General features: G+C 69.5%; 48 protein-coding genes and 3 pseudogenes (1 of these 51 only partly in view). 34 read left to right on the top strand and 17 right to left on the bottom strand.

Annotated elements, in window-relative coordinates; translation table 11 throughout:
* The first annotated feature begins 259 nt into the window (after positions 1-259).
* Together QMO56_RS11320 and QMO56_RS11325 are read left to right on the top strand one after the other, a co-directional pair.
* Positions 260-1,510 carry an IS701 family transposase gene (locus QMO56_RS11320; RefSeq protein ID WP_283525790.1) on the top strand — a complete coding sequence of 417 codons (1,251 nt, stop codon included), beginning with the start codon at positions 260-262 and terminating at the stop codon, positions 1,508-1,510.
* Between the two features lie 177 nt (positions 1,511-1,687).
* A pseudogene (locus QMO56_RS11325) lies at positions 1,688-2,786 on the top strand (IS630 family transposase).
* Here QMO56_RS11325 and QMO56_RS11330 read toward each other — a convergent pair.
* The 5 genes from QMO56_RS11330 to QMO56_RS11350 form a co-directional block, all read right to left on the bottom strand.
* On the bottom strand, positions 2,775-3,083 hold the full coding sequence (locus QMO56_RS11330; protein WP_283525792.1) for a hypothetical protein: 309 nt from the start codon (positions 3,081-3,083) through the stop codon (positions 2,775-2,777). The pseudogene QMO56_RS11325 and the gene QMO56_RS11330 overlap by 12 nt on opposite strands.
* Positions 3,084-3,407: 324 nt before the next feature.
* Positions 3,408-4,538 carry a CaiB/BaiF CoA-transferase family protein gene (locus tag QMO56_RS11335; protein WP_283525794.1) on the bottom strand — a complete coding sequence of 377 codons (1,131 nt, stop codon included), beginning with the start codon at positions 4,536-4,538 and terminating at the stop codon, positions 3,408-3,410.
* On the bottom strand, positions 4,535-5,503 hold the full coding sequence (locus tag QMO56_RS11340) for a tripartite tricarboxylate transporter substrate binding protein (RefSeq protein ID WP_283525795.1): 969 nt from the start codon (positions 5,501-5,503) through the stop codon (positions 4,535-4,537). The genes QMO56_RS11335 and QMO56_RS11340 overlap by 4 nt, the downstream gene beginning before the upstream one ends.
* A complete protein-coding gene (locus tag QMO56_RS11345) occupies positions 5,500-5,907 on the bottom strand; it encodes a cupin domain-containing protein (protein ID WP_283525796.1) in 408 nt (135 codons plus the stop codon). The genes QMO56_RS11340 and QMO56_RS11345 overlap by 4 nt, the downstream gene beginning before the upstream one ends.
* Positions 5,908-6,082: 175 nt before the next feature.
* Positions 6,083-7,033 (bottom strand): LysR family transcriptional regulator, encoded by a 951-nt coding sequence (locus QMO56_RS11350; protein WP_283525797.1) that lies wholly within the window; start codon positions 7,031-7,033, stop codon positions 6,083-6,085.
* 224 nt (positions 7,034-7,257) lie between these two features.
* On the opposite strand from QMO56_RS11350, the gene QMO56_RS11355 reads away from it, so the two are divergent.
* The 12 genes from QMO56_RS11355 (at position 7,258) to QMO56_RS11410 (ending at position 20,114) form a co-directional block, all read left to right on the top strand.
* Entirely contained in the window at positions 7,258-8,424 is a 1,167-nt protein-coding gene (locus QMO56_RS11355; protein WP_283525798.1) for an acyl-CoA dehydrogenase family protein, read from the top strand.
* A gap of 18 nt (positions 8,425-8,442) precedes the next feature.
* Positions 8,443-8,907 carry a MaoC family dehydratase gene (locus QMO56_RS11360; protein WP_283525800.1) on the top strand — a complete coding sequence of 155 codons (465 nt, stop codon included), beginning with the start codon at positions 8,443-8,445 and terminating at the stop codon, positions 8,905-8,907.
* The gene (locus QMO56_RS11365; protein WP_283525802.1) at positions 8,904-9,749 is read left to right on the top strand and encodes a CoA ester lyase; all 846 of its coding nucleotides are present in this window, start codon (positions 8,904-8,906) and stop codon (positions 9,747-9,749) included. Before QMO56_RS11360 ends, QMO56_RS11365 begins: the two co-directional genes overlap by 4 nt.
* Positions 9,750-10,846: 1,097 nt before the next feature.
* Positions 10,847-12,076, top strand: a complete 1,230-nt coding sequence (locus tag QMO56_RS11370) for an ABC transporter substrate-binding protein (protein WP_283525804.1) — start codon at positions 10,847-10,849, stop codon at positions 12,074-12,076.
* A gap of 18 nt (positions 12,077-12,094) precedes the next feature.
* The gene (locus QMO56_RS11375; RefSeq protein ID WP_283525806.1) at positions 12,095-13,048 is read left to right on the top strand and encodes a branched-chain amino acid ABC transporter permease; all 954 of its coding nucleotides are present in this window, start codon (positions 12,095-12,097) and stop codon (positions 13,046-13,048) included.
* Entirely contained in the window at positions 13,048-14,808 is a 1,761-nt protein-coding gene (locus tag QMO56_RS11380) for a branched-chain amino acid ABC transporter ATP-binding protein/permease (protein ID WP_283525807.1), read from the top strand. The genes QMO56_RS11375 and QMO56_RS11380 overlap by 1 nt, the downstream gene beginning before the upstream one ends.
* The gene (locus QMO56_RS11385) at positions 14,795-15,502 is read left to right on the top strand and encodes an ABC transporter ATP-binding protein (RefSeq protein ID WP_283525808.1); all 708 of its coding nucleotides are present in this window, start codon (positions 14,795-14,797) and stop codon (positions 15,500-15,502) included. Before QMO56_RS11380 ends, QMO56_RS11385 begins: the two co-directional genes overlap by 14 nt.
* Before the next feature lie 10 nt (positions 15,503-15,512).
* Positions 15,513-16,313, top strand: a complete 801-nt coding sequence (locus tag QMO56_RS11390) for an N-acyl homoserine lactonase family protein (RefSeq protein WP_283525810.1) — start codon at positions 15,513-15,515, stop codon at positions 16,311-16,313.
* A gap of 131 nt (positions 16,314-16,444) precedes the next feature.
* Positions 16,445-17,164, top strand: a complete 720-nt coding sequence (locus QMO56_RS11395) for an SDR family NAD(P)-dependent oxidoreductase (protein WP_283525811.1) — start codon at positions 16,445-16,447, stop codon at positions 17,162-17,164.
* On the top strand, positions 17,161-18,513 hold the full coding sequence (locus tag QMO56_RS11400) for an MmgE/PrpD family protein (protein WP_283525813.1): 1,353 nt from the start codon (positions 17,161-17,163) through the stop codon (positions 18,511-18,513). The genes QMO56_RS11395 and QMO56_RS11400 overlap by 4 nt, the downstream gene beginning before the upstream one ends.
* Before the next feature lie 154 nt (positions 18,514-18,667).
* Positions 18,668-19,669 (top strand): Ldh family oxidoreductase, encoded by a 1,002-nt coding sequence (locus QMO56_RS11405; protein ID WP_283525815.1) that lies wholly within the window; start codon positions 18,668-18,670, stop codon positions 19,667-19,669.
* Between the two features lie 118 nt (positions 19,670-19,787).
* Positions 19,788-20,114 (top strand): NIPSNAP family protein, encoded by a 327-nt coding sequence (locus tag QMO56_RS11410; RefSeq protein WP_283525816.1) that lies wholly within the window; start codon positions 19,788-19,790, stop codon positions 20,112-20,114.
* A 27-nt stretch (positions 20,115-20,141) separates the two neighbouring features.
* Here the strand turns inward: QMO56_RS11410 and QMO56_RS11415 are convergent, their stop codons facing one another.
* The gene (locus QMO56_RS11415) at positions 20,142-20,849 is read right to left on the bottom strand and encodes a GntR family transcriptional regulator (protein ID WP_283525819.1); all 708 of its coding nucleotides are present in this window, start codon (positions 20,847-20,849) and stop codon (positions 20,142-20,144) included.
* Positions 20,850-21,007: 158 nt separating this feature from the next.
* Here QMO56_RS11415 and QMO56_RS11420 point away from each other — a divergent pair, with 158 nt between their 5' ends.
* Together QMO56_RS11420 and QMO56_RS11425 are read left to right on the top strand one after the other, a co-directional pair.
* A complete protein-coding gene (locus QMO56_RS11420) occupies positions 21,008-21,412 on the top strand; it encodes a carboxymuconolactone decarboxylase family protein (RefSeq protein WP_283525820.1) in 405 nt (134 codons plus the stop codon).
* A gap of 8 nt (positions 21,413-21,420) precedes the next feature.
* Positions 21,421-22,335 (top strand): NAD(P)-dependent oxidoreductase, encoded by a 915-nt coding sequence (locus QMO56_RS11425; protein WP_283525822.1) that lies wholly within the window; start codon positions 21,421-21,423, stop codon positions 22,333-22,335.
* Positions 22,336-22,629: 294 nt separating this feature from the next.
* On the opposite strand, the gene QMO56_RS11430 is transcribed toward QMO56_RS11425, so the two are convergent.
* Together QMO56_RS11430 and QMO56_RS11435 are read right to left on the bottom strand one after the other, a co-directional pair.
* On the bottom strand, positions 22,630-23,583 hold the full coding sequence (locus tag QMO56_RS11430) for an NAD(P)-dependent oxidoreductase (RefSeq protein WP_283525824.1): 954 nt from the start codon (positions 23,581-23,583) through the stop codon (positions 22,630-22,632).
* A complete protein-coding gene (locus QMO56_RS11435; protein ID WP_283525826.1) occupies positions 23,580-23,912 on the bottom strand; it encodes a carboxymuconolactone decarboxylase family protein in 333 nt (110 codons plus the stop codon). The genes QMO56_RS11430 and QMO56_RS11435 overlap by 4 nt, the downstream gene beginning before the upstream one ends.
* A gap of 314 nt (positions 23,913-24,226) precedes the next feature.
* On the opposite strand from QMO56_RS11435, the gene QMO56_RS11440 reads away from it, so the two are divergent.
* Complete coding sequence (locus tag QMO56_RS11440) at positions 24,227-25,111, top strand: tripartite tricarboxylate transporter substrate binding protein (protein WP_283525828.1); 885 nt, start codon at positions 24,227-24,229, stop codon at positions 25,109-25,111.
* A 155-nt stretch (positions 25,112-25,266) separates the two neighbouring features.
* Here QMO56_RS11440 and QMO56_RS11445 read toward each other — a convergent pair whose 3' ends face one another.
* Together QMO56_RS11445 and QMO56_RS11450 are read right to left on the bottom strand one after the other, a co-directional pair.
* Positions 25,267-26,592, bottom strand: a complete 1,326-nt coding sequence (locus tag QMO56_RS11445) for an MmgE/PrpD family protein (protein WP_283525829.1) — start codon at positions 26,590-26,592, stop codon at positions 25,267-25,269.
* A complete protein-coding gene (locus QMO56_RS11450) occupies positions 26,589-27,578 on the bottom strand; it encodes a tripartite tricarboxylate transporter substrate-binding protein (protein ID WP_283525830.1) in 990 nt (329 codons plus the stop codon). Before QMO56_RS11450 ends, QMO56_RS11445 begins: the two co-directional genes overlap by 4 nt.
* A 164-nt stretch (positions 27,579-27,742) precedes the next feature.
* Between QMO56_RS11450 and QMO56_RS11455 the strand changes: the two genes are divergently transcribed.
* The 6 genes and pseudogenes from QMO56_RS11455 to QMO56_RS11480 all read left to right on the top strand — a co-directional run bounded on the left by QMO56_RS11455 (position 27,743) and on the right by QMO56_RS11480 (position 33,192).
* Positions 27,743-28,522 (top strand): SDR family NAD(P)-dependent oxidoreductase, encoded by a 780-nt coding sequence (locus QMO56_RS11455; RefSeq protein WP_283525831.1) that lies wholly within the window; start codon positions 27,743-27,745, stop codon positions 28,520-28,522.
* A gap of 112 nt (positions 28,523-28,634) precedes the next feature.
* Positions 28,635-29,597 (top strand): tripartite tricarboxylate transporter substrate binding protein, encoded by a 963-nt coding sequence (locus QMO56_RS11460; RefSeq protein WP_283525832.1) that lies wholly within the window; start codon positions 28,635-28,637, stop codon positions 29,595-29,597.
* A 12-nt stretch (positions 29,598-29,609) separates the two neighbouring features.
* Positions 29,610-30,380 (top strand): SDR family oxidoreductase, encoded by a 771-nt coding sequence (locus tag QMO56_RS11465; RefSeq protein WP_283525833.1) that lies wholly within the window; start codon positions 29,610-29,612, stop codon positions 30,378-30,380.
* Between the two features lie 102 nt (positions 30,381-30,482).
* Positions 30,483-31,502 carry a LacI family DNA-binding transcriptional regulator gene (locus tag QMO56_RS11470; protein ID WP_283525835.1) on the top strand — a complete coding sequence of 340 codons (1,020 nt, stop codon included), beginning with the start codon at positions 30,483-30,485 and terminating at the stop codon, positions 31,500-31,502.
* A gap of 105 nt (positions 31,503-31,607) precedes the next feature.
* A pseudogene (locus QMO56_RS11475) lies at positions 31,608-32,579 on the top strand (NAD(P)-dependent oxidoreductase); the annotation flags it as partial.
* Positions 32,580-33,051: 472 nt separating this feature from the next.
* Positions 33,052-33,192 carry a hypothetical protein gene (locus QMO56_RS11480; RefSeq protein WP_283525838.1) on the top strand — a complete coding sequence of 47 codons (141 nt, stop codon included), beginning with the start codon at positions 33,052-33,054 and terminating at the stop codon, positions 33,190-33,192.
* 159 nt (positions 33,193-33,351) lie between these two features.
* Here QMO56_RS11480 and QMO56_RS11485 read toward each other — a convergent pair whose 3' ends face one another.
* The 3 genes from QMO56_RS11485 to QMO56_RS11495 form a co-directional block, all read right to left on the bottom strand.
* On the bottom strand, positions 33,352-34,914 hold the full coding sequence (locus QMO56_RS11485; RefSeq protein ID WP_283525839.1) for an ATP-binding protein: 1,563 nt from the start codon (positions 34,912-34,914) through the stop codon (positions 33,352-33,354).
* Positions 34,911-39,986, bottom strand: a complete 5,076-nt coding sequence (locus QMO56_RS11490; protein WP_283525841.1) for an AAA family ATPase — start codon at positions 39,984-39,986, stop codon at positions 34,911-34,913. The genes QMO56_RS11485 and QMO56_RS11490 overlap by 4 nt, the downstream gene beginning before the upstream one ends.
* 195 nt (positions 39,987-40,181) lie before the next feature.
* The gene (locus QMO56_RS11495; RefSeq protein WP_283525843.1) at positions 40,182-40,733 is read right to left on the bottom strand and encodes a helix-turn-helix domain-containing protein; all 552 of its coding nucleotides are present in this window, start codon (positions 40,731-40,733) and stop codon (positions 40,182-40,184) included.
* 549 nt (positions 40,734-41,282) lie between these two features.
* On the opposite strand from QMO56_RS11495, the gene QMO56_RS11500 reads away from it, so the two are divergent.
* Positions 41,283-41,618 carry a response regulator transcription factor gene (locus tag QMO56_RS11500; protein ID WP_283525845.1) on the top strand — a complete coding sequence of 112 codons (336 nt, stop codon included), beginning with the start codon at positions 41,283-41,285 and terminating at the stop codon, positions 41,616-41,618.
* Between the two features lie 58 nt (positions 41,619-41,676).
* Here QMO56_RS11500 and QMO56_RS11505 read toward each other — a convergent pair whose 3' ends face one another.
* A complete protein-coding gene (locus QMO56_RS11505; protein WP_283525847.1) occupies positions 41,677-42,303 on the bottom strand; it encodes a response regulator transcription factor in 627 nt (208 codons plus the stop codon).
* Between the two features lie 400 nt (positions 42,304-42,703).
* On the opposite strand from QMO56_RS11505, the gene QMO56_RS11510 reads away from it, so the two are divergent.
* The 5 genes from QMO56_RS11510 to QMO56_RS11530 are packed head-to-tail and all read left to right on the top strand — an operon-like array spanning position 42,704 to position 46,428.
* The gene (locus tag QMO56_RS11510; protein WP_283525849.1) at positions 42,704-43,063 is read left to right on the top strand and encodes a hypothetical protein; all 360 of its coding nucleotides are present in this window, start codon (positions 42,704-42,706) and stop codon (positions 43,061-43,063) included.
* A 43-nt stretch (positions 43,064-43,106) separates the two neighbouring features.
* Positions 43,107-43,760 carry a hydrolase gene (locus QMO56_RS11515; RefSeq protein ID WP_283525850.1) on the top strand — a complete coding sequence of 218 codons (654 nt, stop codon included), beginning with the start codon at positions 43,107-43,109 and terminating at the stop codon, positions 43,758-43,760.
* Positions 43,761-43,813: 53 nt separating this feature from the next.
* On the top strand, positions 43,814-44,089 hold the full coding sequence (locus QMO56_RS11520) for a DUF1427 family protein (protein ID WP_283525852.1): 276 nt from the start codon (positions 43,814-43,816) through the stop codon (positions 44,087-44,089).
* Between the two features lie 21 nt (positions 44,090-44,110).
* Positions 44,111-46,000: an amidohydrolase gene (locus tag QMO56_RS11525; RefSeq protein ID WP_283525854.1), complete on the top strand. Its 1,890-nt coding sequence runs from the start codon at positions 44,111-44,113 to the stop codon at positions 45,998-46,000.
* A gap of 2 nt (positions 46,001-46,002) precedes the next feature.
* Positions 46,003-46,428, top strand: coding sequence for a DoxX family protein (locus QMO56_RS11530; RefSeq protein ID WP_283525856.1), 426 nt, complete (start codon positions 46,003-46,005; stop codon positions 46,426-46,428).
* A gap of 129 nt (positions 46,429-46,557) precedes the next feature.
* Here QMO56_RS11530 and QMO56_RS11535 read toward each other — a convergent pair whose 3' ends face one another.
* Together QMO56_RS11535 and QMO56_RS11540 are read right to left on the bottom strand one after the other, a co-directional pair.
* Positions 46,558-47,376: an alpha/beta fold hydrolase gene (locus QMO56_RS11535; RefSeq protein ID WP_283525857.1), complete on the bottom strand. Its 819-nt coding sequence runs from the start codon at positions 47,374-47,376 to the stop codon at positions 46,558-46,560.
* A gap of 131 nt (positions 47,377-47,507) precedes the next feature.
* Positions 47,508-48,398 (bottom strand): LysR family transcriptional regulator, encoded by an 891-nt coding sequence (locus QMO56_RS11540; protein ID WP_283525858.1) that lies wholly within the window; start codon positions 48,396-48,398, stop codon positions 47,508-47,510.
* Positions 48,399-48,569: 171 nt separating this feature from the next.
* Here QMO56_RS11540 and QMO56_RS11545 point away from each other — a divergent pair, with 171 nt between their 5' ends.
* Both QMO56_RS11545 and QMO56_RS11550 read left to right on the top strand, forming a co-directional pair.
* On the top strand, positions 48,570-49,493 hold the full coding sequence (locus tag QMO56_RS11545) for a ring-cleaving dioxygenase (RefSeq protein ID WP_283525859.1): 924 nt from the start codon (positions 48,570-48,572) through the stop codon (positions 49,491-49,493).
* Positions 49,494-49,508: 15 nt separating this feature from the next.
* Entirely contained in the window at positions 49,509-50,117 is a 609-nt protein-coding gene (locus tag QMO56_RS11550) for an alpha/beta hydrolase (protein WP_283525861.1), read from the top strand.
* A gap of 1 nt (position 50,118) precedes the next feature.
* Here QMO56_RS11550 and QMO56_RS26990 read toward each other — a convergent pair.
* A pseudogene (locus QMO56_RS26990) lies at positions 50,119-51,740 on the bottom strand (MFS transporter).
* 382 nt (positions 51,741-52,122) lie between these two features.
* Between QMO56_RS26990 and kdpF the strand changes: the two are divergent.
* The 3 genes in view from kdpF to kdpB are tightly spaced (at most 11 nt apart) and all read left to right on the top strand, a layout consistent with a single transcriptional unit that may run on beyond the window.
* Positions 52,123-52,209: a K(+)-transporting ATPase subunit F gene (gene kdpF / locus QMO56_RS26995; RefSeq protein WP_408906524.1), complete on the top strand. Its 87-nt coding sequence runs from the start codon at positions 52,123-52,125 to the stop codon at positions 52,207-52,209.
* A gap of 4 nt (positions 52,210-52,213) precedes the next feature.
* Positions 52,214-53,911: a potassium-transporting ATPase subunit KdpA gene (kdpA, locus tag QMO56_RS11565; RefSeq protein WP_283525865.1), complete on the top strand. Its 1,698-nt coding sequence runs from the start codon at positions 52,214-52,216 to the stop codon at positions 53,909-53,911.
* A gap of 11 nt (positions 53,912-53,922) precedes the next feature.
* Positions 53,923-55,746: the 5' portion of a potassium-transporting ATPase subunit KdpB gene (kdpB, locus tag QMO56_RS11570; protein ID WP_283525867.1), read on the top strand. Its footprint extends 258 nt past the window's final position; 1,824 of the gene's 2,082 nt are visible here — the first part of the coding sequence; the start codon lies at positions 53,923-53,925; its stop codon lies off the right edge, out of view.

A 55,746-nucleotide genomic window follows, 5' to 3' on the forward strand; every position in this document is an offset into this window, starting at 1 on the left:
TCCTCGACCAGCCGGAGCTTCTGCTCGGCACTGTAGCGCCTGCGGCGCTCACGGCCGGTGATGATTTCGACGCGCGTCGGGTCGTTCGGCATAGGCGTATGCCTAGGCGCAAGCCTAGGCCCTCGGGGCTATGCCCGGTGTCCGGTCGAAATAGGGGCCACTCCACCGGAGTGAAACTGACCCGGTCGCCGGTTGAAAGCTGACCCAGGACTAACCTTACAATTGCGTTTTCTGATGATCTCTGAGTCTATGGCGAAGCATGCTTCGGAGATCATGGATGGCGGGCGCTTCGACCGAGACGACACTGGAACTCCGGGCGTTATCGCTGCGTGAGGTCAAAGCCCGCATCCGGCCACTGTTCACTCAGGAGAGGGTAGCGGCCTCTGCCGGTCTGTTTCTGGACGGCCTGCTGGGGCCTGAGCGCCGTAAGACCGGCTGGATGCGGGCGGAAGCTGCGGGCGATCCCGGGCCATGGCGGCAGCAGGCTATTCTCGGCCGCGGCCGCTGGGAGGCCGATGCGCTGCGCGACATCGTGCGGGACTACGTGGTTGAGCATTTCGCCGTAGAGGATGCGGTGCTGGTGATCGACGAGACCGGCTTCCTCAAGCAAGGCCGCGCATCCTGTGGTGTGGGGCGGCAGTACACCGGTTCGGCAGGCAAGATCACCAACTGCCAGATCGGCGTGTTCGCGGCCTATGTATCACGACACGGCCACGCCTTCATCGATCGCGCGCTCTACCTGCCCAAGCGCTGGACAGATGATCCGGCCCGCATGGTCGCGGCCCACGTTCCTTCAGGAACTGGCTTCGCGACCAAGCCTGCCATGGCCCTCAGCATGATCGAGCGGGCCATTACCGTGGGCGTGTCCTTCGGCTGGGTCGCGGCTGACAGCGTCTATGGTGTCGGCGACATCGAGATGGCTCTGCGGCGCGCAGGCAAGGGTTACGTGCTTGGCGTCAACGCGACAGCATCCTTCAACTCCTGGATCGGCAAGCCTGAGGTCGCAGGAACGGCCGAGGCCATTGCCGAGAGTTTGGGCCCTGTTGCTTGGCGGCGCCTGTCCGCCGGTCTGGGCACGAAGGGCGAGCGCTTGCACGACTGGGCGCATCTGGAACTGGCGGACCTTGATGCTGATGAGTTCAGTCCAGGAGCAAAGGGGCTATGGACGCGCGGTCTGCTGATCCGCCGCCACATCGCCGATGGCGAAATGGCCTACTTCACCACCTGGTGCCCAGCCGGAACGCCGATCGAGACGCTTGTCGCTGTCGAGGGGCATCGCTGGGCCATCGAGGACAGCTTCGAGACCGCCAAGAACGAACTTGGCCTGACGCACAACGAAACCCGATCCTGGCACGGCTGGCACCGCCACGTTTCCCTGGTGATGCTGGCCCTCGCCATGCTGGCGGTGATCCGCCATCACGCCAATCAGCCGACATCCCAAAAAACACAGAAGCAGCCCCAGGCACCGCGGACCTCATCCGCTGGTCGATCCAGGAGATCCGCCGCATAGCCATCCGCCTGGCACAGCGGCAGATCCAGCCCGCCACCATCATCGCCTGGTCACTCTGGCGACGCGCTCATCAAGCCGCCGTGCAAGAGGCCCATGCCAGACGAAAACGCAACTATAAGGTTGGGTGTCTGATCGCGAAATTCTTATGATTATGCGGGCGTTCGTAGGGGAGCGGCGATGGGCAAGCCCGCGGTGTCGATTGCACTGAGTGTGGCCGAGCGGCAGGAGTTGGAGTCGCTGGCCCAGGCGCAAGACCGGGCAGGCCATGGCGCGGCGCGCCCGGATCGTGCTCGCCGCGGCGGCCGGGCTGGAGAACAAGGCGATCTGCGCTGAGGTCGGTGCGGATGCCAACACGGTTTCGAAGTGGCGGCGGCGCTTCGCCGCGCATCGGCTGGATGGGCTGCTGGACGAGCCGAGGTCAGGCACACCGCACCGGATCGGCGATGACGCGATCGCCGACATCATTCGCCTGACGCTGGAGGCGACCCCGCCCGGATCCACGCACTGGTCGCTGCGCTCGATGGCCAAGGCGGTCGGCTACGCGCCCTCCACCATCCACCGAATCTGGCGCGCCTTCGGCCTGCAACCGCACCGGAGCGAGACCTTCAAGCTCTCCAATGATCCGTTGTTCGTCGAGAAGGTGCGCGGCATCGTCGGGCTGTATCTCAGCCCGCCGGACCGGGCGCTGGTGCTCTGCGTGGACGAGAAATCCCAGATCCAGGCGCTGGATCGCACCCAGCCGCTGCTGCCGATGCGGCCTGGCCAGGTGGAGCGTCGCACGCACGACTACACGCGCCACGGCATCACCTCCCTGTTCGCCGCGCTCGACATTGCCACCGGCGCGGTGATCGGTCGCTGCTATCCGAAGCGCCGGTCCAGCGAGTTCCGCAAGTTCCTCGACCAGATCGAGGCCAATGTGCCCGCGGGTCTCGACGTTCACCTGGTCATGGACAACTACGCCACCCACAAGACCAAGCCGATCCGCGACTGGCTTGCCAAACGCCCGCGCTGGCACGTCCACTTCACGCCCACCGGCGCGCCCTGGATCAACCAGGCCGAGCGCTTCTTCGCACTCCTGACCGAACGCCAACTCCGGCGCGGCATCCACCACTCCACCGCCCAGCTTGAGGCCGACATCCGCGCCTTCATCGAGGCCCACAATGCCGACCCCAAACCCTTCCGTTGGACCAAGTCCGCCGACAACATTCTCGCCGCCATCCAGCGCTTCTGCCAGCGAACCCTCCAGATCGGAGGAACCATGAAATCAGACCACTAGGCGCCCATCCGAGCCCAGCCGGCACAGCAGCGCGCGGCCAATCTCGACATGCAAGGCAGTAACATGGCCTCGGCGGCCGGCCAGCTCCGGCGCGGCCAAGCTGTCGCGCCCCGCTCCTGCCTCACCGCCTGCCATCACGAAACGCACGGCATTCCGCGGCGGGATCGCATCCAGCTTGGGAATGTTGCGGGCTGACACGATGCCGAAGGCGATCGCAACGCCGCAGGCATCGCGGAACTCGGCACTCAGGTCGCTGACCGTGCAGATGCCCGATACGGGGAAGGCCTTCCGCGGCATTGTGAAGGCCAGGTGGACACGGAGCCGCGCTGTCACCGGCGCTCGATTGCCGGCTTGCCGGGTTGCCGTGACCCCTTCCACATGGCCTGCGCCGGAGCGAGCACGGCAGGCCTCGGGCGCATCGCCGATCGGCGTGGCATCCGGTCCGTCCAGCTTCCGTACCGTCGCTGACCGTGCCAGTGGCGCAAGAGGGGCCGACCCGCAGTCATGCGGTCCGCTCCCTGTCGCTTCCTTCTGGCGCAGTGCGCGCGGCCCTGTGGAGAGGGTCAGCACTTGCCTGACCCGGGCCCGTGTCTTCCGCCGCCGGCATCATGTGCGGCCGGGTCAGTTCGCCGCCTCCGGCCGCAGGGGTGGTGGCGGACGCAGCGGCGCCGCACCGCTGCCGGACCAGCGCCCCACCGGCGCAGGGCTGCGCAGCACGCCGCCTTCCGGCAGCGGGATCTCGCGCCAGTAGCCGACAGCGCGCAGATGCGGATCTTGCAGCAGCGCGGCAACATCGTTGACGGGCGCCACCGGAATATCGAGCGGTTCCAGCATCCGTAGCCAGACGGCGGTCTCGTGCTCCGCGAGCGCAGCGCCGACAAGCCCATAGGCATGGTCGATATTGGCCAGCCGCGCGGCATGGTCGCGCAGGCGTGGGTCCGTTTCCAGCTCCGCCTCCCGTCCCAGCGCATGGAAGAAGGCGCGCCAATGCGCATCGGTGTAGAGCAGCACGGCGATGTGGCCGTCCCGCGTGCGGTAGGGTCGGCGCTGCCGCGAGATCAGCCGCGCGTAGTGCGGACCGCCGCGCGGCGGATCGAAGGCGAGGCCGCCCAGATGGTCACCGAGCACCAGGTCGGCGAAGGTCTCGAACATCGGGATCTCGATCTCAGTTGCCTGCCCGGTGCGCTCGCGTTGCAGGAGCGCGGCGGTGACGGCCTGCGCCAGGTGGATGCCGACCACCCGGTCGCTCAGGGTGAGCGGCACATAGGCGGGCTCGCCCGTGCCGCTGGCTCGGCCGATGATATCCGCCAGTCCGCTGGCGGCCTGGATCAGGTCGTCATAGGCCGGGCGCCCGGCATAGGGGCCGTTCGAGCCATAGCCCACCGCCCCGGCCACGATCAGCCGCGGGTTCACCGCGGAAAGCGTGGCGCGGTTGAGGCCAAGCCTCCCGGCCGCATCGGGCCGCATGTTGTGCACCAGCACATCCGCCCCGGTGACCAGCCGGCGCAGCGCCGCCTGCCCGGCTGGGGCCTTCAGGTCCAGCACCACGCTGCGCTTGTTGCGGTTGAGCTGCGCGAACATGGCGCCGCCCTGACCGGCGCGGCGCATCACATCGCCGCCCGGGGGCTCCACCTTCAGCACCTCGGCGCCCTGGTCGGCGAGCAGGCGGGTGGCATAGGGGCCCATCACCACGGTGGTGACGTCGATGACCTTCAGCCCGTCCAGCGGCCCCATGCTCCGGTCTCCGCTCATTCCTTCGGGATGCCGGCGGCTTCCACCAGCTCGCGCCAGGTCACCAGCTGCTCGCGCACGAAGGCTCCCAGTTCCTCCGGTGTGCCGGAGAAGGCGTCGAAGCCGATCGTGGCGAAGCGGGCCTTCACCTCCGGCCGCTCGATGCTGCCGCGCAAGGCGGCATTCAGGGCGCCGATCACCTCGGGGGGCGTGCCGGCCGGCGCGAAGACGCCGTTCCAGGACGTGATGTCGAAGCCCGTCAGCCCGGCCTCGTGGAGGCTCGGCGCGTCCGGGAGAAGGGCGGAGCGCTCCCTGGTCGTCACGCCCAGCAGCCGGAGCTGGCCGTCGCGCACATGGCCGAGCCCGGCGGCGATGTCCACGAGCATGCAGTCCACCCGCCCGGCGATCACGTCGGTCATGGCGGGCGGGGTGGAGCGATAGGGCACGTGGAGCATGTCCGTTCCCGCCATCCGCGCCATGGTGGCGCCGCCGACGATGCCCGTGCTGTTGCCGCTCGCATAGCTCATCTGGCCGCGCCGCTCGCGGATCAGCCGGAAGAAGCCGGCGGCGTCCTGCGCCGGCGATTTGGCGCCGACCACCAGCATGAAGGGCAGGTTGCCCACGCGCGCGACCGGGGCGAAATCCGCCACCGGGTCGTAATCCAGGTGCTTCATCAGCGCCGGATTGGCCGAATGCGTGGTGTTGGTGGTGACGAAGAGCGTATGCCCGTCGGGCGGCGCATGCGCGGCGGCGACGGCGGCGATGACGCCGCTGCCGCCGGCACGGTTCTCCACGATGACGCTCGCGCCCTCCAGCGTCTCGCTCAGGAGCTGCGCCAGGATACGCGCCACCGCGTCGGTCCCGCTGCCGGCCGCGAAGGGCACGATCAGCGTGATCGGGCGGGAGGGCTTCCAGCCCTGCGCCAGGGCGGGGAGCGGCAGGGCGGCGGCCAGCAGGCCGGCCATCAGGTCGCGGCGGCGCATCATGTCTGGCCTCCGGCGGGGCGGATCACCTTGGCCGGGTCCTCCCCATAGGGCGGGGCATAGATGACCAGCACCTGCACCGGTTCCTCGCTGATGACGGTGAAGACATGCTGCTCGCCGGCGGGGAAGAAGCAGCAGGCGCCCGGGCCAAGCTCCCGTGACTGGCCGCCCACCTCGGCGCGGGCGCGGCCCGAGAGGATGTAGCAGGCCTGCTCCAGCCCGGGATGGGCATGCGGCAGGGCGCCGCTGCCGCGCGCGATGGTGCCGTGCAGAACCTCCATCTGCGTGGCACCGACGGTCTCGGGGCCGATCAGCCGGCGATTGACGGTGCCGGTATGGTTGGCGGGGCTATAGGCCTCCACCTCCTCGGGCAGAACGAAATACTGGCGCGCAGGCGCGGCGGACATGGTGGCTTTCCTCCCGGCATGGCCGGTTTTCCCCGGCTCGCTAGAGCAGATCCCGTTCCGATGGCATCATCGGAACGGGTGAAGATGCTCGTCAAAACAAAATGCTCTAGGCGGATTGCGAAGCAGAGCTGCCGCAAAGACAACTGAAAGTTTCTGCGCGACTGATAGCGTTTCTTTATGGATCGCCGCGGCGCGCGGGCCGGCGCGGCCTGGCGGCGGGCCGCAGGTCGCCGCGAAGGGCCAGGCATTCCCGCAACGTGGCAAGGAAGGCCTCCGCCGCCGGTGAGAGGGAGCGGCCCGCACGCCGCACCAAGGCGATCGGGCGCGTCAGGGGCGGATCGTCGATCGGCAGCGCCCGCAAGTCCGGGATCACCTGCATCTCCACCGCCGTGGAGGGCAGCACCCCCAGCCCGAGCCCGGCCCGCACCATGCCGACCAGCGTGCCGGTGCTCACCGCCTCCTGTGCCGGCTCCACCGGGAGGCCGAGAGCGGCAAAGGCCTGGTCCACCGCGTGGCGGATGCCGCTGTTCGCCTCCGGCAGCAGCAGGGGCACTTCCAGAAGCTGCCGGAGCGTGACGGATCGCCGCGCCGCGAAGGCATGGCCGCGCGGGAAGATGAGCAGCAGCGGGTCATCGAAGAGGTGCTGCACCTCCAGCTCGCCATCCTCCTCCACGCTGCCGCCGATGCCGAAATCGACCAGGCCGGCGCGCACCATCTCGCCCACCGGGCCGGTGACCGCCTCGCGCATCCGCACGCGCAGCCCCGGGCTGGAGACGCGCAGCCGCGCGATGACCGCCGGCAGCACCGTGGAGGCAAGGGAGGGCAGGGTTGCCAGATCGACCCGCCCCGTGCGCAGGGCCGCATGGTCCTGAACCCGCTCCAGCACCGTTTCCAACTCCGCCAGCAGCGGCGCCAGGGCGCGGGCGAATTCCGCGCCGATCCGGGTGGGGGTGGCGGTGCGCGTGGTCCGGTCCAGGAGCCGCACGCCGAGGGTCTGTTCCAGCTGGCGCAGCTGCACGGTGAGCGCGGGCTGGGTGAGGTGCAGTTGCCGCGCCGCACCCGTGAAGCTCCCCAGCCTGACGATGGTGAGAAAGGCGCGCATCTGCCGCAGCGTGACGGGCGTCATGAGCCTCCCAGCTTTGCCGGCGCGGGGCGGTCCGCAGTGGCTGTCTTATAAAACGGGCTTATAAATCGCGGCGGAAGAATTCAATTGTCTCATAGGCGGGGCCACGGTTCAATCGGCGTGAAGGCCTCGCCCCCGGCGGGCCGCGGGCTCAGGCCTCCGCTTGTGCGGCCTGGTGCGCGCCGCCCGGCCGGCGCGGCGCGAGCAGCCAGGGGGAAACGAAGCGAATGGACTTCCGCCAGACAGCCGAGCAGGAGGCCGTGCATGCTGCGGTCGAGCGGATCTGCGCCGGCTTCGATGATGCCTACTGGACCGAGCGCGACCGCGACGGCCGCTTTCCGGCCGAGCTGCACCAGGCGCTGGCGCGGGATGGCTGGCTCGGCATCTGCATGCCCGAGGAATATGGCGGCGCCGGGCTCGGCATCACCGAGGCGGCGATCATGATGCAGGCCATCGCGCAGTCCGGCGCCGGCATGACGGGCGCCTCGGCGGTGCACATGAACATCTTCGGCCTCAACCCGGTCGTCGTGTTCGGCACGGAGGAACAGAAGCGGCGCATGCTGCCGCCGCTGATCGCCGGACAGGAACGCGCCTGCTTCGCGGTGACGGAGCCGAACACCGGGCTCGACACCACCCAGCTCCGCACCCGCGCCGAGCGCCGCGGCGGCCGCTACGTCATCAACGGGCAGAAGGTCTGGATCTCCACCGCGCAGGTGGCTGAAAAGATCCTGATCCTGGCACGCACCACGCCGATCGAGAGCGTCAACAAGCGCACCGAGGGGCTCAGCCTGTTCTACACCACGCTCGACCGCAGCCGCATCGAGGTGCGCGAGATCGAGAAGATGGGCCGCAAGGCCGTGGATTCGAATCAGCTCTTCATCGACAACCTCGAAGTGCCGCTGGAGGACCGCATTGGCGAGGAAGGCAAGGGCTTCGACTACATCCTGCACGGGCTGAACCCGGAGCGCATCCTGATCGCCGCCGAGGCGCTCGGCCTGGGCTATGCGGCGCTGCACCGCGCCACTGCCTATGCGAAGGAGCGCGTGGTGTTCGGCCGGCCCATCGGGCAGAACCAGGCGATCCAGCATCCGCTCGCCGAGTGCTGGATGGAACTGGAGGCAGCGCAGCTCATGGTGATGAAGGCGGCCTGGAGCTACGACCAGGGCCTGCCCTGCGGCGCGGTGGCGAATGCCGCCAAGTACCTGGCGGCCGAGGCCGGCTTCAAGGCGTGCCAGCAGGCGGTGATGACGCATGGCGGCTTCGGCTATGCCCGGGAATACCAGGTCGAGCGCTACCTGCGGGAGGTGATGATCCCGCGCATCGCCCCGATCAGTCCGCAGTTGATCCTCTGCTTCATTGCCGAGAAGGTGCTCGGCCTGCCGAAATCCTACTGAGGCTGCGGGAGGGAAGGGATGCCCGGACTCTATTTCGAGGACCTGCCCGAGGGCCGCGTGATCGACGCCGAGTGGCGCCGCACGGTGACGGAAGCCGACAACGTGCTGTTCTGCGGCATGACCATGAACGTGGCGCGCCTGCATCTGGACGCCGAATACATGAAGGGTACCGAATTCGGCCGGCCGATTGTGAACTCGCTGTTCACGCTGGGGCTGATGATCGGCATGAGCGTGCACAACACGACGCAAGGCACCACCGTCGCCAATCTCGGCATGACCGACGTGACCTTCCCGGCGCCCGTCTTCGCCGGCGACACGCTGCGGGTGCTGACCACCGTGGTTGGCGCCCGCGCCAGCCGCTCCCGCCCGGAGGCCGGCATCGTCACCTTCCGCCATGAGGCCTTCAACCAGCATGACGTGTTGGTGGCACGCTGTGGCCGTGCCGCGCTGATGTTGCGCCGGCCCGAAGGGGCGCCGGCATGAGGCTGCGCAGCCTGCTCTTCGCCCCGGCGGATTCCGAGCGCAAGCTCGCCAAGGCCCTGGCCAGCGAGGCCGATGCTGTCGTGCTGGATCTGGAGGACGCTGTCGGCCCACCGGCCAAGGAAGGCGCCCGCGCCGCACTGGCGGCGGCGCTGCCGGGCATGGCACGGCCCGGCGTGGTGGTGCGGGTGAATGCCCGGGGCACAGCCTGGTACCTCGCGGACCTCGCCGCCGTCGTGCCCGGCCGTCCGGCCGCGGTGATGCTGCCGAAATGCACGGGCATCGAGGACCTGCGCGCCCTCGACCACCACCTGGAGGCGCTGGAGACGGCGCATGGCCTGCCGCTGGGCGGCATCGCGGTGCTGGCGCTTGTGACGGAGACGGCGGCCTCGCTGCACCGGCTCGACTATCGTGGCGCGCCGCGGCTGCGGGCACTGTGCTTCGGCGCGGAGGATCTCTCCTCCGACCTCGGCGTGCTGCCGCGCGACGCGGCAGGGATCTACGCCGCCCCGGTGGCGCAGGCGCGCGGCGCAATGCTGCTGGCGGCGGCGGCGGCCGGCCTGCCTGCGCTCGACACGCCCTTCCCCGATCCGCGCGACCTGCCGGGGCTGGAGCGCGAGACCCGGGCGGCGGCACGCGACGGCTTCGCCGGCAAGCTCTGCATCCACCCGGCGCAGGTGGCGCCGGTCAACGCGGCCTTCACTCCCTCTCCGGAGCGGCTGCGCTGGGCAGAGGCGGTGCATGCCGCCTTCACCGCCGATCCCGGCGCCGGCGTGCTGTCGCTGAAGGGGCAGATGATCGAACCGCTGCACTGGCGTTTGGCTCGCCGCATCCTCGGACTCTGAAGGAAGCCAGGGTCATCATGCCGGCTCTGCTTCGGCCCGCCTTGGGGTGATACGTCATGTCCGAGGCGTGCTGGAGGGCGTGACGCATACTGCTCGGTTTGGGATCGGGAGCCGCCGCCTGACCTTCCGAGGCAAAGGATCGCACCGCCACCATCTGACCTTCGCCACACCCGCCTGAGTTCTCATCTGCCTCCCTCCGATGAGGCGGCTCTACCGGGCGTTCTAAGGTGAGGGCTTTGTCCGTGCTGATCCATAGCGACGGCTCGGCGCGCTTCCCGGCATCCTCTCGGCGGGGGCGCTCCGAAAAAGGGCTTGCACGGGGCGTTTTGCCAGACACCGGTTGCTCTGACAGCCAAGGTCGCCAAGGAGATCTCACCGCCAGGCAGGTTGACGAAAGGCCCGCCTGAGTCAGGCAACACCGCTCCAGGCGCGCCTCTGGCCCAATGTGACGCCTCTGAGCTTTGTGGACACTGCACCCGAGGGCGGGAAGGGGCGGCTGCTGCAAATGCGAAGCGGGTTAAGGCGACTGCAAGGCTCGCCGATCAAGCAAGCGTCGCAATCAGGAGGGGCGCATTGATGATTGATCATCGTCATACAATCTTCCCTATGTGTGGGATTCATGCGTGGCAAAGCCAAGGGAGTTTTGAGTAAGCCTCTGAAATATAAAGAATATTTCTGTGTGACATGAAAGCGGCCATCCGACGATCTCTCAAGAATTGTCATATTGACGGTATCAAAGGGACAGGACTAGGCTTCCCTCAATCCGCTGAGGAAAACGCCATGGCTGAGGATGCAGCTTTGTTCGAGCGAGGGCCGCCAAGCTGTGGCGGAGGGCTGGGGGCGGACTAGGTCGGCAGTTCGGCCGTCAGCCGGCGACGCTCCAAGCGCCGCCCACGCCAGCACGCCGGAGGCGGAGCAGGACGCGCTGGACGCTGCGGAGGCGATCATGGCGGCGCTGCTTTACGCGTTCGGCTGCGATGCCTTTCGAGCGGTGCACGAGGCGTTGATCAAGGGAGAGGCGCAGCCTCCATCAAGAGAATAGCGCAACCCGCGAACGCATGAGCCGGCGCCAAGCCCGGCCCTGGAGGAAGACATCCATGATGACGATCACCCGGCGCGCCCTGATGGGCAGCGCCCTGGCAATGCCTGCCATCATCCACGGCACAGCGCACGCGCAGCCCAGCGCCATCAAGCTCGCGCTGCTGGCGCCGCTCTCCGGGCCATTCGCGCGGCAGGGCGAGTTGATGCGCCTGGGGGCCGAACTCGGCGTCGAGGATGTCAACCGGAACGGCGGCATCAAGGCTCTCGGCGGCGCGAAGCTCGACCTCGCCATTGCCGATGCAGGCGCCAATGTGGAGCAGGTCACGGCTGCCACGCAGCGCCTGGCCGCTGACCGCGACCTGATCGCAGGAATGGGCGCCTGGGCATCCTCCTTCACCCTGGCGGCAACCGAGGTGACGGAGCGCGCCAAGTTGCCCTGGGTGACGCTCTCCTGGGCCGACAGCATCACCGAACGCGGCTTCCACTATGTCATCGCCACTTCGCCGCCCTCCAGCAAGATCATTCCAGCAGCGCTGGAGCCGCTCCTGGCGCTGGCCGGCAAGTCGGTCGGCAAGAAGCCGGGCACGATCGCCTGTATCAACGACGACACCGCGGTCAATCAGGCGAACATGGAGCCGCTGCGCAACGGTGGTTTCGCGAAGCTTGGCCTCAAGACCGTGATGGACGAGAATTTCAGCGTGCCATTGTCGGATGCGGCACCGCTGATCCAGCGCCTGCGCCGCGCCCGACCGGATCTGGTGCTGCTGGGCACGACCGCGACCTCGGATTCCCGCCTGCTGCTGCAGACGCTGACGGAGTTCGGGCTCGGCCAGGGCAAGGTGCCGGTGATCGCCCCTTCCGCCAACTGGGGCACGCCGGAGATGCTGAAGAACATGGGAACCACCTACCTCGAAGGCGTCATTGGCGTCGCGGGCAACTGGAGCTCGAAGCAGCAGGCCGCGCTCAATCAGGATCTGCTGCAGCGCTCGAAGGAGCCCTGGCTGATCCAGGATACGCTCTCGCTCTACGGCCATGTGCAGCTCATCGCCGATGCGTTGGAGCGCGCCGGAAAGGCCGACCGCGACGCGCTGATGGCTGCGCTGCTGGCAACCGATACGACCGAAGGGCCGGCGAAGCTGTTCCTCGGCGACCGGCTGCGATTCGAGAAGAACGGCCGGCGAGCCAACCCCGTGCCGGCGGTCTTCCAGTGGAAGGGCGGCAAGCCGCTGACGGTGCTGCCCGAAGCCGACGCCGAGGCAGAGCTCTCCTGGCCGCAGCCGGGTTGATCGGGAGGCCGCGTGTCCATGGCATTCGCGGGTCACATCGAGGCGCTGCTGCAGATTCTCACCGCCGGCCTGCTGCTCGGTTGCCTCTATGGGCTGATGTGCGCGGGGTTGGGATTGATCTTCGGCATCATGCGCGTGATCAATTTCGCCCAGGGCGAATTCATGATGCTGGCGATGTATGCCGGGCTGACCGGCGTGGCCGTGCTGGCGCCCGGCCGCTCCTGGGCGTTCGCCACGGCGATGCTGGTGGCCTGCGCCGTGGCGGCGCTCTTCTATGGCCTCGGCGCGCTGACACATTGGGCGCTGGTCAGCCGGGTGTCGGGTGCCAGGGCAGTGGGTACCGCGGATGCCGGACATACGGGCCAGCTCATCCTGACGCTCGGCCTGTCGCTGGTGCTGCAAAATGGCGGGCTGATGCTGTTCGGCTCGTCCCCGGTGTCGATCCCCAATGATGCCGCAGTCCGCTCCTGGACGATGGAGTTCGCCGAGGGTGACGTGATGCTGTTCGTCAACCAGGCGCGCGCCTTCTCGGCGCTGATGGCGGTCGCGGCTGTGCTGCTGACCATCCTGCTGATGGCGCGCACCGGCATCGGCCGCCAGCTGCGCGCCGTGGCCAACAACCCGATCGCGGCCCTCTACATGGGTGTGAATGTGGACCGGGCGTTCCGCACCGCCTTCGGCATCGGCCTGGCCCTCACCGCGGTCGCCGGCGTCTGTGTCGCCACCTTCTATCCCTTCCAGGCCTATACCGGCTTCGACTTCGTCATCATCATGTATGCGGGGGTCGTATTGGGCGGGATGGGCAGCGTCGGTGGTGCCTTCCTCGGCGGGCTGCTCATCGGCCTGGTGCAGCAGCTCTCGACCCTCGTGTTGCCGCCGCAACTGCAGAACACCGCGGTCTTCATCGTCTTCCTGGCTGTCCTGCTGATCCGGCCGCAGGGCCTGTTCGGCCGTGGCGTGGAGCGTGCGTGATGCAGTTTCTTGCACCTCCCGGCCGGCAGCTCGCGGTGTTGGCCGTCCTTCTCCTGTGCGGCACAGCCTCGGCGTTCGTGATCAGCGGGTACGAGCTGCTGATCATCTCCCTGGTCGGCATCTGGGCCATGCTCGGCCTGTCATGGAACATTCTGGGCGGCTATGGCGGGCTGGTCAGCTTCGGCCATGCTGCCTTCTTTGGCGGCGGCGCTTATACCGTCGCGATCCTGTTCCATGACTACGGCGTCACGCCATGGATCGGCTGCCTGCTGGGCGCCGCGGTCGGCGCGCTGCTCGCCGTGATGATCGGCGCCGTCACCTTCCGGCTGAAGGGCCACTACTTCAGCCTGGCCATGCTCGCCTACCCGCTGGCACTGATCCCGGTCTTCACCTGGGCCGGATGGTCCGAAGTGGCGCTGCCACTGCAACGCCAGGACCCGCTGCACTACATGCAGTTCGCCGATCCGCGAATCATGCCGCTGATCGTCCTCGGCGCGCTTGGGGTTGCGCTCTATGTCTGCCTGCGCATCGAGCGGACGCGGCTCGGCCTGCAGCTTTACGCCATCCGGCAGAACGAGCTTGCGGCGCAATGCGCGGGCATCTCCACGTTGCGCACCAAGCTCGTGGCCAGCGCTATCTCCGGCGCGATCGCGGGGCTGGCCGGCAGCCTGTATGCGACCATCGTGCTGGTGATCACGCCGGGCTCGGTCTTCGGCATGCTGGTCTCGGCTCAGGCACTGATCGTTTCCATGTTCGGCGGCCTCGGCGCGGCCTGGGGGCCGTTGATCGGCGCCGTCATCCTGGTCCCGATGGCCGAGTTGCTGAATGCGACCATTGGCGCGCGGCTCCCCGGCATGCAGGGCGTCGTGTTCGGCATCGCGATCATGGCGGTCATCCTGTTCCGGCCGCAGGGCATCTACTGGGCAGTGCGCGACTCCTTCGCGCATGGCAGCGCGCCCGTGCCCGAGGCGCCCACAGTGGAGGCGGCCACCACATCGCATCCCGCCTACCACGAGGCAACCGGCGAGCCGTTGCTCGTGGTGCGCGATATCTCGGTTCAGTTCGGCGGACTGCAGGCCTTGTCCGACGTGTCGCTCGAGGTGCGGCGCGGCGAGATCCTGGGCATCATCGGCCCGAACGGCGCCGGTAAGACGACGCTGTTCAACGTGCTGAACGGCATCGTGCGCGCCACTGCCGGTTCGGCGAAGCTCGAGGGCCTTGAACTGCTCGGCAAGGCGCCGCAGGAGGTCAGCGCACTTGGTGTCGCCCGCACCTTCCAGACGGTACGGGCTTTCCCGCGGCTCACCCTGCTTGAGAATGTCGTGGTCGGCGCCTTCGGGGTGAACAAGGAGGATCAGGCGGCGCTGCAGGCGGCACGTGCCATGCTGACGCGCGTCGGTTTGGCAGGCCGCGCACTGGTGCCGGCCTCGCAGCTCACCAACCGCGAGCTGCGGCTGATGGAGCTGGCCCGGGCGCTCGCCTCGAACCCGAAGCTGATCCTGATGGACGAGAGTTTCGCCGGCCTGTCCAGCGCGGATGTCGAGGTCATGATGCGCCAGATCCGGCGCCTGGCGGCAGAGGGCATGACGGTGGTGATCATCGAGCACACAATGACCGCCATGGTGCGGCTGGCCACCCGCTTCGTGGTGCTGGACCGGGGCCGCAACCTCGCGGCCGGCCTCCCGGAGGACGTGGTGCGCGACCCGGAGGTCGTCTCGGCCTATCTCGGCAAGCGGTGGGTCGAGCATGCTGGCGCTTGAAGGGGTTGAGGTTCGCTATGGCGGCCTGATCGCGCTGCGCGACGTGTCGCTGCAGGTGAACCAGGGCGAGGTCGTCGCCGTGATCGGCCCGAACGGCGCTGGCAAGACCACGTTGTTCAAGGCGGTCTCGGGCGTCGTGCCGCTGGTCGCCGGCAGCATCCGTCTGGAAGGCGAGCCGATCGAACGGCTATCGCCGGCGCTGCGCCCGCATCGTGGCATCGCGCATGTCCCGGAAGGAAGGCAGGTTTTCGGCGACCTGACGGTGGAGGAGAATCTGCAACTCGGCACCGTCGCCCTGCGCGATCCGCGCGAGGCGGGGCGCGCCCTGCAGCGCTGCTATGATCTCTTTCCGGTGCTGTGGGAGCGGCGACAGCAACTGGCCGGCTCGCTGTCCGGCGGGCAGCAGCAGATGCTGGCCATCGGGCGCGGCATCGCTTCGCATCCGAGATTGCTGATGCTGGATGAACCCTCCATGGGACTCGCCCCGACCATCGTGGACACCATCTTCGAATCCGTGCAGCGCCTCAACCGTGACGAGGGGCTGACGGTGTTGATCGTGGAGCAGCGCGCCATCGAGGCGATCGAGATCTGCGACCGCGGCTATGTGTTGTCCACCGGAGAGGTCGTGATGCGCGGCACGCGCGCCGAGCTGCTGGCCGACAAGAATCTGCGCGAAGCCTATCTGGGTGCATGAGGAGGGCAGGATGACCGATCTTCCGACCTATGAAGTGTTCGCTCTCCGCTACGCCATGCGGGAGGCGATGCGGTCCGATCATTTCATTGGCGGCGACCCGCATGATGGGCCGATGCCGATGGACTATTTCCTGTGGCTGATCCGTGGCGGCGGCCGCAGCATCGTCGTCGATTCCGGCTTCACCGCCGAGGTCGCCGCGCGCCGCAAGCGCACCTTCCTGCGCGATCCCATCGATGCGCTGCGCCTGCTGGGCGTCGAGGCGGAGACGGTCCGGGACGTTGTGCTGACGCATCTGCACTACGACCATGTCGGCAACTTCCACCGCTTCCCTGTTGCCACCTTTCACCTGCAGGAGGCTGACCTGCATTTCGCCTGCGGGCGGCACATGCGCTACGGCCATCTGCGCCACGCCTTCGAGGTGGAGGACGTGGTCGGCATCGTCCGGCTGAACTTCGCCGAGCGGGTGCGGCTGTACACCGGCCAGGTCGATCTGGCACCCGGCATCACGCTGCATCCGGCGCCGGGACATTCGGCGGGGCTGCAGTTCGTGCGCGTGAACACCGTGCGGGGGGCGGTGGTGCTCGCCTCCGACGTCACGCACTTCTACGAGAATATGGAGAAGGGGCGGCCTTTCCCCACCTGCGTCAGCGTGGCCGACATGCTGGAAAGCCATGACCGGTTGCGTGCCGCCGCTCCCAGTCCGGCGCATATCGTCCCCGGGCATGATCCGCTGGTGATGCGGCGCTACCCGGCCGTGTCGGCCGAGCTGGAGGGCATCGCCGTGCGGCTGGACGTGCCGCCCGCCGCCTGAAGCGCTGCGAAGGAGATCCGCATGGCCATTTCCAGATCCGCGCGGTGCCACCGCCCGCACAAGGTCGCTCCCTTTATTCTGCGCCAGCAAGGGGCGGCCGCAGCGAGGGTGATGCGCGAGGAAGCTGCGGCATGAACGGGCGCGCCGTTGTCACCGGCGCAGGGAGCGGCATCGGCGCCGCAACCGTTCGCTGCCTGCTTGCCGAGGGATGGCGCGTTGCCTGCCTCGACCGCAATGCGGAGGCCGCGCGTGCCGTCGCCGATGGCCAGCCGGTCATCGTCGTGGATGTCGCCGATGAGGCCGCGGTGATCCAGGCCATGGCCGAGGCGGAGGCGGAACTTGGCGGCATTGATGCGCTCGCCACCTGCGCCGGCATCTACGAGACGACACCGTTCTTCGCGAGCACCGCCGAGACCTTTCGCCGGGTCAACGAGGTGAACGTGATCGGCAGCTTTCTCTGCATCCGCGAGGCGGCTCTCCGCATGGCGCCCGGCGCGCGGATCTGCACGGTCGGCAGTGTCGCCGGGCTGCGCGGCGGCGGGCTCGCCGGCACCGTGTCCTATGCCACCAGCAAGGGCGCGGTGATCACCCTCACCAAGGCGGCGGCGCGCGAACTCGGGCCGCGCGGCATCGCCGTCAATACCGTGGCGCCGGGCATGATCGACACGCCCTTCGCCGCTGGCCCGCTGGCCGATCCCGCCATCCGGAAGCGGATCGAGGGCATGACCAGCTTCAATCGCCTGGGCACGCCGGAGGAGATCGCCGAGGTGATCACCTGGCTGCTCTCGCCCAAGGCGTCCTATCTGCATGGCGCGACGATCGTCGCCGATGCTGGCATGGTGATGTATTGAGCGCCGCCCTCGCACGCCGCCTCGCCGGGGCGGCGCTCGGCGCGGTGCCGCCGGCCTCGGCGGCGCCGGCGGTCGGGCTCTGCCTGCTCGATCTCTTCGCCTGCGCCTTCGAGGCGCGCGACACCACGCCGAGCCGCGCCGCCCGCAGGCTGGCCGCGGCGGAACCGGGCGGGGCCACCATCATCGGCGAGGCCCGGCGTGCCGCGCCAGGCGCGGCCGCCTTCGCCAACGCCGTCGCCGGCCATGGCCTGGTGCGGGAGGACATGCACGCGGCCGCCGTCAGCCATCTCGGCGTTGTCGTGCTGCCCACGCTGCTGGCGCTGGCGCAGCACCGCCCAGTGGGTGGCCCCGACTTCATCGCCGCGGCAGCGGTCGGCTATGAGGTGGGCGCTGCGATCGGCCGCGCCCTGGTCAATCCCGCCTTCAGCCGGCAATGGCGGCCAACCGGCTGGACCGGGCCGCTGGCCGCCGTGGCGGCGGGGTCGCGGCTGCTTGGCCTTTCGCCGGAGCAGACCGCCTCGGCTTTCGCGCTGGCCGCCAATACCGCAGGCGGGCTGAACGAGTGGCCGCGTGATGGCGGTGACGAGATGTTCTTCCATCCCGGCTTCGCCGCGCGCAACGGCCTTGCCGCGCTGGCGCTCGCCGCTGCGGGGGCTGAGGGCTCGGCCACCGCGCTGGAAGGATCGGCCGGGCTCTTCGCTGCCGCCGGCGCGGCACCACCGGCCGATCTGCCGCTCTTCGCCGGTGCCGCCGCGGAGGTGGAACTGGTCTTCCGCAAGGCGCTGCCACTGTGCAACTTCGCCCAGACCCCGGCCCAGGCGGCATTGCACCTGCGGCAGCAGCTTGGCGCGCTCGACCCGGCGGCGATCACCGGCATCACTGTCCGCGCCTCCGAGGCTGCCGTGCGCTATCCGGGCTGCGATAGCGCGGGACCCTTTGTGCGTGTGCTTCAGGCGAAGATGAGCATCCCTTTCTGCGTCGCCGCCGCGCTGCTGCATGGCGCTGTGGAAGAGCGGCATTTCGCGCTGCCGGCACCTCCCGAGCTGCTTCGCCTGGCTGCGCTGGTGCAACTGGAAGCCGATGCCGCGGCGACCGCTGCCTTCCCGGCGCGGCAGGGCGCGGAGGTCATCGTGACGCTGCAGGATGGCAGGCAACTGGCGGCCGGACTGCCGGATCTGCAGCCCGCCGATGCAGCGATGGTGCAGCGCCGCTTCCGTGACGCCGCGGCTGCCGCGCTGGGCGCATCCCGGGCCGCACAACTCGCCGAAGCCTTGGTGGCATTGCCGGCGGTGGCCGATATCGGCGAGGCGCTGCGTCTCGCCGAACCGGCGCTGGAGGCAGCGGCATGACCGCATCCATAGGATCAGCCGCAACGCTCGCCGGTTTCGTGGTGGCGCAGGCCCGTCTGGACCTGGCGGCGATGCGGCGGCAGGCGGGCAGGTGGGTGCCTTCGGGCGTCACCGGCTGCGCGCCCGCTTTCGCGAAGGGAGGGAAGGGAATTCCATGCGCATGATCCTGGAGGCTGCGCGCGACCTGTCACTGCGCAGCCTCGGGCAACTCGGCTACGACGCTGCGCAGGCAGCGATCATCGCCGATCACCTGATGGACTGCGAACTGCGCGGCCTCGGCTACAGCGGGCTGGCGCGCATCCTCAGCATCGCGGGGCGGCTGGACGGCAAAGGGCCCGCGCGCGGACCGATGCAGACCCTCAGGGAAAGTCCCGTATCCGCCCGCATGGACGGTGGGGACCATGTTGGCTACCTCGTCGCCGAACATGCAACACGCATCGCCATTGAAAAGGCCCTGAGCGCCGGCATCGCCGTGGTCGGCGCCAACCGCACCTGGTATACCGGCATGCTGTCCTACTACGGCGAGATGGCGGCGGAGCAGGGGTTGGTCATGGCCATCGCTTCCAACGCCACGCCCTGGGTGGCGCCACATGGCGGGACGCAGGGCCGCTTCGGCACCAACCCGATCTGCTTCGCCTTCCCCTCCGCGGATGAGCCGGTGATCTGGGATATCGGCACTTCCGCCATCATCCATGCTCAGGTCGTGCTGGCGAAGCGCCTTGGTCAGGCGCTGCCTGCGGGGGTGGCCTTCGATGCCGATGGCCTCCCCACCCGCGACGCCGCCGCCGCGCTGGCGGGCGCCTTCGCACCCTGGGGCGGCCACCGCGGCAGCGGTCTGGCCATGGTGGTGCAGTTGCTCGGCGTGCTGGCCGGCTCGCCCGCCATGCCGGGCGAACTGGAGGAATTCGGCTATCTGGCTATAGCAATCCGTCCGGACCTGCTGACCGACCCCGATACCTTCCGGCAGGAAGTGTCGCGCTACGCGGCGGCCGTGCGGGCAACGCGCCCCGAGCCTGGGGGCGCGACGGTGCGCATGCCGTTCGACCGTTCGCGCGCCGAGCGCGAGCGTCGCCGCGCGGAAGGCGCGATCGACGTCCCTGATGCGGTGGTCAGCGCGCTGGAGGCCCTGCCGGCCTGCGCGGCATCAGGTCGGTAGTTCCGCAGATGCCAATGACAGCCCGAGTTGCCTTCGGCCATCGTTTCGGCGCACCGTCGCTATGGCACCACGCTGTCGATGAGCGCGGCCACCCGAGAGCTATTCAGGAAGGACCCCCATGATTCACGAATTGCGGATCTATCACTGCGTCTCCGGCCGGCTGCCTGCCTTGCTGCAGCGCTTCGAGACCATCACCCTCGGTATCTGGCAGAAGCACGGGATTCGACAGGCAGGCTTCTGGACGGTGGCCATCGGCGATTCCAACCAGGACCTCTATTACCTGCTGGAATGGGAATCGCTGGCGGAACGCGAGCAGAAGTGGAACGCCTTCCAGGCCGATCCTGAATGGATCGCACGACGGGCGGAGACGGAGCGCGACGGTGCCATCGTCGCGCGCGTGACGAACCTGATCCTGCAGCCGACGGCCTTCTCGGCAGTGCGGTGAGCGGCCCGGCGGGATTGGCGCCGCGCCTCAGCCGGCCGGCGCGGCGGGGGGTGGTGTGCCGGCGGAGGCGGCCCGCTCATTCAGGATGCGCAGCGCCACCTGCGCCGCCTGCATGACATGCTCGCGGCAGGCCTGCCAGGCGCCCTCGCGGTCGCGCCGCTCGGCGGCCTCGACGATGCGGCGGATCTCGGCGACGGTGTGTGGCAGGCGCGTCGGATCCGAAAGCGTGGTGGCGCGGAGCTGCGAATTGCGGTTGAGCAGCTGGTCCAGCATCCGCGCGACATAGGCATTGCGGCAGCCTCGCAACAGCACGTCGTAGAAGCGGCGCTTCAGGCCCAGCAGTGTCATCCGGTCCGTGCCGGGCTTCGTAGCGGCGATTTCCTCGAACACCGCACGCAGCTCGGCGATTTCCTCGGTGGAGGCGCGCTCGGCGAAGCCCTGGCCCGCGAGCGCCTCCAGCACGCCTCGCACCTCATAGACCTGGGTTGCCTCGGCAGGGGAGAGATAGGCCACGAAGGGACCACGATTGGGTAGCACGACGATCAGACCTTCGGCTTCCAGCAGCCGCACGGCCTCGCGGATCACACCGCGGCTGACGCCGAACAGGTCGCACAGCATGCGGTCGGACAGGTGCTCGCCCGGCATGAAGCGGCTGGTGATGATGGCATCGCGCAGGCGCTGCTCCACCTGGCGTCGCACGGGCTGTGGCGAAATGCGCAGCGAATCGTCAGGCATTCTTTCTCGGATTCCTTGCGGCGGGCTTCCCGGGGCTCATCGCGCTGCACAATCTGACGGCGAGCACCGCCCCCGTCCAGCAAAAGGGGTGGCACTGAAGTGCATTGACAGACAATCATACACCTTCTTAAACTTTTGGAGTTGAGGGAGACGGCAGAATGTCCGACGACAGCTTGTTCGATCGTGGTCTCGAAGTGCGCCGTGCGGTGCTCGGTGCCGAGTATGTGGACGGTGGCATCGCCAAGGCCGATGACTTCATGATGGCCTTTCAGCACATCACCACCGAGTGGTGCTGGGGCTATGCCTGGACCCGGCCGGGGCTCGACCGCAAGCAGCGCTCAATGCTGAACCTTGCCATGCTGACCGCTCTCGGCAGGACGCCGGAGATCAAGCTGCATGTGAAAGGTGCGCTGACGAACGGTGTTACTGTTGAGGAGATCAAGGAGATCCTGCTGCACGCGACTGTTTATTGCGGCATTCCCGCGGGGCTTGATGCCTTCAAGGCGGCGCATGAGGTGCTGGTGAAGGAAGGCGCGCTGACCGGCGAGCCCGCGAAGAAGTGAGCGGCACGGTGGAAGTCGGCGCACTGCGCCGCATCGCCTTCATTGGCATCGGCAACATGGGCTGGCCGATGGCAGCCCGGCTGGTGGAGGCTGGCTTCCAGGTCGTGGCCTGTGATGTGGCGCCGGAGCGTGCGACCCGCTTCGCCAACGAGATCGGCGGTGAAGCTGCGGGCGATGCGGCGGCCGCCGTGCGTGGTGCGGACGCTGTCATCACCATTCTGCCGACCTCGAAGCATGTGGGCCGGGCGATCGAGGCCATGGGCGACGCCCTGGCACCCGGAGCCTTGTTGATCGAGATGAGCTCCGGGGTGCCGACGGCGACGCGCGGCTTCTCCGAGGCGCTGGCTGCGCGCGGCGTAGCGATGATCGACGCGCCAGTGTCCGGCGGTGTGCCGCGCGCGCGCACCGGCGAGCTGGCCATCATGCTCGGCGGCGATGCTGCTGCGGTGCAGAGGGCGGAGCCTGTGCTGCGCGCCATGGGGACGACCCTGACGCATGTGGGCGGCATTGGCGCGGGACAGGCCATGAAGGCGCTGAACAACCTGATGGGCGCGGCCGGCTTCCTGATCGGCGTGGAGGCACTGCTGATCGGGCAGCGCTTCGGCCTCGATCCGGCGCAGATGGTGGACGTGTTGAATGCCTCCACCGGCATGAACAACAGCACGCAGAAGAAGTTCAAGCAGTTTGTGCTGTCCCGCCGTTTCGATGCCGGCTTCGGTCTGGAGCTGATGGCAAAGGATGTTTCCGTGGCGCTGGAGGTGGCGCATGACACCGGCACACCCGTACCCTTCGCCGCTCTGTGCCGGGAGATGTGGGCCAGCGCAGTGAACCTGCTGGGACCAGGGATGGACCATACAGCGATGGCGCAATTCTCGGAGCGGCTGGCGGGCGAAGCGCTGGGTGGTGGCAACCGCGCCAGCTAGATGAGAGCGGCCGCCAGCGCCGGCAACTGGAGGCGAGGGGATTCCGCGCCGCCATCGGAGGCGCTGGCAGGCCGGCGGGCGCTGCGGGCGCTGAAAGGAGCCGCCCTCGTTGCTCCAGGCTGGATGTCGATCCGCGCTCGTGTCCTGATCACGATGTTCATTCGTGATCAGCTTGCATTTGCAGTGTGCCGAGCGTCCCTGCTTCCGCGAAGGGCCACCGCGAGGTTTGCAGCAGCGCGCCGGGGCACGGCGCACCGCCACGCTGCGCGCGTGGCCGAGGAAGAGACGCGGTGGCTATGGCTTCGCCGCCGGCTCCGCTCCGTCGGCCTCCATGACCGCCTGCAGCGCGGTGCGGTCAACCTCGATCTGCACACCCGCGCGCTCCAGCTCCAGCAGCATGGCGGAACGCGAATCCCGCTGCCCCCAGCCGCGGTTCAGTGCTTCCGTCATCTCCTCCAGCGTCAGCGCGGCGAAGCGCATCGGTACGCCGACCTCCCGCCCCAGGGCGCAGGCCAGGGAAACGTCCTTGTGCGCCAGCCGCAGCTGGAAGGCGGGGGGATCGTAGCTGTTGGGCAGGAACTGCTCGGTAACGCCGTCATAGGTCCGGCGCCGGCCGTGCACGCCCTGCCGGATGGCGGCATAGAGTGCGAGCGGTTCCAGCCCGGCTTTGGCACCCATGGCGAAAACTTCGGCCATGACGGCGTTCAGCGCGTAGCCCGAGAGGTTGTGCGCCAGCTTCGCGATGCTGCCGGCACCGATCGTGCCCACCAGGATGGCGCGATCGCCCATCGCATCGAGCAACGGCCGCACGCGCTCAAAGATGGCCTGCTCGCCACCGACGAAGAAGGCCAGCTTGCGCGTGACGGCGCCGCGCGGGCCGCCGCTGATCGGCGCGTCCAGCACATGCAGCCCGCGCTCCGCCGCCGCCGCATGCAGCGCGCGAACGGCGGAGACGGCGTTGGTGGAAATGTCGATGATGACACCATCCCTGGGCATCGTGTCGATCAGCTCGGCGCCGACCGCCTGCACCTCCTGTGGGCCGGGCAGGGAGGTGAAGACGACCGTGCAGGCCGCGCCGAGCTCGCGCGGCGTTTCCGCCCAGCGGGCGCCGCCTTCCACCAGCGCCGCCGCGGCCTCCCGCCGCATGTCATGCACGACCAGTTCGACGCCGTCCGCCTTGGCGAGGTTGGCCGCCATGCTGGCGCCCATCGTGCCGAGCCCGATGAATCCGACCCGCATGGTGCTCATGCCTCCCGCTTTTCAAGCACTTCGGTGAGGACCTGCGCAGCCGACATCGCTGCCGGCCAGCCCGCGTAGAAGGCGAGATGCGTGATGGCGCCGGCGATCTCCTCGTGCGTCACGCCGTTGTCCAGCGCGCGGCCGATATGCACGCTGAGCTGCTCCGGCCGATACGTGGCGGCCAGCGCGACCACGGTGACCAGGCTGCGGTCGCGCTTCGACAGGTCGTTGCGCTCCCAGAGATCGCTGTAGACCACGCCTTCGGTATAGGCGACCAGAGCAGGCACGGTCTTGCGGACGCGGTCGCGTTGCGCGGATTGCGGGATTGGCTTGCTCATCATCGGTTCTCCTGGCCGTGCCGGCCTGCGCGGCCCTTCGTCGCGCGCGCCGACTGTTTTTCTTCCCGGTAGCAAGCTTATGGCCGCCAGGGAGCGGAGGCAATACTTCGTATGATTGACGGACAATATATTGCTCCCATGTCGCCAGTGTGGTTGCCTCCTCCGGCCCGGCGCAGCGGCGCCCGTGGCCAAGATGCAGGAATGGGCAGGAGGGATTTCGTCCGATGCAAGGAAAGCTTTGGCTGTTTGCGATTCTGGCACTGTGTTGCGGTGGTGGAGCCGTGGCGCAGGAATTCCCCGCGCGCACTGTCACCATGATCGTTCCCTCGGCGCCGGGCGGTACGCTCGACGCGCTGGGGCGATTGATGGCGCAAGGCATGGCTGCCGACCTCGGGCGCAATGTCGTGGTCGAGAATGTCAGCGGTGCCGGCAGCCTGGTCGGCATGCAGCGGTTGGTGCGCTCGACGCCCGATGGCCACGTCATCGGCTTCGGCAATCTCGGCTCGCTGGCGGCCAATGTTGCGGTGACCAAGGAATTGGGCTTCGACCCCCGGCAGGACCTGACGCCGATCAGCATCGTCGCCAATGTGCCGATGGTGATCGCCGCCAGCACGCAGTCCGGCGTGCGAGACCTCAAGACGCTGCTGTCGCGTATCCGCGAGCGTGGCGAGGGCGTGACCTTCGGCACGCCCGGGACCGGCACCACCGGCCATCTGGCCCCGGCCTATCTTCTATCGCTGACCGGCCTGCGTGCGACGCTGGTGCCCTATCGTGGTGCCGGCCCGGCGATGAGCGATCTCGCGGCGGGCACCGTGGATGCGGTGATCGACCAGACCGTCACAATGATCCCGGCGCATCAGGGCCGCACCGCCGTGGCCCTGGCGGTGACCGGCAGCCAGCGCATCCCGCAACTCCCTGAGGTGCCCACTTTCGCCGAGGCCGGGGTGCCGGGCTTCGACATGGTGATCTGGAATGCCATCGCAGGGCCGAAGGGCATTCCGCAACCCGCGGTCCAGCGCCTGGTGCAGGCAGTGGAGGCGGCGCTGGCCAGCCCTGCCGTGACCAGCCGCTTCGCCGATCTGGCGACAACGGCGCCCCCGCCGGAGGAGCGCGGGCCGGAAGCACTGCGGCAGCGCATCGCCACCGATGTGGACCGCTGGATCCGCGTGGTGCGGGAGGCCGGCATCACGCCGCAGTAGGCAGGCTGCCTCGGCGGAGGGGCGGTGCTTTGGCCCTCCGCCGAGGGATTTCTAGAGCAGATCCCGTTCCAATGGCATCATCGGAACGGGTGAAGATGCCCGTAAAAACAAATAGCTAGAGCGTTTTCTGTGAGCCAGAGCGAACAGAAAATGCTCTAGTTCCGGCGAGGGGCGAAGGCCCGCATCAGTCCGCCTATCTCCGGCTCCGCCTCCAGTGCCCACAGCCGCGCGATCTGTGCTGGGGCATCATGGCCGGTGGCACTGGCGTGATATTTCCGCTCGAGCTCGGCATCCGTCATGGGCCGCGCCGCGCTGCCACGCGGGTCGCGAAGCTCAATGCTGCGCCGGCTGCCATCCGTCATCTGCAGCGTGACGCAGGCCGCGCCGCGCGGCAGGCTGGCATCCAGTTCCGCGCGCACCTTGCCGCGCAGCGCTGCCACGGCGGGGGTGTGCACCGCGGCGGCAGCGAAATCCTCAACCCCGGCGCTGCCGCGCAGCAGCGCGACGGCCGCCGCGTGGTGAATGCTGACCCGGGCGTCACGCTCATTGCGCGGCAGGCGATCGCCGCGATCGAGCAGAAGCTGGTCGCCGGCGACCACGACCTCGGCGATTGTGGCCGGGTCGAGCCCCTTGTGCAGTGCCAGGCAAGCATCGATGACGGCGTGGAAGACGATGCCTGCGGGATAGGGCTTGTAGGTATTGCGGGCAAACTCCCAGTGCTCGCCGAGGCCTTCGGTGATGCGCCCGACATCCGGCGCGTCGCCCATGGCCTGCGCCCAGCCGAGCCTGCCTTCCAGGGCCGAAGGGGCCGCCGTGTATCCGGCCTCGGCGAAGAGCGCAGCCAGAAGGCCGTTGCGCGCGGCATTGCCCATGCCGACATTCTTCGCCGCGGTGGGCAGGTTTTCCACCAGCCCGGCGGATTGGCTGGCAGCGATGCCAAGGGCCGCGGCGCAGCGTCCGGCATCCAGTCCCAGCAGCCGGGCTGCGCCCGCCGCCGCGCCGAACACGCCGCAGGTGGAGGTGATGTGCCATCCCCGTGCGTAGTGCCCTGGCGAGACGGCACAGCCGATGCGGCATTCCACCTCCGCGCCGAGGATGAAGGCGTGCAGCAGCGTCGCGCCGGAAACTCCGCGCAGCTCGGCCAGGGCCAGCAGCGGCGGCGCCACCGGTGCCGTGGGGTGGATCACCGTCTCCAGATGCGTATCGTCGAAATCCAGCAGGTTGGCGGCGACGGCATTGACGAAGGCGGCTCCCATGGCGTCCAGCCGCTCGGCGCGGCCGATCAGGGTGGCGCGCTGCGGGCCGGAGAAGGGTGCCATGACCTGCACGGCGGTGCTGACCGCCGGATCCTGCGCCGCGCCGAGTGCGCCGCCGAAAAAGTTCAACAGGGAACGCAGGCCCTCATGCCGCAGGGCCGCCGGCAACGCGCCGGGACGACTTGCGGAAATGAAGGCGCCGAGCTGTTCGGCCGCGCTGGTCATTGCGCCCTCGTGATTAGGCCCTGGCGCGCCGCCTCGGCCCAGCGGCGGTCGTCCTCGCGCAGGAAGGCCGCGAAGGGTTCGGGTCCCATGGCGCCAAGGTCGGCTCCGATGGAAAGCAGGCGCTCGCGCACCTGGGGCAGTTCCAGAGCTGCACGGATGCCTTCATGCATGCGCGCGGCGATCGCCGGCGGCAGGCCGGCCGGCGCCACCATGGCGTACCAGCCGGCGAACTCATAGCCGGCGACGCCAGCCTCCTGCAGGGTGGGAACGTCGGGCAACAGCGGCGTGCGCGTGGTGGTGGTGACGCCCAGCGCGCGGATGCGGCCGGCGCTCAGGTGCTGCGCCGCGGCGACGGTGCTGTTCCAGCCCGTCGGCAGGTGCCCGGCCACCAGATCGTTCAGGATGGGGGCGGCGCCGCGGTAGGACACTTCCAGCATTTCGACGCCGGCCAGCCGTGTGAACAGGTTGCCGGCATAGGAGATGGCGGCATCCGAGGTACCGAAGGCGATGCTGCGCGGCGCCGCCTTCGCCGCCGCGACCAACCCGGCGACGTCGGTGAAGGCGGCCTTGCCCGAAGCCGTCAGCAGTAGCGGGTATTGTGACAGCAACGCCACCGGCGCGAAGTCGCGCAGCGCCTCGTAGGAGAGGTTCGGCATGACATAGCGGTTCATCACCAGGCTGCCGGTATCGACCAGGAACACGTAGCCATCGGGCTCGCTGCGGGCGACCATCTCCGAGCCGATGGCGCCGTTGGCGCCGGCACGGTTCTCGACCACCACGGTCTGACCGAGGGTCTCCACCAGCCCTGCCGACAGGGCGCGGGTGAAGATGTCGGTGCCGCCGCCAGGGGAATAGGGCACCACGAGGCGGATGGGGCGCTGCGGCCATGTGGATTGCGCGCGGGCGCCGTGCGAGGCGGCAGCCAGGGGCGCGGCGAGGGTGGCGGCGAACAGGCTGCGCCTCGGCAGCGCCCGGCTTCCTGGCATGGCGTCCTCCTTGTGCCGCTCCCGGAACCGCTTGAGGCCGGCTGCGACCGTCTGTATGGTTCATGTTATCGATATCACTTTGGCCCGCTGGCCGGGAGCAGTCAATTGCGCAACCTTTGGGCGGCTCCGCCATGCGCGGGGCAGGCGTGGCGGGGCGGCTGGGCATGAGCCGTCCGCTGCAGGGCCGTCTGGCGCTGATCACCGGCTCGACCGGCGGGCTGGGGCTCGCCGTGGCGCACCGCCTTGCGGCGGATGGCTGCGGCATCCTGCTGCACGGCCTGCTGGAGCCGGGAGCGGCGGCGGCGATATGCGGCGCGCTGGCGGCCGAGCATGGCGTCAGCGTCACCTATCACCGGGCGGATCTGCGTCATCCGGAGGCGACGGCGGCGATGCTGCAGGCAGCCGGCGCGATCGACATCCTGGTGAACAACGCCGCCACCCGGCATTTCGCCTCGGTCGATGCCATGCCGCGCGCCGACTGGGACGACGACATCGCCGTGAACCTCTCAGCCGCCTTCGACACCATTCGGCTGGCATTGCCGGCCATGCGGCAGCGCGGCTGGGGGCGGATCGTCAACATGTCCTCGATCTACGGCCTGATCGGAACGGTGGACCGGGTCGGCTATGTCGTGACCAAGACGGCGCTGATCGGCCTGACACGTGCAGTGGCGCTGGAGACGGCGCGGCAGGGCATCACCTGCAATGCCCTGTGCCCCGGAACCTCGCTGACGCCCGGCATTGAGGCGCGCATCCACGACGCCATGACCGCCCGTGGCCTGGACCGCGCCGCAGCCGAGGCGGGCGTGCTGACGGGCAAGCAGCCGAGCGGGCGCTTCGTGCAGCTCGGCGCCGTGGCCGGGCTGGTCGGCTTCCTGTGCAGCGACGCCGCCGGCGACATCACCGGCGCCGCACTGCCCGTGGACGGCGGCTGGTCCGCCTCCTGAAGCGCTGCCGCGGCGCAGACCGTGCGCGGGCCAGGGGAACGAAGGGAACGCCGGGGACGCCGGGGAGGGATCATCCCGCCCTGTTCTGGCCCCGCCAAGGGAGGAACAAGCCATGATGCGCAGAGCGACGCTCCTGTCTGTCGCTGCCCTGCTCGCTGCCCCGCGGATCGTGCGGGCGCAGTCCTGGCCGGCGCGCCCCATCCGGCTGATCGTGGCTTGGCCGCCTGGCGGCACCACGGACATCCTGGCGCGCCAGTTGCAGCCGCAGCTCTCTGTGGCGCTCGGCCAGCCGGTGGTGATCGAGAATCGCGGCGGCGCTTCCGGAGCCATCGGCGCCGCCGAGATCGTCCACGCCGCCAAGGATGGCCACGCCTTCGGCATGGTGACCAGCACGCTGCTCTCCATGGCGCTGCTGCAGCGCCAGTCCTACGACCCCATCGCCGACGTGACGCCCATTCTGCTGCATTCGCGCGTGGCCAATATCCTGGCGGTGCATCCCTCGCTGCCGGTGCATTCGGTGGCCGAGCTGATTGCGCTCGCCCGGGCGCAACCGGGAAAGCTGGCCTTCGGCTCGCCCGGTATCGGCTCGGCGGTGCATATCTCGGGTGAGATGTTCAAGCTGGCCACGGGGACCTCGATGATCCACGTGCCCTATCGCGGCGGTGGCCCGGCGCTGACCGACCTCGCCGGCGGTTCGTTGCAGTTGATGTTCGGCAATGCCAGCTCCACCCTGCCTTTCGTGCGCGACGGTCGGGTGCGGCCGCTGGCCGTCACCTCGGCAACCCGGGCGCCCTATCTGCCGGATCTGCCGACGCTGGCCGAGTCCGGCCTGCCGGGCTTCGCGATCGACGAATGGTACGCCTGCATCGGCCCCGCCGGCATGCCGCCCGCCGTCGTGCAGCGGCTGAACGCCAGCATCATGGACATCATCGCCGCACCGGAGGAACGTGCCCGTCTGCTGGAGATGGGGGCGGAGGTGGCCGGTGGCTCGCCGCAGGACTTCGGCCGCTTCATGCGGGACGAGACGGACAAGATCGGCCGGGTGGTGCGCGACGCGGGCATCAGCCTGGATTAGGACGCAACAGCGATGAACCGAACTCTCGAAGGCCGGGCGGCCCTGGTCAGCGGCGCCAGCCGTGGCATCGGCCTGGCGATCGCGCGGCGGCTGGCTGCGGAAGGCGCACAGGTGATGCTGGTGGCGCGCTCCGCCGCACTGCTGGAGGCCGAGGCGGCGGCCCTGCCGGGCGCGGCCGCCTTCGCCGCCGACCTGACGCAGCCGGAGGCCGCCGGCCAGGCCGTGGCGGCTGCCGTGGCGAGCTTCGGCCGTCTGGATCTGCTGGTGCACAGCGCCGGCGCCACCCGGCGCGGCGATTTCCTGGCGCTGCCGGACGAGGCCTGGGCCGACGGATACGCCCTGAAGCTGTTCGGCGGAATGCGGCTCTGCCGCGCCGCCTGGCCGCACCTGGTCGCGGCAGCCGGCGCGGCGGTGCTGATTGCCGGTATCGGCGGGCGGCTGGCCAGCGCGGATTTCACCATCGGCGGTTCGGTCAACGCGGCCCTGATCAACCTGACCAAGGCCCTGGCCGATCGGGGCATCCGCGACGGCGTCAGGGTCAATGCCATCAATCCCGGCAACATCCGGACCGACCGGCTGGCCGGGCGCATCGCCGCGCTGGCGCAGGAGCGGGGCATCGGCGCCGAGGAGGCGGCCCAGGGGCTGGCCTCCGAATCCGGCATCGCCCGCTTTGGCCTGCCGGAGGAGATCGCCGCGGCCGTGGCCTTCCTGGCGGGGCCGGAGGCAAGCTACGTGCAGGGCAGCATTCTGGACGTCGATGGCGGCTGGATGCGGGCGGTGTAATATTCGGGGGAGAATGACTTCTCCCCTCCGCACCCTTTTCCCATCTCCCACAGGTCGGCAGCCGGGGTGGGCCGTACCTCCCCTGTGGCAAGGCGCAGCGCCATGAGTGAAACGGGCAAGGCCAGCGGCCTGGTGCGCATGCGCGACGTGGCGCGGATGGCCGGCGTTTCCACCATGACCGTGTCGCGCGCGCTGAGCGATCCCAGCAAGGTCTCGGTGGAGGTGCGGGAACGGATCAACGCGGCCGTGCAGGCGGCGGGCTACCTGCCGAACAGGCTGGCCGGCAGCTTGTCCTCCCGCCGCTCGACGCTGGTCGGCCTGATTGTGCCGAACATCGACAACTCGCTGTATTCCACCACCATCAAGGCGGTGTCCGAGGTGCTGCGGCAGAGCGGGCACCAGCTCATGATCGCCGATTGCGGCTATGGCAGCCAGAAGGAGGAAGCGCTGATCGGCGCTTTCCTGGCGCAGCAGGTGGCCGGGCTGATCCTGCACAACGCCACCCACACGGACCATTCGCGCGCGATGATCCGGCGTGCCGGCGTGCCAGTGGTCGAGATCGGCAACCTCCCCGCGGACCCGCTGGATATGGTGGTCAGCTATTCGAACCACGAGGCGGCCCGGGCGATGACGCTGCATCTGGCGCGGCTCGGCTACCGCCGCATAGCCCTGGTCACTCTCCCGGCGCGGGACAACGACCGCACCCTGGACCGCCAGCGGGGCTACCGCGCCGCCCTGGCCGAGGCGCGGCTGGCCGAGGACCCGCAACTGGTCGTCGAAATGCCGCCTGGCCTCGATTCCGGCGCCGAGACGGTGGCGCGGCTGGTCGAGGCCGATGCCCCGGCCGATGCGATCTTCTTTGCCGGCGACGTGCTGGCCGTCGGTGCCCTTCTCGAATGCCAGCGCCGCGGCTGGGCGGTGCCCGGCCGGGTCGCCATCGCCGCCTTCGACAATCTGGAGCTGATGCGCCACCTGATGCCCGGCATCACCACCCTGCGGCTGCCGCGTGCCGAGATCGGCCGGCGCGGTGCCGAGATCCTGCTCGACCGCATCCAGGGCCGCTCGACGGAGCGGCGCGCCGTCGATCTGCGTTTCGAGATCGTTCAACGCGGCAGTACCTGAAGCGGGCGGTACGGGGCCGGCGCGCTGCCTGCATGATATCGATACCATATTTCGCTTGTGCCTGGGTCGGTGGCTGCCTAGACCCGGGAAGGAAAGCGAAGGAGGAACGCCATGTCAGGCCAGGTGCTGGGCTTCGTCGGGCTTGGGCAGATGGGCAGCCGCATGGCGGCGCGCCTGATCGATGCAGGCCACCGCCTCGTCGTCTGCGACCCCGTGGAGGCGGCGGTGGCACCGCTGCTGGCTCGCGGCGCAGAGCGCGCGGCAACGCCGATGGAGGTCGCCGACCGCGCCGATATCGTGCTCGGCAGCCTGCCTACGCCTGATGTGGTGCGGGCCGTGGGTCTCGGGCCGGATGGCGTGCTGCAGGGGCAGCGGGCGCGGCGCTTCATCGATCTGTCGACGACCGGGCCGCGTGTCGCGCAGCAGGTTGCCGCCGTCTTCACCGGGCAGGGCCGCACCGCCATCGACGCGCCGGTCAGCGGCGGCATTACCGGCGCCGAGAAGGGCACGCTGGCCATCATGGTCTCCGGCCCGCGCGATGCTTACGAGGAGATCGCGCCGATCCTCGCCATCCTGGGCAAGCCTTTCTTCTGCGGCGAGCAGCCAGGCCAGGCGCAGGTGATGAAGCTGTGCAACAACCTGCTGGCCGCGGCGGCGCTGGCGGTGTCCTCGGAGGCCATCGTGATGGGTGTCAAGGCCGGGCTGGACCCCAGCCTGATGTGCGAGGTGATCAACGCCAGCAGCGGCCGCAACAGCGCGACGCAGGACAAGTTCCCGCGTGCCATCATTCCGCGCAGCTTCGACTTCGGCTTCGCCACCGGCCTTTCGCACAAGGACGTCCGGCTGTGCGTCGACGAGGCCGAAGCGATGGGCGTGCCGATGGTGGTGGGCAGTGCCGTGCGCCAGATGCTGGCTGTGACCAGTGCGTCCTTCGGCGCGGAGAGCGACTTCACCTCCATCGTGCGCGTGGTCGAGGCCTGGGCCGGCGTCGAGGTCGGCGCAGCCGCATCGGCGCCTTCCACACGCTCGCCGGCACTGCAACCAGGCAGCTCTGATGTCCGTCCCTTCAAGGGGTAGACGCACGTAGCCGTTCGCCGGGCAGCCTGGTTCGGGATCTCGCCCACAAAGCGGACCTCGCCATCCCGGCCAGCCTCCGCAACACAGACGATGATCGCCGGCTTGTGCACATCCAGTCCAATCAAGCTGATAAGCTCGCCCACGGCCCGTCTCCTGTGCTGAGGCAAGGCGCCGGCCCGCCCGGCGCAATCCTCGTCATTCCTGCACAGTTCGAGGCGGGCCACCCCCGCCTCAGACGGACGTCTGGTCTGGCGTGGCACCTGCGGCGTGAGCCCGCGCCGCTGCGGCGGGATGCGCCGATCCTGATCCTGGACGAGGCGCTCTCGGCCGTGGACGCGGAGAACGAGGCGCTGGACCGGCTGCGCCGCCACGTCGCACCGGTGGCGCAGGATACCTATCTTTCAACGACACGCCGGAGGCGAATATCCGGCTCGCCCGGCCGGGGGCGACGGCGGAGGAGCTGTCGCAGGCGGTGGAGCGCGCGTCGCTGACCGGCTTTGCCGCCACGCTGCCGCAGGGCATGGCGACGCCTGTCGGCGAACGCGGCGTGCAGTTCTCCGGCGGGCAGCGCCAGCGCATCGCCACCGCCGCGCTTGATGCCCGTGTGGATTGAGCGGCGCGGTCCGGGCCCGTTGCGGCATCGTCCTGCGGATCGGATTGCTGAAGGGCAGATGGCAGATCCCGGCGCCTCCACCGGCATTGATGCTGGAAGCCCCTTGGGGTTTCCCGGAACATCCTGGAACTGCGCCGCTTCACGACCGCATTCTGGCGCTCATTCGCCCGGGGACGCCTGGCGGCGCGGCTGGTGTTCGCGCCGTCGGGGTGCGCGGTGCATGGGGTGGTGCCGCTGGCGTGCCACGCCAGAGGGCGGAATCTTGCCTGCCACGCAGGAAGGGAGATGGATCTGGAAGATGCAGCCGCTGGGCCTGTTCGGCGCCAGCGTGAGCGACCCGGCATGCGCATGGATGATGGTCCGGCAGATGAGCAGGCCAAGTCCCATCCCCGCAGGCTTGGTCGTGTAGAAGGCATCGAAAATTTTCTCGGCCTGCGCGGAATCCACGCCGGGCCCGTTATCCTCGACCCGGATCACGATACCATCCTCCGCAAGGCAGGAGGTGATGTGCAGGGCCGGCTCCGGCATTCCCGCCATCGCCTCGATGGCATTCACCGCCAGGTTGAGCACCACCTGCTGCAACTGCACGGCGTTCCCCTGAATGGAGGGGAGGCCATCCTGCAACCCGGCATGGAGCGCCACGCCGTGCTGGCGCAGCTTCCCTTCCAGGATCCGCAGCATGTCCCTCACCAAGCCGTTCACATCCACCGCGCGGCTGCTCGGGGCGGCCTTGCGCGCCATGCCCAGGATGTTGCGGACGATGTCGGCGGCGCGGCCGCTGTCGCGCAGGATGCGCTCGGAGGCTGCGCGCACCTCGGCCTGACCGGAGGGGCCATGACTCAGCCAGCGCCCCAGCGCCGCCGCATTGGCCGAGATGGACATCAGCGGCTGGTTGATCTCGTGCGCGATCGAGGCGACGAGTTCTCCCATGCTCGTCAGCCGGGCGGCATGTTCCATCTCCGCCTGCGCCTGCCGGAAGGCTGCCTCCGCTTCCCGGCGCCGGGTCATGTCGGCGAGGATCAGGACGGCTCCTGTGATACGGCCGTGACCGTCGAGAATGGGCGAGCGCTTCTCGCGGACATGGATCTCGCGCCCGGGGCGGGAGACCAGCACGACATCGCCCGCGTCCTCTGCCGCCGTCGGCTCCGTCAGCTCGCCGGCTTGGCGCAGCCGCACCACCTGGCCAAGCGGCAGGCCTGCGGCCAGCCGGAACTCCCAGCCCGTCAGCGCCTCCGCAACGGGGTTCATGAAGGTGATGCGCTGCTCGCCATCCGTCGCGATCACGCCGTCGCCGATGCTCGACAGCGTCGCCTCCCAGCGGCGCTCGCTCTCCTGCAGGCGGCGTTCGGCCGAGTGCTTGCGCAGCGCCAGCTCGATGGTGGTGAAGAGCTGCAGGTCCTCGAAGGGCTTGAGCAGATAGCCCTGCGGCTCGGCCTGGCTGGCGCGCCGAACCGTCTCGGGGTCCGCGTAGGCGGTCAGGAAGATCACCGGGATCTGGAAGGCCTCGCGCAGGTGGCGGGCGGCATCCACCCCGTCCATCCTGCCCTCCAGCCGCAGGTCCATCAACACGATGTCGGGCCGCTCCGCGGCGGCGATGGCGATCGCCTCCTCGCCGCTGACGCTCAGCCCGATGACGGTATGAGCGATCCGGGTCAGCTGCTGTTGCAGGTCGCGGGCGATGATCAGCTCGTCCTCGACGATGAGGATGCGTGCCGGTGTCATGCCCGGCGACCCTGCCTGGCCATCATGGGCGGGATGGTCATGGTGAAGCAGGTGCCCTGGTGGTGGCTGACCGCGAGGCTGCCCTGCAACTGCCGAACCAGATCGTGGACGAGGCTCAGGCCGAGCGATGGCGCGGCATCCCGCGTCGCCTCGCCCTCCTCGCGCCCGGCCATCCCGCCGCCATCGTCGCAGACGGCGAGGACGAAGGCGCCGGCGCCGCGGTCGGAGAGGGTGACGCGCACGGTGCCGTCGCCATCTTCCGGAAAGGCGTGCTTGAGGGCGTTGGAGACCAGCTCGTTGACGATCAGCCCGCAGGAGATGGCACGGTCGAGATCGACCTCCATGCCGTCCACTTCTGTCACCAGCCGGATGCGCGGCTGTGCGTGAACCCGCGCCAGCTGCGCGCAGAGCCCCTGGATGTGCGCCCGCAGGTCCACCCGGTCCAGCCGTCCGGCGCGGTAGAGGTTTTCATGCACCATGGCCATGGCGCGCACCCGGTTGCGGCTGTCGGCGAACATCGCGGCCACGGCGGGGTCGCCCGCCGCCGTGGCCTGCAGGTTCAGCAGGCTGCTGACAAGCTGGAGGTTGTTCTTGACGCGGTGGTGCACCTCCTTCAGCAGCACCTCGGTTTCCTTCAGCGCCGCGTTCTCCATGGAGATGGCGGCCTGGGCGGCCAGCATGCGGATCAGCCCGAGGTGCCGCCCGGCAAAGACGCGGGGGGAGAGCCGGTTCTCCAGGTAGAGCAGGGTGGCAGCCTGGCCGCTGCGCGGCAGGGGCAGGCAGGCCATCGACCGGCAATGGCCGGCGGCCAGATAGGGGTCGGCGGAGAACTGGCGGGGGCGGCTCGCCTCGTCCAGCAGCACCATCCGGCTGGTGCGGGCAGCGTACTGGATCGCGGTGAGCGGCAGGTCGTCCGCCTGCGGCAGGGTTTTCGGCAGCATCACCTCGATCTCCGCGTCGCGGGTCACGGCTTCGGCGCGGATCTGCAGGCGGCCCTCCAGCGGCATCAGCAGCACGCCGCGGTCGGCGCCTGCGAGTTCCAGCACGGCCACCATCAGCGTTCTCACCAGGGTGTCCAGCCCGGCCTCGCCGGAAATGGCCTGTGACGTCTCCAGCAACGCGATGACATCGGGCTCGCCGGGCCGTGGCTCCACCGGCTGCACCAGGGCGGCCTGCGCGCCGGGCCAGGAGCGGGACAAGCTCGACCCGCCGAAGACACGGTCGATCTGCCGCACCTTCCCTTCGGCGCCCCAGGCGAGATAGGCGGCGCGGGCTGCCTGCGCGCAGGCGCGCGCCAGGGTGGGGAGGCCGCGCGCCGCATGGAAGCGCGCAGCCAGTTCCTGCGCCACCGCCTCGTCATGCGGCAGGCCGTGCCGGTGCGCGTCCTGGGCGGCACGCTCGTAGCCATGCAGGGCATCAAGGTCGCGCCCTTCGAGCCGGGCGACCTCGGCGGCGAGAATGGCCGCGCGCGCGGCGAAGGAGGCCGGCCCATGCCGCGCCCAGGCCTCGAAGCGCGCGGCGCAGGCCCGCAGCGCATCGCAGTGGTGGCCGCGCGCCGCCTGCGCGCCATCATGGCAGGCGGCATGGGCGAGGCCCGTGACGAAGTAGTGCTCCGCGAACTCGAAATGCCCGGCGGTGCTCCAGAGCAGCGGCTCGGCCCGCTCGCTGGCGGCGAGCGCCTCCGCAGGTCGCCCGGCGTGGAAGCGGGCCTGCGCCTTGCGGATCCAGTACCAGCAGGCGGCGATGTCCAGGCTGCGGTTGCTCATGAGGTGACGCTCGAAGCCGCCTTCGTCGAAGCCGGGTTCGTCGAACGAGGCGAAGTCCGGCGTCAGGCCGCGCAGCAGGCGAACGAGTTGCAACTGGGCGGTGATGATGGCGTCGATCAGGCCGAAACGGGCCCTGCGGACGCCCGCCAGCTTCACCTCGGCCTCCCGCTGAACCTCCAGCAGGTTCTCGCCGGCGCCGAGCAGGATGCTGATCAGGCTGCAGCCGCTGAAGCCGGCATAGGTGAGGTCCCCGGCCTCCGTCGCCGCCTCGAAGGCATGCCGGTGCAGGCCGAGGCCGGCGCGGATCGGCTGCGTCCAGGGCATGACATGGTAGGCGAAGCACATGTCGACGCGGTGGCGGAAGCGGCCCATTCCGGGCCGGGCCGCCAGATCATGACCCAGCCGCCCAAAGCGGAAGCCGGCGGGATGGTCGCCGAAGCACGGGCCGAGCACCATGCCGAGATAGGCATAGGCGAGGGGTGAGGCTTCGCCGTTGCCGTATTCCAGGCTGAGATTGGCCATGCGGCAGAGCAGCAGGCAGACGAGGTTCTGGTCGCTGAAGAAGGCCGGCGGCAGGGCGGCGGTCAACACGCTGAGGATCGCCTGCACCGTCTCGTCCTGCAGGGAGGGCAGCTCCGCCAGGGCTTCGATGGTCGTGTCTCCGAGGCGGCGGCGCAGCCGCTCGTATTCGTCCTGCAGATCCTGCCGCGAAGGGTGCGCCGACCAGTGCATGCCGACCTCGCCCAGGAAGGCCAGGCAGAGCGCGATGGCACGGTCGCTGCGGTCCATCGCCGTGCAGATCGTCACCTGTAGCCAGGTGATGCGGGCCTGCTCGGCCAGGGTCCTGGCCTGCGGCAGCAGGGCCTCCAGTGCGGCGAGCGCGGCATCGGCCCCGCCGGTCAGGAAGCGGCACTCGGCATGGTCGCAGGCGATGGCGAAGGAAAGCTCGGGCTGGCGCAGCCGGCCGTCGGCGCCCAGGAGCGCCTGCGCCGTCTCCAGGTAGTCCAAAGCCGCGCCATAGGCCGTCGTCGCCCTTGCGCGCCGCGCGGCCCGCCAGGCGAGGCCGGCCATGCGGTCACGCTCGCCCACCTCCTCGATCAGTGCGGCGGCCGGTCCAAGATGGCCGGCGATGCCGAACAGCGCCGCCTCGATCTCCTCGGGCGAGGCGAGCGCGGCCATGGCTCTGGCAATGCGGAGGTGCAGGCGGGCCCGGTCGGCTGCCGGCACCAGCGCTCCGGCGGCTTCCTGGATGCGGTCATGCGCAAAAGCGTAGCGGTCACCCACCCGCCGCAACAGCCCGGACTGGACGAGCTGGCTGAGTGCCCGCTCCAGCTCGGCCTCGCTGTGGCCCAGGATGGCGCTGGGCAAGGCCGTCCCGGCCGGACCGCCCAGATGGGCCAGCAGGCCGAGCACCCGCCGCGCGAGGCAAGGAAGCCGACTCAGGCGGCCGGCCATGAAATCCGCCACGTTGTCGGCGGAGCCTTTGTCGCGGATGCCCTCCAGGTTCCAGCGCCAGGTGCCGGCGCTCCGCGTGAAGGCCAGCAGACCCTCCTCGATCAGCCCGGCGAGGAACTGACCGACGAAGAAGGGATTGCCGCGCGTCTTCGCATGCACCTGCGCCGCGAGGGGCGCGGACTGTTCCGGCGCCATCTGCAGCATGTCGGCGACCAGCCGGGCGGTCGTCTCGGACGGCAGCGGCAGCAGCGTGATTTCAGAGACCGCGCCCTCCGGCCCCCGCTCCCAGCCGCTCGCGCCGCCCTGGCCGATCCGCGCCAGGATGCGCCGCAGCGGGTGGTCAGGTCCGATCTCGTTGTCACGGTAGGCGCCAAGAAGCAGCAGGGACGGAATGGGCGGACCGGCTGCCAGCCGCTCCAGGAAGTCCAGCGTGGCGGTGTCCAGCCATTGCAGGTCATCCAGGAACAGGGCGAGCGGGTGGGCGGCCTGCGCAAAAGCACGAAGGAAGTTGCCCAGCGCGAGGTGGAAGCGATTGGCCAGCTCGTCCGGCGGCAGCTCCGGCATCGGGTCCTGCGCGCCGAGGACGAGTGCAAGGTCGGGCACCAGGTTCACCACCAGCGGTGCACTGGCGCCGAGCGCCTCGCCCAGCCGGCGGCGCCAGGCGGCGACCTCCGCCTCGCTGCGGCCGAGGACCCCGCGCACCAGTTCCTGGAAGGCCTGCGCCAGCGTCGCATAGGGGATGCCGCGCTGGATCTGGTCGAACTTGCCGGCTGCGAAGAGCCCGCCCATCGGCAGCAGCGCCTCGCGCAGGGCCAGCATCATCGCCGACTTGCCGATGCCGGAATAGCCGGAGACCAGCACGATCTCTCCGCGCCCCTGGCGCGACACCCGTTCCCACGCCGCCAGCAACAACGCCATCTCGCCGTGCCGGCCATGCAGGGCGCGCGCCGGCATCAGCCGGCCGGGGACATCGCGCGCCCCCGGCGGGAAGGGGGCGATGGTTCCCCTCTCCTGCAGGGCCATCTGGCAGTGCCGCAGGTCGGCGAGCAGACCGGCGGCCGTCTGGTAACGCTCTTCCGGCGCCTTGGCGAGCAGCTTGAGAATGATGGCGAGCACGCCTTCCGGCATCCCGGGGGCCCGCCGGGCGGGGGGCAGGGGCGGGCGCGCGAGATGTGCGTGGGCCCATTCCACCGTGCCGGTCGCGCTGAAGGGCAGGGTGCCGGTGGCCATCTCGTACAGGATGACCCCCGCGGCGTAGAGATCGGCCCGCGCATCGGGCGCGCCGCCCATCGGGTGCGCGCATTCGGGTGCCATGTAGGGCAGGCCGGCGTCAGAAGGGGGCGGTTGGCTGCGGTTGGCGGTGAGCGGCGCGGCGGCATGGCCGAAACCGGTCAGCCGGAGCTGCCCGGCGGCATTCAGCAACAGGGTGCCCGGCCGGAGATCCCGGTGGACGATGTCCTGCGCATGCAGGTGCAGCAAGGCTTCGGCAAGCGCGATGGCGGTGTGCAGGAAGGCCGCCGGTTCGGAAGGGCGGCCCAGACTGCGCTCCAGCAACTCGCCGCCCGGATCGGCCAGCAGGAGCGCCGTGCGCCCCGCATGCTCCACCAGGCCGCGCGGCATGACAGCCCAGGCGGGATCGAGCTCGCTTGCCAGGGCCAGCTCATGGGCCAGCAGGGAGACCCCGGTCAGGTCGCTCCGATCCTCGGCGGGAAGCCGGAGCAGGATCGTGGCTGCCGCCGCCGGGTCGGACAAGCGCAGCAGCCGGGTGCTGCCGCCCGGCCGTGCATCCAGGACGTGCCCGTGGTCTTCTCCGTACATCACCGGAAGGTCAGGAGGCGGCTGGCTCGTCATGCGGCGCATCGTGGGCGGGCCGGCATGGCAGCGCTGCGCATCGGACCAAGAATACCTCCGTTGGGTGCGGGGAAGCGGCGCGGGCCGTGCCCGGCAGGAACCCAAGGGAGCTTCGCACATCCGTCTTCCCGCCCCAAGCCGGGCCAGCGCCGCGGGAGGGGCGGGACGGAGCAGGCGGGATGTCCCCGCATCCCGCTAACGCCTGGGAGCCGGCTGGTTCTCACGGCGCCAGGCAAGCGGCGTCGTGCCGACGAGGCGGCGGAACAGGCGGGAGAAATGCGCCTGGTCGGCCAACCCGCAGGCCAGCGCGACCTCGCAGAGCGAAGCGGGCGTCTCCAGCATCAGCACCTTCGCGCGCTCGATGCGGCGGGACACGACATAGGCATGCGCGGTCCTGCCGAAGCTCTGCTTGAAGGCGCGGGCGAAGTGGCCGGTGCTGAGTCTGACCTCGGCGGCCAGATCCTGCTGCAGGATCGGGAATTCAAGACGGCTTTCGATGAGACGCGTCAGGCGATTGATCTGCCAGCGCGCCAGACCACCCTGCACGACGGCCGGGCCGCCGCCCTCCGGACGGCGCGGCTTCTCCAGCAGGCGGGAGGCCCGGGACAGGTAGCGGAGTGCCGCCTCTTGATCCTGGTCCAGCGAGATGCAGGCCTGTTGCAGAAGCTGCGTCACCAGGGCGGTGGTGCTGCCGCTCCCGCAGCGCTTTCCGGGAATGGGTGTGTCCATCGCGAGGTCGGAATCCATCGTCCCAGTCTCCTGCCGCCTGCCGGTGCGTCGAGGGCCCAAGACTGGGCTCTTGCGGCCCTTCCTTCCATTCTACAGGCGTTGGCGGTCCTAGGACCGAGGTTCACCGCCCTTATACCTTCGTATGATGGGGCGCAGGGAGCCCGCACCGGAACACCATGGCGCGCTCTTCACCCCGAACGAGCGCTGCACGGCGCCGAAGCAGAACCGGCCCTCAGGCCGGAGAAGGGCACGATGACGAAAAGCTGTCCGGTTCGTTCAAATTGGTCATGACCGGACAAGCCGTGGAGGCGCTCCGCCCCTAAGGATGCTGCCTCTCGGGAGCGAGGTAAGGCAGAATGGGCGTGACAGGCATGGCCTCGGCCAAGTGCGGCGCGTCGGCTGCCGGTCAGGCGGAAGGCGATGCCGCTTGCCAGAAGCGGGCCCGCAGGCAGCGGCCATCCAGGCCGTAGCCGCCATGATTCAGGCAATGGACCGGCCATCACCATTCCGCCGCCAGATCCGGGCGTGACAGCCGTCATGCATGGATCCGCACGCCGGATCGCCGTGGTGGACGACGACGAACGCGTGCGCGTGAGCCTGGGCGGCCTGATCCGCTCGGCGGGCCTGCAAGTTTCGTTGTTTGCCTCTGGCCGTGCCCTTCTGAGGCGGAATCTCTCTTGGTTCGCCTGTGTCGTCACCGACGTCCAGATGCCGGGCATGTCAGGGCTGGAACTGCAGGCGGTGCTGAACGGGCGTGCACCGGGCCTGCCCCTTGTGATCATGACCGCATTCCCTGACAGCAACGTCCGGTCGCAGGCCATGGCCGCCGGTGCGAGGGCAGTGCTTGAGAAGCCCTGCGACCCCGAGGAGCTGATGGTGCTGCTCGAAGCCATTCTCAAATAAGCGCAGGCGTGCAGGAGGGGCCAGGAGCCATCAGGATGGAGGAGCGGCCGGAACTGGTCTAGCGGGCGTGCAGGCCGAGAATCTCTGCCATCTGGACCAGATTCGCGAAAGACCGCGCCGCCATCTTCTGCATGGCCTTGCCGCGGTGGATCTTCACCGTGATCTCGCTGAGCCCGAGCCGGGTCGCGATCTGCTTGTTCATCAACCCGCTGGTGGCCAGCGTCATGATCTCGCGTTCTCTTGGGCTGAGGGAATCGAACCGGGCGCGGAGATCCGCCTGCGCCGCCGCATCCGCGCGCCGGCTCCTGTCGTGCTCGATCGCCGCACCGACCGCATCGAGCATCTCCTGCTCGCGGAACGGCTTCGGGAGGAAGTCGATCGCTCCGGCCTTCATGGCACGCACCGTCATCGGGATGTCACCATGGCCGGTCATGAAAATGACGGGCACCTGGAGATCCTCCCCGGCCAGCCGGAGCTGGAGATCCAGCCCGCTCACAACGGGGAGGCGAATGTCGAGGATCAGACAATTCCCCTCGGCGGCGAGGCCGCTGCCCAGCAGGTCGTCGGCCGAAGAGAAGGCACGCACACGATAACCGACCGAGCGAAGGAGGCTGTCCAGCGCCTGCCGGACCGCATTGTCGTCATCGACGATCAGAACCAGTGGCGGATCACCCGATTTTGTCATGCGGAATGCCTTCGATGGCTTCGGCAGGGCAGGCTCTGGCCCGCCAACCGGCCTTGCCGCGGCATCGGTCCGGCGCGGCGGAGATTCGGGAGGGATCGCGACAAGGGAGTGGTCACCGGAGGCAAGGCGGGCAGGGATTCAGACCTTTCACATACCCGCCTCCTGCCGCGATGAGTAGGGGCTGCCCGCACCGCCTTTCCACGCCGCGGGCATGAAGGCAGGTGTCGCCTCCCGGGAAGGCACGGCGAGCCGGTGCAAAACAGGCAAAGACGCTTCGTTCTGTTCAAGAGGGCGCTCAGTTCCACCGCTAGCCTGCAGACATCCCAAGGCGTCCGGCGGTGCCGACGGCCCTGGCGTCCCGCCGGAACCCATCGGCTGTTCCTTCCAGAAGGATTATCACATGAAACGGGTCATCATGGCTGCTGCGCTCGCCCTGCCCATGGCCGCATGCGCCGGTGGCAGCGCCCCGCAGCAGCGCCAGGCCTCGATCCCCGCCGGAAAGCTGCTGAGCTGCGGCGTGAGGCAAGCACCGGGCGGCGAGAACGGCCGCATCCTCTACAACATGAGCTGCAAGCCCGTCGTCGGTGGCGACATCGCCTCGATCGAGAACGTGGATGGCGAGACCTTCAACGTCAGCTACGGATCGGGCGCTCCGGCCTTCGGCGGCGGCCAGGTCTATGTCCTGCGCTATGGCGCCGAGCCGGGCGAGATCCACTACGGCAAACCGCTCGACGGCAATATCGGCACGGTCGGCCGCTGAGGCCCGTTCCCTCCCGCAGCATCCCTGAAGGAAAGTCGGCATCATGGCCATCAAGGCGACTCCCATCCCCGGTTCCCTGCTCCTTACGCCGAAGGATCACGCGCTGATCCTGATCGACTTCCAGTCGCAGATGTCCTTCGCGACCAAATCGATCGACGCCGTCAACCTCCGCAACAACGCGGCATTGGTCGCCAATGCCGCCGCCGGCTTCGGCGTGCCGACGATCCTCACCACCGTGGCGGAGAAATCCTTCTCCGGCCCGATGTTCGGCGAGATCACCAGCGCCTTCCCGGGCCAGAAGCTGCTCGACCGCACCTCGATGAACACCTGGGAGGATGCGGCGGTGATCGAACAGGTCAATGCCATCGGCAGAGGGCGCATCGTGCTCGCCGGGCTCTGGACCTCGGTCTGCATCGTCGGCCCGGCGCTCTCGGCGATCGATCAGGGCTTCGAGGTCTATGTCGTCGCCGATGCCTGCGGCGACGTCTCGGCCGAGGCGCATGACCGCGCGATGGACCGCATGGTGCAGGCCGGCGCGCGGCCGATGACCTCCCTGCAGTACCTGCTGGAACTGCAGCGGGACTGGGCCCGTACCGAAACCTACGAGATGACTACCGGCTACGCCAAGGCTTTCGGCGGTGCCTATGGCCTCGGCATCATCTACGCCAAGTCGATGTTCAACGCCCACGAGGGATGAGCCGGCGGGCGGCCGCCGTGCCGGCGGCCGCCCCAGGCGGGAAGGAACTGCCGATGAAGATCTATGTCCTCTCGCTCGCGGCCGGGCTTCTGGTCGGCGTGATCTACGCGCTGCTCAATGTGCGCTCGCCGGCGCCGCCGGTGGCCCTGGTCGGGCTGCTCGGCATCCTGCTCGGCGAGCAGGTGCCGCCGCTGATCAAAAACCTCTGGGCGCGTGAACCGCTGGCAGTGTCGTGGCTGCGCGCGCATGTGCGGCCGCATGTCTTCGGCGCGCTGCCGGCCGCCGAGCGGCCTTCCTCCACCAGCCGGCCCCGCAGGGCGCAGGGCTGAACCCCACCGCAGGAGATGTGCATGACCGACCCCGCCGCTCCCGAGCTGATTCTCCATCGCGGCCTCTTCACCACGCTCGACCGCGGCAACCCCAGCGCCACCGCCGTCGCCATCGGCGAGGGGCGCTTCCTGGCCGTGGGGCATGACGCGGAGGTGATGGCGCTGGCCGGGCCGGCCACGCGCAAGGTGGATCTGAAGGGTCGCCGCGTGCTGCCGGGACTGATCGACAACCATCTGCACGTCATCCGTGGCGGCCTGAATTTCAACATGGAACTACGCTGGGACGGTGTACGCAGCCTGGCGGACGCCATGGCCATGCTGAAGGCGCAGGTTGCCATCACGCCGCCGCCGCAATGGGTGCGCGTGGTCGGCGGCTTCACCGAGCACCAGTTCGCCGAGAAGCGTCTTCCCACCATTGAGGAACTGAATGCCGCGGCGCCCGACACACCGGTTTTCCTGCTGCACCTCTATGACCGGGCACTGCTGAACGGCGCCGCTCTGCGCGCCGTCGGCTACACGAAGGACACGCCCAACCCACCGGGCGGCGAGATCACGCGCGATGCGCAGGGCAACCCTACCGGCCTGCTGCTGGCCAGGCCGAATGCCGGCATCCTCTACGCGACGCTCGCCAAGGGACCGAAGCTGCCCTTCGAGTATCAGGTGAACTCCACGCGCCACTTCATGCGGGAACTGAATCGCCTGGGCGTCACCGGGGCGATCGACGCCGGCGGGGGATTCCAGAACTACCCGGACGACTACGCCGTCATCCGGAAGCTGGCGGAGGAGAAGCAGCTGACCATCCGTCTGGCCTACAACCTCTTCACGCAGAAGCCGCGCGAGGAGAAGGAGGACTTCCTGAACTGGACGGCGACCTCCACCTACCGCCAGGGTGACGACTACTTCCGCCACAACGGCGCCGGCGAGATGCTGGTCTTCTCTGCCGCCGACTTCGAGGACTTCCGCCAGCCCCGCCCGGACATGGCGCCGGAAATGGAGGACGAGCTGGAAGGCGTGGTGCGGATCCTGGCCGAGAACCGCTGGCCCTGGCGCCTGCACGCCACCTATGACGAAACCATCAGCCGCGCGCTGGACGTTTTCGAGAGGGTCAACCAGGACATCCCGCTGGACGGCCTGAACTGGTTCTTCGACCATGCCGAGACGATCTCGGAACAGTCGATCGACCGCATCGCGGCGCTGGGCGGCGGCGTGGCCGTGCAGCACCGCATGGCCTATCAGGGCGAATATTTCGTCGAGCGCTACGGCATCGGCGCGGCGGAGGCGACGCCACCGGTGGCGCGGATGCTGGAGAAGGGCGTCAGGACCTCGGCCGGCACGGATGCGACGCGCGTGGCCTCCTACAATCCCTGGGTCTCCCTCGCCTGGCTGATCACCGGGCGGACGGTCGGCGGGTTGCAGATCTATCCGCGCCGAAACTGCCTGGACCGTGAGACGGCACTGCGCATGTGGACGGAGAACGTCACCTGGTTCTCCAACGAAGTGGGGCGGAAGGGCCGCATCGCGGCAGGGCAGCTTGCCGACCTCATCGTCCCGGACCGGGACTTCTTCGCCTGCGCCGAGGACGAGATCGCCGGCATAAGCTCGGATCTCACCATTGTCGGCGGCAGGGTGGTCTATGGCGCGGGCGACTTCGCCCGACTGGACGAGAATCCACTGCCGCCTGCCATGCCGGACTGGTCCCCGGTACGCCGCTACGGCGGCTATGCCGCCTGGGGTGCGCCGGAGAAGGCAGGGGGGACTGCGATGATGCGCAAGCTTTCCCTTTCCTGCGGCTGCGCCAACACCTGCGGCGTGCACGGCCATGCACATGCGACGGCATGGTCGAGCAAACTGCCGATCAGCGACCTGAAGAGTTTCTGGGGCGCACTCGGCTGCGCCTGCTGGGCGGTCTGACGATGGGCGGCAGGGCCATGGCGCGCGGGGTGGAGGGCCTGACCTTCGCCCGCGGGTTCCGCTGGCTGGCGCTCCTGTTGCTCTGCGCCGCCTATCTCCAGGGCGGGCTCAACAAGCTGCTCGACTTTGAGGGCACGCTGGCGGAGATGCGGCTTTTCGGCCTCGCACCCGAGATGCTGGTGGCCAGTGTCGTGATCCTGCTGGAGCTTGGTGCCTCGGCGATGATCCTGGCGGGACGGCTTCGCTGGCTGGGAGCGCTCGGCCTCGCTGCCTTCACGCTGCTGGCGAGCCTGCTGGCGCTGCGCTTCTGGGAGATGCCGCTTGGCCAGGAGCGGGTCATGGCCACTAACGGCTTCTTCGAGCATCTGGGGCTCGTCGGCGGCTTCATCCTGGTGGCCTGCCACGATCTCGGCAGGCGCGGCGGCTGAAGCGTCATCGCAGGAGTCTGCGGCGGAAGGTCAAGGAGGCCGGCGGGATGAACCCGCCGGCCCTCCTGCCTCGGGAGGTACGGTATCGGGGCGCGCGGCCGGGCTTCCCGCTGCGTGCTCCGCGCCGGTTCAGCCTTGCAGGAAGGCGAGCAGATCGGCGTTCACCTGGTCCTTATGGGTGATGCAGGTGGCGTGCGGCGCACCGGGATAGACCTTCAGCTGCGCGCCCTTGATCATCGCGGCGGCCAGCCGGCCGGTCGCGTCGATCGGCACCACCTGGTCGTCGTCGCCATGGATCACCAGGGTCGGCACGTCGATCTTCGCCATGTCCGGGCGGAAATCCGTTTCGGAGAAGGCGGTGACGCAGTCGATGGTGCCCTTGATCGAGGCCAGCAGCGCGATCTGCAGCGTCTGGTCGAAGATGCCCTGAGACACCTTGGTGCCGTGGTTCGTGCCGTAGAAGACCGGGCTGAAATCGGCCAGGAACTGCGGCCGGTCGGCGACGAGCCCGGCGCGGATGCTGTCGAATACCGCCGGCTCGGTGCCCTTCTCATGGTCGGCGGTCTTGATGAAGAGCGGCGTGACGGCGCTGATCAGCACCAGCCTGCTGACGCGCGCGCTGCCATGCCGGGCGATGTAGCGGGTGACATCGCCGCCGCCCATCGAGAAGCCGACCAGCGTCACCTCCGTCAGCGCCAGCGCCTCGATCAACTGGGCGATGTCGTCCGCGAAGGTGTCGTAGTCATGGCCCTCCCACGGCTGGGATGAGCGGCCGAAGCCCCGCCGGTCGAAAGCGATGCAGCGGTAGCCCTTGGCGGCCAGGAAAAGCATCTGGGAGTCCCACATGTCCGCATCCAGCGGCCAGCCATGGCTGAACAGGATGGGCTGACCCTTGCCCCAGTCCTTGTAGTAGATCTCGGTGCCGTCCCGGGTGGTGATCGTCGCCATGTCCGATTGCCTTCGTCAGTGGAGAGGCGCCCTGCTGCGGGCCCGGACGCGACTTTGCCGTGCAGGCGGCGACGGCGGATTGAACGGAAGCCATCCGATTGGCCCGATCCTGCTGCGGCGCGGTGCGGCGGTCACGCGGCGGGGCTGGTGCCCTCGACGAGCGGGCGGCAGAGGGTGATTTCCTCCGCAAGATGGTCCAGCAGCACGCGGATGCGCGGTGTCTGGCGCAGGTCGGGATGGGTCAGCAGCCAGAGCGTGCCGGCCAGTTCCGCCACCGGCGGGGAGAGGCGCACCAGGCCCGGCTGCGTGTCGCCGACGAAGCATGGCAGGTGGCCGATGCCGAGCCCCGCCCGGATGGCCCCCGAGAGCGCCAGCACGCTGTCGAAGCGCCCGGCGATGCGCTCCGGCGCGATCCGCGCCTGGTGCCGGCGCAGGGTCTTGAGGCTGCGCAGGCCTTCGCCGGGCAGCACCCAGGCTGCCGTCTCCACCGCGAGGCCCGCCGTGCCGTAGAGCGCCCAGGCGATGCGCGCGACACGGCGGCCCACCAGCGTCTCCGGCGGGGCATCGCTGGCGCGCAGGGCGACATCCGCATCGCGGCGGGAGAGATTGAGGGCGGTATTGCCGGTGATGACGTCCAGCCGGATGGCCGGATGCGCGGCGCGGAAGCGGACCAGCATCGGCAGCAGCAGGTCGGCCAGCAGGCTGTCGCTGGTGGCCAGCCGCACCTCGCCTGCGGGCGAGGGCACCTGCCCGGCGAGGCGACGGGTGACTGCCGTGATGTCCTCATCCACGCGCTTGGCGAGGGCTGCCATCTCCTCGCCGGCCTGGGTGGGCACGTAGCCGGCGCGGCGGCGCTCGAAAAGCGGACAGCCCAGCATGGCCTCGATCTGCCCCAGGCGCCGGAAGGCGGTGGAGTGGTGGATGCCGAGCCGCGCCGCCGCCGCCGGAAGGCTGCCTTCCCGGGCGATGGCGTCGATCAGCCGGACATCGTCCCAGGCCATGGCGCGCGTGCTGTCCGACATGGACGGTCCCTCCCGGGCGGGAGCCTAGGATGGATCGACGTGCAACGCCAGTAAGCCAGATGCAAGGTTTCGATTGCACTTGTGCAATCGGTTTTCGCTACCGCCGCGGCGCCGGAACGCTACCTGATAGGCCAACGGAGCGCCTCCCACGCTCCCCAGGAGATCGCAGCGATGACCCGCAACGGCATCCATCACGTCACCGCCATCGCCGGAAATGCCCGGCGCAACCTCGACTTCTACACCCGCACACTTGGCCTGCGATTGGTGAAGAAGACGGTGAACTTCGACGACCCGGGCGCCTACCACTTCTACTACGGCGACACGGGCGGCAGCCCCGGCACCATCCTGACCTTCTTCCCCTGGGAGCACGCCGCGCCCGGCCGCGCCGGGGTGGGCGAGTTGCAGGAGACGGTGTTCCGCATCCCGCAGGGCGCCATCGGCTACTGGACACAGCGCCTGGTGAACCAGGGCGTGGAGCGAACGACGCGCTTCGGCGAGACGGTGCTGCGCTTCCGTGACCCGGACGGCCTGCGCCTCGCCTTGGTCGGCCTGCCCGGCATCGAGGCCGAGCCCGCCTGGGACCATGGCGAGGTCCCCGCCGAGCACGCCATCCGCGGCTTCCACAGCGTCTCGCTGATGCTGGAGGATGCGGCACCGACCGGCGCCATCCTCTCGGACATCTTCGGCTTCGCCGAGGCGGCGCGCGAGGGTGACACCCTCCGCTTCCAGGTGCCGGGCACCGCACTGGGCGGCATCGTCGATCTGCGCGCGGTGGGCGGCTTCCTGCCGGCGCGGCTCGGGCGCGGCTCGGTGCATCACCTCGCCTTCCGCGCCGCCGACGATGCGGCGGAGATGGAGATGGTGCGCCGGCTGGCGGAGAACCACGGCCTTCACAGCACGGAGCAGAAGGACCGCGACTACTTCCGCTCGGTCTATTTCCGCGAGCCCGGTCATGTGCTGTTCGAGATCGCGACCGACGTGCCGGGCTTCGCCGTGGACGAGCCGGCGGAGCGGCTGGGCAGCGCCCTGATGCTGCCGCGCTTCCTGGAGGGGCATCGCGCCGCCATCGAGGCCGCGCTGCCCGATCTGTCCTGAACCGAGGAGGCATTGATGGCGACCGACTTCGTGCACCGCTTCGTCCCGGCCACGGTCCCGGGACGGGCGCCGCTCCTGCTGCTGCACGGTACGGGCGGCAACGAGAACGACCTGCTTCCGCTGGGCGCGGCGGTGGCGCCCGGAGCGGCGCTGCTCTCGCCGCGCGGCCAGGTGCTGGAGAACGGCATGCCGCGCTTCTTCCGCCGGCTGTCGGAAGGCGTCTTCGACGCGGAGGATCTGCGCCACCGCACCGATGACCTCGCCGCCTTCATCGGGAAGGCGCGGGACAGCCGGGCGCTGGCGGCACCCGTGGCGCTCGGCTTCTCGAACGGCGCCAACATCGCGGCGAGCCTGCTGCTGCGCCATCCGGGCCTGCTGCGTGGGGCCATCCTGCTGCGCGCGATGGTGCCGTTCCGTCCGGACGACACGCCGCGCCTGGACGGGACCGCCGCGCTGCTGCTCTCCGGGAGGGCCGACCCCATCGTGCCGGCGGCGAACAGCGACATGCTGGCGGAGCTGTTGGCCCAGGCCGGTGCGACGGTCACGCATCGCCGGCTGCCCGTGGGGCATGGCCTCTCGCAGGCCGACGTGACGCTCGCCAGGGAATGGCTGGCGACGCTGTGACTCAGGGCGTCGCCCCGGCCGGCCCGCCGCCCAGCGGCAGGAGATGACGGACCAGGGGAGGAGCCTCGCCCCGGTGGAAGGCCTGCACGCGGGCCTGCACCGTGCGGTCGGCGACGGAAACGCGGTCGTGCTGTCGCAGATGCTCCTCCCAGGAGCCGACCAGGAACCATTCCGTCACCTCCTCGGGCGAGGCGGCATCGGCCATGACGCCCCAGGCGAAGGCGCCGTCGCGGCGGCGGATGGCGCCGAGCGGCGCGGTGGCCTCGGCGAAGGCCGGCTGGTCGGCGGGGGTGACACGGTAGGCGACGGTCACCAGCACCGGGCCGCCGCGGGCCGAGATGCCCTCGGCCAGGCTGGGCGCGGGCCAATGGTGCGAGGGGGTGAGATCGTCCTCTCCGGCTGGCAGGGGCATCGTCCGCGCCACCAGGGCGAGGACGAGGCTGCAAGCTCCCGCCGCCACCAGCGCGGCCGCGATGGAGGTTGCTTCCGCCAGCCGCCCCCAGAGCAGGCTGCCGCCTGTCATCGCGCCGTAGAACACGGTCAGGTAGAGCGCCAGCCCCCGGCCGCGCACCCAGCCCGGCAGGACCGCCTGGGCCGCCGCGTTGAGCGTGCTGAGCGCGGCGATCCAGGCGGCGCCGACCAGGAGCAGCAGCAGGCAGGCAAGTGGCACCGAGCCGGCGAAGGCCAGCGCCGCCGTCATGGCGCCCATCAGCAGCGACGCCGCCAGCGCCACCGCCTCCAGCGCCAAGTGCTGCCGCAGGATCGGCAGGAGAAGGGCGCCGCCGACCGCGCCCGCACCGACCGCCGCCAGCATGAGGCCGTAGTCGCCGGGCCGCCATGCAGCACGACGCGGGCCACCAGCGGCAGCAGGGCCCAGCAGCAGCTGGCCGGGGCAAAGAACAGCAGGGAGCGTAGCAGCACCCGTCGCAACGGCGCGCTGGCCAACGCGTAGCGCAGCCCGGCACGCATGGCGCCGCCGAACTGCTCCGGCATTGCGGCGACCGTCTGTTCGCGCCGCCACCAGAACAGCGCGCTGAGGATGACGAGATAGCTGGCGACGTCCACGAGATAGGCCGAGGCGGTGCCCGCGGTGATGATCAGCAGCGCCGCCAGGGCAGGGCCGATGGCGCGGCTGATGTTGATGCCGAGGCTGTTGAGCGCGACCGCCGGCCGCAGCTCCTCGCGTGGCACCAGCTCCGGCACCACCGACTGCCACACCGGGCCGGCCAGGGCGCCGCCGACGCCGGCGAAGAGCGTCAGCAGCAGCAGGGTGTTGGCCTCCAGCAGGCCGAGGGCGGTCAGCAGCGCCAGCGCCAGGCTGTTGCAGCACAGGCCGATCTGGATGCCGATCATCAGCCGGCGCCGGTCCAGGATGTCGGACAGCGTGCCGGCGGGGAGCGACAGCAGGAAGACCGGCAGGGTGGCGGCAGCCTGGACAAGGGCGACCATCACCGGCGTCGGCGCCAGTTCGGTCATCATCCAGGCGGAGGCGGTATCGCGCACCCAGCCGCCGACATTGCCGAGCACCGTCGCCACCCAGAGCACGGCGAAGGCGCGGTGGCGGAAGGGCAGGAAGGCGGAGCTTGCCGTGGCCATCTCAGGCCGCGCCTCCATGCGAGGCATCCGCCTGATGCCGGGAAACGCCACTCCATAAGACCCGCATCCGGAACATGCCGACTTCCCTCTGCCTTTCCTGCCCTGGATGGGGCCTGAGGGAGGCGGCGGTCTTGTCGGCAAATCGCGCGATTTATCCGCTGCCGCGGAAAGCGTCGCGACGCCTGAAAGCTCCGCCTCGTCCGCGATCTTTGTGCCGTCTTTACGCGAGGTCCTCACATCTCACATGGCGGCTTTATGCGGCCGAAGGGCAGGAAGGGCGCTGACGGACCCTCCTGTCCGGTTGGAGCGCATCATGACCGACATCCTCCTGCTCGTCCTTGGCCTCGGCCTGTTCGGCCTTTTCGCCGCCTATGCCCATGCCTGCGACCGCGTCTGAGGGAATGCCCCCATGCTCGACCTGATCCTGAGTGGCGCCGTCGCGGGCGGCTTGCTGCTCTATCTGCTGTGGGCGCTGCTGCGCCCTGAGGATCTCTGATCCCATGACCTGGAACGGCTGGGCGCAAATCGCCCTGGTGCTGGCTTGTGTGCTTGCCGCGGCGGTGCCGCTCGGGCGCTACATCGCCGCCATCGCCACCGGGCGGGTGGCCTTCCTTGCCCCGGTCGAGCGCCTGCTCTACGCGGCCGGCGGCATCGATCCGCAACGCGGTCAGGGTTGGCGCGCCTACGCGCTGGCCATGCTGGCGGGCAATGCCGCGGGCTTCCTGCTGCTCTATGCGCTGCTGCGGCTGCAAGGTGTGCTGCCGCTGAACCCGCAGGGCCTGGCGGGGCTCTCGCCCTGGCTTGCCTTCAACACCGCGGTCTCTTTCGTCACCAACACCAACTGGCAGGCCTATAGCGGCGAGGTGGCGATGAGCGGCCTCAGCCAGATGGCCGGGCTGGCGGTGCAGAACTTCCTCTCCGCCGCCACCGGCATTGCACTGGCGCTGGCGGTTTCGCGCGCCTTCGCCGCAAGCGGCCTGCGCGACCTCGGCAATTTCTGGGCCGATTTCGTGCGCGTCACGCTCTACCTGCTGCTACCGCTCGCGCTCGTTCTGGGCCTGGTCTTCGTCGCCCTGGGAATGCCGCAGAGTCTTGCCGCCTCTGTCCAGGCCACCACGCTGGAGGGCGGCACGCAAACCATCCCGCTCGGCCCGGCAGCCTTCCAGATCGCCATCAAACATCTCGGCACCAATGGCGGCGGCTTCTTCGGCGTGAACTCCGCCCATCCCTTCGAAGGGCCCTCGGCGCTGGCCACGGGGCTGCAGATCGGGGCGCAGCAGGTGATCCCCTTCGCGCTGGCGCTGACCTTCGGCCGCATCGTCGGCGACCTTCGTCAGGGTCGGGCGTTGCTGGCGGTCATGCTGGCCTCTGTCGTGCTCGCGACGGCCGCCATCTACGCCGCCGAGGCCGGCGGCAACCCGCTCCACCTCGCCGCCGGGATCGACCCCGCGCTGGGCAACATGGAGGGCAAGGAGGTCCGCTTCGGCCAGGCGCTGGCGGCGCTTTTCACCGCCACCACCACCGGCGCCTCCTGCGGGGCGGTCAACGCCATGCTCGACAGCTTCACGCCGCTCGGCGGCCTGGTGCCGATGTCCCTGATCCAGCTCGGCGAGGTGCTGCCGGGCGGTGTCGGTTCCGGCCTCTACGGCATGCTGGTCTTCGCCATGCTGGCGGTCTTCGTCGCCGGGCTGATGGTGGGCCGCACGCCGGAATATCTCGGAAAGAAAGTGCAGGCGCGCGAGGTGAAGCTCGCCATGCTGGCGGTGCTGGTGCTGCCGGTCGCCATCCTCGGCTTCGCCGCCGTCTCGCTGGTGCTGCCGGCCGCCCTCGGCTCGGTCCAGGACCAGGGGCCGCATGGCCTCTCGGAGATGCTCTATGCCTACAGCTCAGCGTCCGGCAACAACGGCTCGGCCTTTGGCGGGCTCACCGCCGACACGCCCTGGCTGAACACCACCCTCGCCATCGCCATGCTGCTCGGGCGCTTTGCCTATGTGGTGCCGGTGATGGCGCTGGCGGGCTCGCTCGGCGCCAAGCCGAAATCGCCGGCCGGCACGGGAACCTTCCCGACGCATGGCCCGCTCTTCGCCGGCCTGCTCGCCGGGGTGATCCTGATCCTGGGCGGCCTGCAATTCATGCCCGCGCTCGCCCTCGGCCCGCTCGCCGAGCATTTCGTGCTGCTCGCCGGCAAGACCTTCTGAGGCCCGGACCCATGCCCGACATCTCTCCCGCCGCACCGCATCTGGGCGAGGCGCGCCGCACCATCCGCGCCGCCACCGCCCTGCCCGATCCGGCGATCCTCTCGCGCGCCGCCGGCGAGGCGCTGCGCAAGCTCAACCCCGTGCGGCTGGTGCGCAACCCGGTGATCTTCGTCACCGAGGCCGTCTCCATCCTGGTCACGCTGCTGGCCGGGCTGGCGGCCTGGCGGGGCGAGACCTGGGGCTTCCAGGCCGGCATTGCCGCCTGGCTCTGGCTGACGGTGCTTTTCGCCACCTTCGCGGAAGCGGTGGCCGAGGGCCGCGGTCGCGCCCAGGCGGAGAGCCTGCGCCGCACCCGCGGCGAGACCATGGCGAAGCTGCTGCTGCGCCCCGACGACCGCAGCCTCTGGCAGCCGCGCGCCGCCGCCGAACTGCGCGTCGGCGACCTCGTGCTGGTCGAGGCGGGCGACCTCATCCCCTCCGATGGCGAGGCGGTCGCCGGCATCGCTTCGGTGAACGAGGCGGCGGTGACCGGCGAGAGCGCGCCGGTGATCCGCGAATCCGGCGGCGACCGCAGCGCCGTCACCGGCGGCACGCTGGTCGTCTCGGACTGGCTGGTGGTGCGCATCACCGCAGCGCCGGGCTCCACCTTCCTCGACCGCATGATCGCGCTGGTCGAGGGTGCCGCGCGGCAGAAGACCCCGAACGAGATCGCGCTCGACATCCTGCTCGCGGGCATGGCGATCATTTTTCTGATCGCCGTCGCCTCGCTGGTCGGGCTCGCCGCCTGGAACGGCCAGCCGCCTTCGGTGCCGGTGCTGGCGGCGTTGCTGGTCACGCTGATCCCGACCACCATCAGCGGCCTGCTCTCGGCCATTGGCATCGCCGGCATGGATCGCCTCGTGCGCTTCAACGTGCTGGCCACCAGCGGGCGCGCGGTGGAGGCGGCGGGCGATGTGGACGTGCTGCTGCTCGACAAGACCGGCACCATCACCTTCGGTAACCGGCAGGCCGCAGGCTTCGTGCCGGCGCCGGGCGTGGCGGAGCATGAACTCGCCGAGGCCGCCATGCTCGCCTCGCTGGGGGACGAGACGCCGGAGGGCCGCTCCATCCTGAGCTTCGCCCGCGAGCGCTACGGGATCGCCACGCCGGCCCTGCCGGAGGGTGCCCAGGTGGTACCCTTCACCGCGCAGACACGCATCTCCGGCCTCGATCTGCCGGGCCGGGGTGCTTTCCGCAAGGGTGCGGTGGACAGCCTCGCCCGCAATCTCGGCGCTGCCGTGCCGCCCGGGCTGGCGGCCGCTATCGATCGCATTGCGCGCCAGGGCGCCACGCCGCTGGCGGTGGCGCGGGATGGCACGCTGCTCGGCGCCATCGAGCTGAAGGACATCGTCAAGCCTGGCATCCGCGAGCGCTTCGCCGCGCTGCGCCGCATGGGCATCCGCACCGTGATGGTGACGGGCGACAACCGCCTGACCGCCGCCGCCATCGCTGCAGAAGCAGGGGTGGACGACTTCCTCGCCGAGGCCACGCCGGAGGACAAGCTCGCCTATATCCGCCAGGCCCAGGAGGAGGGCCGGCTGGTCGCCATGGCCGGCGACGGCACCAACGACGCCCCGGCGCTGGCCCAGGCCGATGTCGGCCTCGCCATGCAGACCGGCACCCAGGCGGCGCGCGAGGCCGGCAACATGGTGGACCTCGACAGCGACCCCACCAAGCTCATCGAGGTGGTGGAGATCGGCAAGCAGTTGCTGATCACCCGCGGCGCGCTGACCACCTTCTCCATCGCCAATGACGTGGCGAAGTATTTTGCCATCCTGCCGGCCATCTTCATCGCC

The organism is Roseomonas sp. E05, from assembly GCF_030063475.1.
In the GTDB taxonomy this organism is placed as follows: Bacteria; Pseudomonadota; Alphaproteobacteria; order Acetobacterales; family Acetobacteraceae; genus Pseudoroseomonas.

What these genes read in the sequence shown, in the direction of transcription:
- QMO56_RS11380 (WP_283525807.1), top strand. Translation starts at nt 13,048, where the DNA reads ATGCAGTTTCTTGCACCTCCCGGCCGGCAGCTCGCGGTGTTGGCCGTC.
- QMO56_RS11375 (WP_283525806.1), top strand. Translation starts at nt 12,095, where the DNA reads ATGGCATTCGCGGGTCACATCGAGGCGCTGCTGCAGATTCTCACCGCC.
- QMO56_RS11365 (WP_283525802.1), top strand. Translation starts at nt 8,904, where the DNA reads ATGAGGCTGCGCAGCCTGCTCTTCGCCCCGGCGGATTCCGAGCGCAAG.
- QMO56_RS11450 (WP_283525830.1), bottom strand. Translation starts at nt 27,578, where the DNA reads ATGCCAGGAAGCCGGGCGCTGCCGAGGCGCAGCCTGTTCGCCGCCACC.
- QMO56_RS11460 (WP_283525832.1), top strand. Translation starts at nt 28,635, where the DNA reads ATGATGCGCAGAGCGACGCTCCTGTCTGTCGCTGCCCTGCTCGCTGCC.
- QMO56_RS11510 (WP_283525849.1), top strand. Translation starts at nt 42,704, where the DNA reads ATGAAACGGGTCATCATGGCTGCTGCGCTCGCCCTGCCCATGGCCGCA.
- QMO56_RS11485 (WP_283525839.1), bottom strand. Translation starts at nt 34,914, where the DNA reads ATGACACCGGCACGCATCCTCATCGTCGAGGACGAGCTGATCATCGCC.
- QMO56_RS11395 (WP_283525811.1), top strand. Translation starts at nt 16,445, where the DNA reads ATGAACGGGCGCGCCGTTGTCACCGGCGCAGGGAGCGGCATCGGCGCC.
- kdpF (WP_408906524.1), top strand. Translation starts at nt 52,123, where the DNA reads ATGCTCGACCTGATCCTGAGTGGCGCCGTCGCGGGCGGCTTGCTGCTC.
- QMO56_RS11470 (WP_283525835.1), top strand. Translation starts at nt 30,483, where the DNA reads ATGAGTGAAACGGGCAAGGCCAGCGGCCTGGTGCGCATGCGCGACGTG.
- QMO56_RS11455 (WP_283525831.1), top strand. Translation starts at nt 27,743, where the DNA reads ATGAGCCGTCCGCTGCAGGGCCGTCTGGCGCTGATCACCGGCTCGACC.
- QMO56_RS11440 (WP_283525828.1), top strand. Translation starts at nt 24,227, where the DNA reads ATGATCGTTCCCTCGGCGCCGGGCGGTACGCTCGACGCGCTGGGGCGA.
- QMO56_RS11535 (WP_283525857.1), bottom strand. Translation starts at nt 47,376, where the DNA reads ATGGCGACGATCACCACCCGGGACGGCACCGAGATCTACTACAAGGAC.
- QMO56_RS11530 (WP_283525856.1), top strand. Translation starts at nt 46,003, where the DNA reads ATGGGCGGCAGGGCCATGGCGCGCGGGGTGGAGGGCCTGACCTTCGCC.
- QMO56_RS11540 (WP_283525858.1), bottom strand. Translation starts at nt 48,398, where the DNA reads ATGTCGGACAGCACGCGCGCCATGGCCTGGGACGATGTCCGGCTGATC.
- QMO56_RS11335 (WP_283525794.1), bottom strand. Translation starts at nt 4,538, where the DNA reads ATGAGCGGAGACCGGAGCATGGGGCCGCTGGACGGGCTGAAGGTCATC.
- QMO56_RS11525 (WP_283525854.1), top strand. Translation starts at nt 44,111, where the DNA reads ATGACCGACCCCGCCGCTCCCGAGCTGATTCTCCATCGCGGCCTCTTC.
- QMO56_RS11430 (WP_283525824.1), bottom strand. Translation starts at nt 23,583, where the DNA reads ATGAGCACCATGCGGGTCGGATTCATCGGGCTCGGCACGATGGGCGCC.
- QMO56_RS11445 (WP_283525829.1), bottom strand. Translation starts at nt 26,592, where the DNA reads ATGACCAGCGCGGCCGAACAGCTCGGCGCCTTCATTTCCGCAAGTCGT.
- QMO56_RS11390 (WP_283525810.1), top strand. Translation starts at nt 15,513, where the DNA reads ATGACCGATCTTCCGACCTATGAAGTGTTCGCTCTCCGCTACGCCATG.
- QMO56_RS11545 (WP_283525859.1), top strand. Translation starts at nt 48,570, where the DNA reads ATGACCCGCAACGGCATCCATCACGTCACCGCCATCGCCGGAAATGCC.
- QMO56_RS11345 (WP_283525796.1), bottom strand. Translation starts at nt 5,907, where the DNA reads ATGTCCGCCGCGCCTGCGCGCCAGTATTTCGTTCTGCCCGAGGAGGTG.
- QMO56_RS11505 (WP_283525847.1), bottom strand. Translation starts at nt 42,303, where the DNA reads ATGACAAAATCGGGTGATCCGCCACTGGTTCTGATCGTCGATGACGAC.
- QMO56_RS11465 (WP_283525833.1), top strand. Translation starts at nt 29,610, where the DNA reads ATGAACCGAACTCTCGAAGGCCGGGCGGCCCTGGTCAGCGGCGCCAGC.
- QMO56_RS11360 (WP_283525800.1), top strand. Translation starts at nt 8,443, where the DNA reads ATGCCCGGACTCTATTTCGAGGACCTGCCCGAGGGCCGCGTGATCGAC.
- kdpA (WP_283525865.1), top strand. Translation starts at nt 52,214, where the DNA reads ATGACCTGGAACGGCTGGGCGCAAATCGCCCTGGTGCTGGCTTGTGTG.
- QMO56_RS11340 (WP_283525795.1), bottom strand. Translation starts at nt 5,503, where the DNA reads ATGATGCGCCGCCGCGACCTGATGGCCGGCCTGCTGGCCGCCGCCCTG.
- QMO56_RS11320 (WP_283525790.1), top strand. Translation starts at nt 260, where the DNA reads ATGCTTCGGAGATCATGGATGGCGGGCGCTTCGACCGAGACGACACTG.
- QMO56_RS11420 (WP_283525820.1), top strand. Translation starts at nt 21,008, where the DNA reads ATGTCCGACGACAGCTTGTTCGATCGTGGTCTCGAAGTGCGCCGTGCG.
- QMO56_RS11330 (WP_283525792.1), bottom strand. Translation starts at nt 3,083, where the DNA reads ATGCCGCGGAAGGCCTTCCCCGTATCGGGCATCTGCACGGTCAGCGAC.
- QMO56_RS11550 (WP_283525861.1), top strand. Translation starts at nt 49,509, where the DNA reads ATGGCGACCGACTTCGTGCACCGCTTCGTCCCGGCCACGGTCCCGGGA.
- QMO56_RS11515 (WP_283525850.1), top strand. Translation starts at nt 43,107, where the DNA reads ATGGCCATCAAGGCGACTCCCATCCCCGGTTCCCTGCTCCTTACGCCG.
- QMO56_RS11370 (WP_283525804.1), top strand. Translation starts at nt 10,847, where the DNA reads ATGATGACGATCACCCGGCGCGCCCTGATGGGCAGCGCCCTGGCAATG.
- QMO56_RS11520 (WP_283525852.1), top strand. Translation starts at nt 43,814, where the DNA reads ATGAAGATCTATGTCCTCTCGCTCGCGGCCGGGCTTCTGGTCGGCGTG.
- QMO56_RS11355 (WP_283525798.1), top strand. Translation starts at nt 7,258, where the DNA reads ATGGACTTCCGCCAGACAGCCGAGCAGGAGGCCGTGCATGCTGCGGTC.
- QMO56_RS11410 (WP_283525816.1), top strand. Translation starts at nt 19,788, where the DNA reads ATGATTCACGAATTGCGGATCTATCACTGCGTCTCCGGCCGGCTGCCT.
- QMO56_RS11350 (WP_283525797.1), bottom strand. Translation starts at nt 7,033, where the DNA reads ATGACGCCCGTCACGCTGCGGCAGATGCGCGCCTTTCTCACCATCGTC.
- QMO56_RS11435 (WP_283525826.1), bottom strand. Translation starts at nt 23,912, where the DNA reads ATGAGCAAGCCAATCCCGCAATCCGCGCAACGCGACCGCGTCCGCAAG.
- QMO56_RS11405 (WP_283525815.1), top strand. Translation starts at nt 18,668, where the DNA reads ATGCGCATGATCCTGGAGGCTGCGCGCGACCTGTCACTGCGCAGCCTC.
- QMO56_RS11490 (WP_283525841.1), bottom strand. Translation starts at nt 39,986, where the DNA reads ATGACGAGCCAGCCGCCTCCTGACCTTCCGGTGATGTACGGAGAAGAC.
- QMO56_RS11415 (WP_283525819.1), bottom strand. Translation starts at nt 20,849, where the DNA reads ATGCCTGACGATTCGCTGCGCATTTCGCCACAGCCCGTGCGACGCCAG.
- QMO56_RS11385 (WP_283525808.1), top strand. Translation starts at nt 14,795, where the DNA reads ATGCTGGCGCTTGAAGGGGTTGAGGTTCGCTATGGCGGCCTGATCGCG.
- QMO56_RS11495 (WP_283525843.1), bottom strand. Translation starts at nt 40,733, where the DNA reads ATGGATTCCGACCTCGCGATGGACACACCCATTCCCGGAAAGCGCTGC.